Origin of the sequence: Rhodococcus erythropolis NBRC 15567, from assembly GCF_001552595.1 — a bacterium.
In the GTDB taxonomy this organism is placed as follows: Bacteria; Actinomycetota; Actinomycetes; order Mycobacteriales; family Mycobacteriaceae; genus Rhodococcus_F; species Rhodococcus_F erythropolis.
The window spans coordinates 115,344-172,120 of sequence record NZ_BCRM01000011.1 but is presented as its reverse complement, the minus strand read 5'-3'; the positions used below and the strand labels follow the sequence as shown (position 1 = coordinate 172,120).

55 protein-coding genes, 2 tRNA genes and 1 pseudogene (1 of these 58 only partly in view) are annotated in these 56,777 nt (G+C 62.2%); 27 read left to right on the top strand and 31 right to left on the bottom strand.

Going from position 1 to position 56,777, the window contains the following annotated elements:
* The first annotated feature begins 97 nt into the window (after positions 1-97).
* From RE4_RS17075 to RE4_RS17065, 3 genes are all read left to right on the top strand, one after another.
* Positions 98-173 (top strand) — tRNA-Arg (locus RE4_RS17075).
* A 237-nt stretch (positions 174-410) separates the two neighbouring features.
* Positions 411-1,274, top strand: coding sequence for a DUF4747 family protein (locus RE4_RS17070; protein WP_060939017.1), 864 nt, complete (start codon positions 411-413; stop codon positions 1,272-1,274).
* 151 nt (positions 1,275-1,425) lie between these two features.
* Positions 1,426-1,836 carry a hypothetical protein gene (locus RE4_RS17065; RefSeq protein ID WP_127160001.1) on the top strand — a complete coding sequence of 137 codons (411 nt, stop codon included), beginning with the start codon at positions 1,426-1,428 and terminating at the stop codon, positions 1,834-1,836.
* 601 nt (positions 1,837-2,437) lie between these two features.
* Here the strand turns inward: RE4_RS17065 and RE4_RS31615 are convergent.
* Positions 2,438-2,650: pseudogene (locus RE4_RS31615) on the bottom strand (aromatic ring hydroxylase); the annotation flags it as partial.
* Between the two features lie 961 nt (positions 2,651-3,611).
* Between RE4_RS31615 and RE4_RS17055 the strand changes: the two are divergent.
* From RE4_RS17055 to RE4_RS17045, 3 genes are read left to right on the top strand one after another with little or no spacing between them, the layout of a single operon-like run.
* Positions 3,612-4,268, top strand: coding sequence for a hypothetical protein (locus RE4_RS17055; RefSeq protein ID WP_060939016.1), 657 nt, complete (start codon positions 3,612-3,614; stop codon positions 4,266-4,268).
* Positions 4,265-4,786, top strand: coding sequence for a hypothetical protein (locus RE4_RS17050; RefSeq protein ID WP_127160002.1), 522 nt, complete (start codon positions 4,265-4,267; stop codon positions 4,784-4,786). Before RE4_RS17055 ends, RE4_RS17050 begins: the two co-directional genes overlap by 4 nt.
* On the top strand, positions 4,779-5,081 hold the full coding sequence (locus RE4_RS17045) for a hypothetical protein (RefSeq protein ID WP_024488244.1): 303 nt from the start codon (positions 4,779-4,781) through the stop codon (positions 5,079-5,081). The genes RE4_RS17050 and RE4_RS17045 overlap by 8 nt, the downstream gene beginning before the upstream one ends.
* A gap of 648 nt (positions 5,082-5,729) precedes the next feature.
* Here RE4_RS17045 and RE4_RS17040 read toward each other — a convergent pair.
* Entirely contained in the window at positions 5,730-7,232 is a 1,503-nt protein-coding gene (locus RE4_RS17040) for an MFS transporter (protein ID WP_060939015.1), read from the bottom strand.
* 85 nt (positions 7,233-7,317) lie between these two features.
* On the opposite strand from RE4_RS17040, the gene RE4_RS17035 reads away from it, so the two are divergent.
* Both RE4_RS17035 and RE4_RS17030 read left to right on the top strand, forming a co-directional pair.
* Entirely contained in the window at positions 7,318-7,695 is a 378-nt protein-coding gene (locus RE4_RS17035; RefSeq protein ID WP_019749191.1) for a MarR family winged helix-turn-helix transcriptional regulator, read from the top strand.
* A 233-nt stretch (positions 7,696-7,928) separates the two neighbouring features.
* A complete protein-coding gene (locus tag RE4_RS17030) occupies positions 7,929-9,080 on the top strand; it encodes a N(5)-(carboxyethyl)ornithine synthase (RefSeq protein WP_060939014.1) in 1,152 nt (383 codons plus the stop codon).
* Positions 9,081-9,089: 9 nt separating this feature from the next.
* Here RE4_RS17030 and RE4_RS17025 read toward each other — a convergent pair whose 3' ends face one another.
* The 5 genes from RE4_RS17025 to RE4_RS17005 form a co-directional block, all read right to left on the bottom strand.
* Positions 9,090-9,461 (bottom strand): nuclear transport factor 2 family protein, encoded by a 372-nt coding sequence (locus RE4_RS17025; RefSeq protein WP_042952314.1) that lies wholly within the window; start codon positions 9,459-9,461, stop codon positions 9,090-9,092.
* Positions 9,458-10,612 (bottom strand): 3'(2'),5'-bisphosphate nucleotidase CysQ, encoded by a 1,155-nt coding sequence (locus RE4_RS17020; protein ID WP_060939013.1) that lies wholly within the window; start codon positions 10,610-10,612, stop codon positions 9,458-9,460. The genes RE4_RS17025 and RE4_RS17020 overlap by 4 nt, the downstream gene beginning before the upstream one ends.
* Positions 10,609-12,453 carry an adenylyl-sulfate kinase gene (gene cysC, locus RE4_RS17015; RefSeq protein ID WP_060939012.1) on the bottom strand — a complete coding sequence of 615 codons (1,845 nt, stop codon included), beginning with the start codon at positions 12,451-12,453 and terminating at the stop codon, positions 10,609-10,611. The genes RE4_RS17020 and cysC overlap by 4 nt, the downstream gene beginning before the upstream one ends.
* Positions 12,453-13,379, bottom strand: a complete 927-nt coding sequence (gene cysD / locus RE4_RS17010; protein ID WP_060939011.1) for a sulfate adenylyltransferase subunit CysD — start codon at positions 13,377-13,379, stop codon at positions 12,453-12,455. Before cysD ends, cysC begins: the two co-directional genes overlap by 1 nt.
* 143 nt (positions 13,380-13,522) lie before the next feature.
* Complete coding sequence (locus RE4_RS17005; protein WP_060939010.1) at positions 13,523-14,458, bottom strand: helix-turn-helix domain-containing protein; 936 nt, start codon at positions 14,456-14,458, stop codon at positions 13,523-13,525.
* A gap of 116 nt (positions 14,459-14,574) precedes the next feature.
* Between RE4_RS17005 and RE4_RS17000 the strand changes: the two genes are divergently transcribed.
* The 3 genes from RE4_RS17000 to RE4_RS16990 are packed head-to-tail and all read left to right on the top strand — an operon-like array spanning position 14,575 to position 17,673.
* Positions 14,575-15,741, top strand: coding sequence for a hypothetical protein (locus tag RE4_RS17000; protein ID WP_021344867.1), 1,167 nt, complete (start codon positions 14,575-14,577; stop codon positions 15,739-15,741).
* A 2-nt stretch (positions 15,742-15,743) separates the two neighbouring features.
* Entirely contained in the window at positions 15,744-16,526 is a 783-nt protein-coding gene (locus RE4_RS16995) for an SDR family oxidoreductase (protein ID WP_007726165.1), read from the top strand.
* A gap of 7 nt (positions 16,527-16,533) precedes the next feature.
* On the top strand, positions 16,534-17,673 hold the full coding sequence (locus RE4_RS16990; protein ID WP_020908307.1) for a sulfotransferase family protein: 1,140 nt from the start codon (positions 16,534-16,536) through the stop codon (positions 17,671-17,673).
* A gap of 73 nt (positions 17,674-17,746) precedes the next feature.
* On the opposite strand, the gene RE4_RS16985 is transcribed toward RE4_RS16990, so the two are convergent.
* Together RE4_RS16985 and RE4_RS16980 are read right to left on the bottom strand one after the other, a co-directional pair.
* Positions 17,747-18,592, bottom strand: a complete 846-nt coding sequence (locus RE4_RS16985) for an alpha/beta fold hydrolase (RefSeq protein WP_060939009.1) — start codon at positions 18,590-18,592, stop codon at positions 17,747-17,749.
* A complete protein-coding gene (locus tag RE4_RS16980; protein WP_020970060.1) occupies positions 18,589-20,379 on the bottom strand; it encodes an N-acyl-D-amino-acid deacylase family protein in 1,791 nt (596 codons plus the stop codon). The genes RE4_RS16985 and RE4_RS16980 overlap by 4 nt, the downstream gene beginning before the upstream one ends.
* Positions 20,380-20,476: 97 nt before the next feature.
* Here RE4_RS16980 and RE4_RS16975 point away from each other — a divergent pair, with 97 nt between their 5' ends.
* Together RE4_RS16975 and RE4_RS31610 are read left to right on the top strand one after the other, a co-directional pair.
* On the top strand, positions 20,477-21,124 hold the full coding sequence (locus RE4_RS16975; RefSeq protein WP_019749202.1) for a TetR/AcrR family transcriptional regulator: 648 nt from the start codon (positions 20,477-20,479) through the stop codon (positions 21,122-21,124).
* Positions 21,125-21,518: 394 nt separating this feature from the next.
* A complete protein-coding gene (locus tag RE4_RS31610) occupies positions 21,519-21,644 on the top strand; it encodes a hypothetical protein (protein ID WP_255246884.1) in 126 nt (41 codons plus the stop codon).
* A gap of 82 nt (positions 21,645-21,726) precedes the next feature.
* Here RE4_RS31610 and RE4_RS16970 read toward each other — a convergent pair whose 3' ends face one another.
* The gene (locus RE4_RS16970) at positions 21,727-23,022 is read right to left on the bottom strand and encodes a DNA cytosine methyltransferase (protein ID WP_060939008.1); all 1,296 of its coding nucleotides are present in this window, start codon (positions 23,020-23,022) and stop codon (positions 21,727-21,729) included.
* 159 nt (positions 23,023-23,181) lie between these two features.
* Positions 23,182-23,252 (bottom strand) — tRNA-Cys (locus RE4_RS16965).
* A gap of 222 nt (positions 23,253-23,474) precedes the next feature.
* On the opposite strand from RE4_RS16965, the gene RE4_RS16960 reads away from it, so the two are divergent.
* Positions 23,475-24,761, top strand: coding sequence for a multidrug effflux MFS transporter (locus RE4_RS16960; protein ID WP_021334280.1), 1,287 nt, complete (start codon positions 23,475-23,477; stop codon positions 24,759-24,761).
* Here the strand turns inward: RE4_RS16960 and mraY are convergent.
* Positions 24,758-25,834, bottom strand: a complete 1,077-nt coding sequence (mraY, locus tag RE4_RS16955; RefSeq protein WP_003941316.1) for a phospho-N-acetylmuramoyl-pentapeptide-transferase — start codon at positions 25,832-25,834, stop codon at positions 24,758-24,760. The two genes, RE4_RS16960 and mraY, sit on opposite strands and share 4 nt — an antisense overlap.
* 85 nt (positions 25,835-25,919) lie before the next feature.
* Here mraY and RE4_RS16950 point away from each other — a divergent pair, with 85 nt between their 5' ends.
* Complete coding sequence (locus RE4_RS16950) at positions 25,920-26,453, top strand: MarR family winged helix-turn-helix transcriptional regulator (RefSeq protein WP_020970065.1); 534 nt, start codon at positions 25,920-25,922, stop codon at positions 26,451-26,453.
* Between the two features lie 93 nt (positions 26,454-26,546).
* Here RE4_RS16950 and RE4_RS16945 read toward each other — a convergent pair whose 3' ends face one another.
* From RE4_RS16945 to RE4_RS16895, 11 genes are all read right to left on the bottom strand, one after another.
* A complete protein-coding gene (locus RE4_RS16945) occupies positions 26,547-27,323 on the bottom strand; it encodes an enoyl-CoA hydratase (protein ID WP_003941374.1) in 777 nt (258 codons plus the stop codon).
* A complete protein-coding gene (gene mmsB / locus RE4_RS16940) occupies positions 27,323-28,216 on the bottom strand; it encodes a 3-hydroxyisobutyrate dehydrogenase (RefSeq protein WP_003941308.1) in 894 nt (297 codons plus the stop codon). The genes RE4_RS16945 and mmsB overlap by 1 nt, the downstream gene beginning before the upstream one ends.
* A 23-nt stretch (positions 28,217-28,239) precedes the next feature.
* Positions 28,240-29,298, bottom strand: coding sequence for an enoyl-CoA hydratase/isomerase family protein (locus RE4_RS16935; RefSeq protein ID WP_019749206.1), 1,059 nt, complete (start codon positions 29,296-29,298; stop codon positions 28,240-28,242).
* A complete protein-coding gene (locus RE4_RS16930; protein WP_060939007.1) occupies positions 29,295-30,455 on the bottom strand; it encodes an isobutyryl-CoA dehydrogenase in 1,161 nt (386 codons plus the stop codon). The genes RE4_RS16935 and RE4_RS16930 overlap by 4 nt, the downstream gene beginning before the upstream one ends.
* Before the next feature lie 14 nt (positions 30,456-30,469).
* Complete coding sequence (locus RE4_RS16925) at positions 30,470-31,987, bottom strand: CoA-acylating methylmalonate-semialdehyde dehydrogenase (RefSeq protein WP_003941275.1); 1,518 nt, start codon at positions 31,985-31,987, stop codon at positions 30,470-30,472.
* A 128-nt stretch (positions 31,988-32,115) separates the two neighbouring features.
* Complete coding sequence (locus RE4_RS16920; RefSeq protein WP_020970067.1) at positions 32,116-32,838, bottom strand: copper homeostasis protein CutC; 723 nt, start codon at positions 32,836-32,838, stop codon at positions 32,116-32,118.
* 1 nt (position 32,839) lies between these two features.
* Complete coding sequence (gene nagB, locus RE4_RS16915) at positions 32,840-33,619, bottom strand: glucosamine-6-phosphate deaminase (RefSeq protein ID WP_021334281.1); 780 nt, start codon at positions 33,617-33,619, stop codon at positions 32,840-32,842.
* The gene (locus RE4_RS16910) at positions 33,607-34,848 is read right to left on the bottom strand and encodes an N-acetylglucosamine-6-phosphate deacetylase (protein ID WP_060939006.1); all 1,242 of its coding nucleotides are present in this window, start codon (positions 34,846-34,848) and stop codon (positions 33,607-33,609) included. Before RE4_RS16910 ends, nagB begins: the two co-directional genes overlap by 13 nt.
* Entirely contained in the window at positions 34,845-36,518 is a 1,674-nt protein-coding gene (gene ptsP, locus RE4_RS16905; RefSeq protein WP_060939005.1) for a phosphoenolpyruvate--protein phosphotransferase, read from the bottom strand. The genes RE4_RS16910 and ptsP overlap by 4 nt, the downstream gene beginning before the upstream one ends.
* A complete protein-coding gene (locus RE4_RS16900; RefSeq protein WP_019749212.1) occupies positions 36,518-36,787 on the bottom strand; it encodes an HPr family phosphocarrier protein in 270 nt (89 codons plus the stop codon). Before RE4_RS16900 ends, ptsP begins: the two co-directional genes overlap by 1 nt.
* Positions 36,788-36,789: 2 nt before the next feature.
* On the bottom strand, positions 36,790-38,133 hold the full coding sequence (locus RE4_RS16895) for a PTS transporter subunit EIIC (RefSeq protein WP_060939004.1): 1,344 nt from the start codon (positions 38,131-38,133) through the stop codon (positions 36,790-36,792).
* Positions 38,134-38,460: 327 nt separating this feature from the next.
* On the opposite strand from RE4_RS16895, the gene RE4_RS16890 reads away from it, so the two are divergent.
* Both RE4_RS16890 and RE4_RS16885 read left to right on the top strand, forming a co-directional pair.
* The gene (locus RE4_RS16890; RefSeq protein ID WP_003941324.1) at positions 38,461-38,691 is read left to right on the top strand and encodes a PTS sugar transporter subunit IIB; all 231 of its coding nucleotides are present in this window, start codon (positions 38,461-38,463) and stop codon (positions 38,689-38,691) included.
* On the top strand, positions 38,688-39,146 hold the full coding sequence (locus RE4_RS16885; RefSeq protein ID WP_019749215.1) for a PTS sugar transporter subunit IIA: 459 nt from the start codon (positions 38,688-38,690) through the stop codon (positions 39,144-39,146). The genes RE4_RS16890 and RE4_RS16885 overlap by 4 nt, the downstream gene beginning before the upstream one ends.
* Before the next feature lie 54 nt (positions 39,147-39,200).
* Here the strand turns inward: RE4_RS16885 and RE4_RS16880 are convergent, their stop codons facing one another.
* From RE4_RS16880 to RE4_RS16870, 3 genes are all read right to left on the bottom strand, one after another.
* Positions 39,201-39,950, bottom strand: a complete 750-nt coding sequence (locus tag RE4_RS16880; RefSeq protein WP_019749216.1) for a GntR family transcriptional regulator — start codon at positions 39,948-39,950, stop codon at positions 39,201-39,203.
* A gap of 149 nt (positions 39,951-40,099) precedes the next feature.
* A complete protein-coding gene (locus RE4_RS16875) occupies positions 40,100-40,873 on the bottom strand; it encodes an SWIM zinc finger family protein (RefSeq protein ID WP_029255725.1) in 774 nt (257 codons plus the stop codon).
* On the bottom strand, positions 40,870-43,686 hold the full coding sequence (locus tag RE4_RS16870) for a DEAD/DEAH box helicase (protein ID WP_060939003.1): 2,817 nt from the start codon (positions 43,684-43,686) through the stop codon (positions 40,870-40,872). The genes RE4_RS16875 and RE4_RS16870 overlap by 4 nt, the downstream gene beginning before the upstream one ends.
* A gap of 92 nt (positions 43,687-43,778) precedes the next feature.
* Between RE4_RS16870 and RE4_RS16865 the strand changes: the two genes are divergently transcribed.
* Together RE4_RS16865 and RE4_RS16860 are read left to right on the top strand one after the other, a co-directional pair.
* Positions 43,779-44,699 (top strand): NADP-dependent oxidoreductase, encoded by a 921-nt coding sequence (locus RE4_RS16865; RefSeq protein WP_060939002.1) that lies wholly within the window; start codon positions 43,779-43,781, stop codon positions 44,697-44,699.
* Positions 44,700-44,779: 80 nt separating this feature from the next.
* Complete coding sequence (locus tag RE4_RS16860; protein WP_060939001.1) at positions 44,780-45,481, top strand: HNH endonuclease family protein; 702 nt, start codon at positions 44,780-44,782, stop codon at positions 45,479-45,481.
* 1 nt (position 45,482) lies between these two features.
* Here the strand turns inward: RE4_RS16860 and RE4_RS16855 are convergent, their stop codons facing one another.
* The gene (locus tag RE4_RS16855) at positions 45,483-46,715 is read right to left on the bottom strand and encodes a metal-dependent hydrolase family protein (protein WP_060939000.1); all 1,233 of its coding nucleotides are present in this window, start codon (positions 46,713-46,715) and stop codon (positions 45,483-45,485) included.
* Between the two features lie 158 nt (positions 46,716-46,873).
* Here RE4_RS16855 and RE4_RS16850 point away from each other — a divergent pair, with 158 nt between their 5' ends.
* Positions 46,874-47,509: a TetR/AcrR family transcriptional regulator C-terminal domain-containing protein gene (locus tag RE4_RS16850; RefSeq protein WP_019749222.1), complete on the top strand. Its 636-nt coding sequence runs from the start codon at positions 46,874-46,876 to the stop codon at positions 47,507-47,509.
* Here RE4_RS16850 and RE4_RS16845 read toward each other — a convergent pair.
* Complete coding sequence (locus RE4_RS16845; RefSeq protein ID WP_060938999.1) at positions 47,496-49,070, bottom strand: molybdopterin-dependent oxidoreductase; 1,575 nt, start codon at positions 49,068-49,070, stop codon at positions 47,496-47,498. The genes RE4_RS16850 and RE4_RS16845 overlap by 14 nt on opposite strands.
* Before the next feature lie 127 nt (positions 49,071-49,197).
* Here RE4_RS16845 and RE4_RS16840 point away from each other — a divergent pair, with 127 nt between their 5' ends.
* Entirely contained in the window at positions 49,198-50,016 is an 819-nt protein-coding gene (locus tag RE4_RS16840) for a shikimate 5-dehydrogenase (RefSeq protein WP_060938998.1), read from the top strand.
* Between the two features lie 13 nt (positions 50,017-50,029).
* Positions 50,030-50,491, top strand: a complete 462-nt coding sequence (locus RE4_RS16835) for a DUF6328 family protein (RefSeq protein ID WP_003941357.1) — start codon at positions 50,030-50,032, stop codon at positions 50,489-50,491.
* Between the two features lies 1 nt (position 50,492).
* Here RE4_RS16835 and RE4_RS16830 read toward each other — a convergent pair whose 3' ends face one another.
* Entirely contained in the window at positions 50,493-51,329 is an 837-nt protein-coding gene (locus tag RE4_RS16830; RefSeq protein WP_060938997.1) for a sulfurtransferase, read from the bottom strand.
* Between the two features lie 22 nt (positions 51,330-51,351).
* On the bottom strand, positions 51,352-51,975 hold the full coding sequence (locus RE4_RS16825) for a LysE family translocator (RefSeq protein WP_003941342.1): 624 nt from the start codon (positions 51,973-51,975) through the stop codon (positions 51,352-51,354).
* Between the two features lie 102 nt (positions 51,976-52,077).
* On the opposite strand from RE4_RS16825, the gene RE4_RS16820 reads away from it, so the two are divergent.
* Genes RE4_RS16820 through RE4_RS16810 form a run of 3 tightly spaced genes read left to right on the top strand, consistent with a single transcriptional unit; the run spans position 52,078 to position 54,272 of the window.
* Positions 52,078-52,551, top strand: a complete 474-nt coding sequence (locus RE4_RS16820) for an Lrp/AsnC family transcriptional regulator (RefSeq protein ID WP_003941284.1) — start codon at positions 52,078-52,080, stop codon at positions 52,549-52,551.
* 36 nt (positions 52,552-52,587) lie between these two features.
* On the top strand, positions 52,588-53,826 hold the full coding sequence (locus tag RE4_RS16815) for a benzoate/H(+) symporter BenE family transporter (RefSeq protein WP_060938996.1): 1,239 nt from the start codon (positions 52,588-52,590) through the stop codon (positions 53,824-53,826).
* A complete protein-coding gene (locus RE4_RS16810) occupies positions 53,823-54,272 on the top strand; it encodes an acyl-CoA thioesterase (protein WP_019749226.1) in 450 nt (149 codons plus the stop codon). The genes RE4_RS16815 and RE4_RS16810 overlap by 4 nt, the downstream gene beginning before the upstream one ends.
* On the opposite strand, the gene RE4_RS16805 is transcribed toward RE4_RS16810, so the two are convergent.
* Positions 54,269-55,297, bottom strand: a complete 1,029-nt coding sequence (locus RE4_RS16805) for a phosphotransferase family protein (protein ID WP_060938995.1) — start codon at positions 55,295-55,297, stop codon at positions 54,269-54,271. The genes RE4_RS16810 and RE4_RS16805 overlap by 4 nt on opposite strands.
* A gap of 221 nt (positions 55,298-55,518) precedes the next feature.
* Here RE4_RS16805 and pdhA point away from each other — a divergent pair, with 221 nt between their 5' ends.
* A complete protein-coding gene (gene pdhA / locus RE4_RS16800) occupies positions 55,519-56,607 on the top strand; it encodes a pyruvate dehydrogenase (acetyl-transferring) E1 component subunit alpha (RefSeq protein WP_060938994.1) in 1,089 nt (362 codons plus the stop codon).
* Positions 56,604-56,777, top strand: partial view of an alpha-ketoacid dehydrogenase subunit beta gene (locus tag RE4_RS16795; RefSeq protein ID WP_060938993.1) — the 5' end (the start) only. Its footprint extends 804 nt past the window's final position; the window shows 174 of its 978 coding nt (coding positions 1-174); its start codon is at positions 56,604-56,606; its stop codon lies off the right edge, out of view. The genes pdhA and RE4_RS16795 overlap by 4 nt, the downstream gene beginning before the upstream one ends.

Below are 56,777 nucleotides of genomic sequence, written 5' to 3'. Positions count from 1 at the left end.
GCGACGACGCCATGCCGAGACGGGTGCCGGTTTGGTCTTGTCCCCCCGTGATGCGCTACGCTAACGCAGCCCAATCGGCACACCGAGTATTCGGTGCGCCCCCGTAGCTCAGGGGATAGAGCGTTCGCCTCCGGAGCGAAAGGTCGCAGGTTCGAATCCTGCCGGGGGCACCACGAAGACGCAGGTCAAGGCATTTTTTGAGGGTTTCGTTCCCTGATTGTCCCTAAGCCATCTGCATATTCGCCACCGCCCCGGTCCTCGAATGAGGCCGGGGCGGTGGTGTTTTGGCCATGGGCGGCCTACGCCGCTACGGCAATTCGATAGCAGTTATGAATTAGGACCTGTGGCCCGTTCGACGAAAAACCCACCATCTGGTCGGGATACTTAATGCGACGAGATAAGTTCTGCGCATGTCTACAAAGCCCCGCAAAGGACGCGTCTACCCGATCAGGCTCGTCCCGCCGATGAGCGAGTCACTGTTCAGCACCCCGAGAGACGAGATCGAGGAGACCATACGACGCGGGGCGCGGGTCGAGAGTTATAAGCGCGAATGGCGGGTTGGGCGAACCGAGGTTGTGGATGACGTACTCACGGGGCGAATCGGATTCTCGGGCCATAGTGGTATTGCTGAACTGTGGGATGACGACGAGAAGGATTTCCTCGACGAACCGATTGCGCGAGGCTTGACGACCACATTTGCAATCCACCTCGACAGACGTCTCGGTTACATTCAGGATCGCAAGCCCGACATCACGGTTGACGCCGTGATTCGAGCGCTGACTCTGATGCTCAACAACGGGCGCAAAGAGAAGGACACGATTTGGTCCATTGAAAGTCGTCAGGGCACGCGCAACCTTCAGGAATGGCTACGCACAGTGAAGCGGGTAACGCGCGTAAGCCTGGTTGTGAAGGAGCCAAATCCCAACTGGCAGGGTGTCCACGACCTCAAAGAAATGATGGAGGCCGCCGAGGCCGAGACCGTGCGGGTAGAGATGGAAAGCGACCGTGGGATCAACATGAACTCGCAATTCTTGACAGAGACGCAGATCCATATCGACCGCGGATACGGCGATGCGCGATACACGGGCGTGCGTGAGGATGAGAATGGCGAGCACCAAAGCACTTTCAACACAAGTGTCGGTGTCGAGGAGTTGAATGACGAACTAGTGGCACAGGAAAACGGTGAAGTCGACCAATCGACTCTCCGCAGTCATCTGGTGCGGACAGCGGCTAGCGAGGAGACTGTGAGTGGTGAACGCGACACCAGTACCTAGCGCACCGCCGCGCTGGCCCGTTCGAGTCTGGCGACGTGCGTCAACTTCGTCGGTGGGTTCGATCCTTTTGTCTTGGGACTTCTATATGGGCATACCCCTCGGGGTCGCCATAGGACTGGCACCAGCGCTAAGTGGCACCGTTTCTGACGCCATGGCAGGCGTCTACGGCGGCGTATCGGGTATCGCTGCCGGTCTGGCCTCACTCGTATTGACCGCAATGACTGTGCTCATTGGGGTTTTCGGTCAGGCATACCGGGACATGCTCAACCAGGTTCGGGGTGGCCTGATTGGGACGCTCAGGCCGTACATCATCGTCGTGATTGTCGCGGTGCTCGCCAGTTTGACGGCGCTTGCCTTGTGCGTCACTTGGCCACTGGTGGCAGAGCTTCCCTGGCAAGCAGTCTGGGCCATCGCCGCGATACCGTTCGCCCTACTCTGTTGGTCCCTATTGGGCTGCATTCAAGTAATATTCCAACTTGTCAACCACGTCAAACTAAACCGATTTGCCGAGGACCAGGCAGAGCGACGGAGACGCGCACTTGACCGTCGCCCGACGGGTTAATCGTCTTCCTCATGCCGCCCCGACTCTTGTGCGAGAGTCGGGGCGGTGGCCAGTTGAGGGGCCGCGGTCTTGAAGGCCACCTCGGCGATGCCCGTGGGCTTGGAGCAGTCCAGCGAAAACGCCGCCCGCAGCGTGCACGGAACTTATTGCGATTGAAGTCGTGACCAACCGATCCGACCACCATGCGAATCTCGTTGTCGTTGGCCATGGCCAACGCGGTCGGGTCCAAATAAAGAAACCCGCGCCCTCAGGAACCGCCGTTGAGACGGTCATATCCAGTGGCCACAGCCTTGTATCTGCCCGATCCACCGAAAGCGACGAACTGAGTCCGGTGTGCCGTCCTGGCGGCGTGAAAGTTCGACACCCTCCGAGTCGGCGGGATTCAGGATTATCGAAGTGGCCGGTGCCCGACGGTCTCGAACTTCGTGAGTGCACAACGTCATCGAATTCCACGAACCGCCTATGTTGGCAATGTACCGACAATCGTTGCGCATGGCACCATTCAATGCAAAGCTAGACACCAGACGAGGATTCCCCTAAGTCCCGGTCGTTCACGTTGTACCACAACGACTCTCAAGGGCAGCGGTCCCCCTAGGGTAACCTGCAGATCAGCCTCGGGGTCGTCCGAGACGGCGAGTTGGCGGTCGGTGCGCCAGATGTCCGATCACTAGCGGTGCACGATGATCGTAGAACCCGGGCTGCGGGGTGCGTCGAACCACACCAGACGCTCGGCTGGGAATTCAGATTCCCAATGAACGTCGACAATGACGTAGTTGCCTTCGTAACTTGTGCTCTGCAGGCGGATTCCGCTGAGCCGTGATCACCGGCGTGTCCCCAGCCCGCTTTCGCGGCCTCTTTACCGAGGGTTCAACACAATCGGTGGTTGAACGCCGCGGGTCACGTGGGCGGTCCCCCTTGAGGTCGATGAGGTACTGGCCGCCGTGATCGACGGAGCTGCAGATACCACCCCTCGACGCGTATTTGATGGAATGTTGCAGCGCGTGGCAGCGGAACTTCGCCGGTGCAGGCGAGTCGCCAGGGGGCCATAGAAACCGGATCAACCGCGACGGCATGCTCGATCTGGCCACCACCCGAAGCGAATTTGCGTACCTGATCAATCCGTGTCATCGAGCGCAACGCACGCTCGTCCCTCACCACTGACATGGCCCACAGCTCGGGACACCGACGGTGCATTAACCGGCAATCCGTTGCAGGACAGAATCGTCCAGGTCTCGGTCAACGGTTCGGCCAACTCCTTGAACTGTCTGCGCAGCACTCTTTTCGACCTACTGACTTTCGGACTGCCAACTGAGTCGGTGGCCAAACTCCCCGCACAGGCCGAAATTCTTGCTAAAGCAATTGCACCGGGAACCTCGCAGCTGATCACCATGAGAACTTCCGACTCCTCAATGCCCAATGGTGAAGCCGACCTCGCATCTGCCCTCGGGCTCATGTCGTTGAGATCTTCGTGATTCGACCCGACGGCTTGATGCCGTGCTCAATCGACCACGCCTCGTAACTCGCGGAAGTTGCCCAGCACCTCACCGCCGGCATCGCCCTGCGCAGTATCGATGGGACGCCGAGGCAGGAAAATTGGGCCAGGGCACTCGCGTTTCCGTGCGACGGCACTAGATGCCGTTACCCCCTTTATAGCGACTGCCAGAGCTCGCAGGAGCGTCGATTTGACATTGGCGCACGCGGGTATCATGGAGCCACCAAGAGAGTACTAAGCTACATTTGCGCGTGGAAGCGTGTGCGCAACCACTGTGACTTGTGTGACTGATGAAAGCAAAGAGGTAGATGTGGCACACCTTAGGATCGCGCCAGAGGAGCGTCCCGCCGTCGTGGCGTTGTCGAACCTAACCGATTCGGTCATCGAGGAGCTCGCCGACGGCTTGCAAAACGCGGATCCTAGCGTTCGGAGCGTGGGCAAAGTCTTTGCCGCAACCCTTGGAGACGACAACGAGTACCTAGCTAGTACCTTGACCGCGATGGCCTTTCTCGTGGCGACGACCACAGACGTTACTGCACGAGTGGTCAACGACGATCTTAAGGATGCCCTAGGCGACGAGGCAGGGGACGCGGACCTAACACCCCTTCTAGAATCAAAGACCCTCGCGGCACTCTCCAAAACCATCGATTTGCGCACAACGCACGAGCGTGTGCTCCAGAACTTCCGGATCGTCACTGACATCAGGCCGGTTTTTGATAAGGAAATCGGCCCGATAACCTCTGCCATCGTCACACACTCCGCTCGGGTCACTTTCGCTGTAAACGACCGGATCGAAGAGATGTTCGTGGCACTCAATCACAACGATCTCGTAGAAATTCAAGAGGCTGTTGAGAGAGCCTTAGCAAAAGAAGAACAATCACATGATTTTATTGAGTCCCGAGGCGGACACGTACTTGACTCGTTTAAGGAGACAGAATGAGGGCGTTGCACGACGATATTCTCTCAGCCGTCAGTGGCCCTGGACGTCGAGCACAGTACCGCCTCTATGCACCTTCGAAGGACACGGTCAGTGACAAAGGTGCTTTAAACTCCGCCCCAGCCCGCCGACCCGTGACGAACAGGGCTGCACAGGTGATGATCTACGGTGACGCGTCTCAGGCAATGATCGCGATGGGGCATGGGCAGGCACGTTTGGTCATCGAGTATTCCGTCAAAAAGAGCACCCATTCGATCGCAGCTCCCATGCTATCGAGTACTGCGTACGGACTTCAACGGATCAAACGAGAACTCGAAGGAGGTGACATCATCACATCAACTACGGTGCAGGACACGATTGTTCCGGTTCGCCAGAGCGTTTGGCGAAGCCTAATCCATGGACTCACGAATGCGTTTGTGATCCTGCCACCTACCAAAAAGGCCTTAACACCCGAAGATAAAATGGATGCCGTGTCGGAAAAACTGGCACGTGCGATCAAGGACGCCAAGGCGCGTGGCTAATACTGACCCCTTCGACGCGTATCAGTCTGCTGATCCAGACTTCCGTCAAGTAATCAAGCAAGAGCTAAAACGCCAGAATCAGCACCAATGGTTCTACGACGGAATGCAACTCCTCGGGATGGTTCTGGGTGCAGGACTCGCCGTTTTTGCCCTAGTCCTTTCATACAATCTGATCGAGGGCGGCAACGGTGGTCAGATTGCGGCCGGAGCATTCATCGGCGGCGGCGAGGTCGTCGCGCTAGCTGGCACCTTCGCTTATGCCCATCACAAGAGAGCCGTTAACAGCGGCCCGTAGGCCCGTGGCGCGTCTTTGCATATCAGAGTCCGTGCAGCGAAATACGGAAACGCCCAAAGGTAAATCTCAACGCGGAGCGAGCAGGAAGCCTGGTCAATCGTCGCCAACTGAGGGATGGAGTCCATAAGGGCACCAGGGCCCTGTTCGTATCACCAGAGGCCGTAGGGACGCCAATGAGGCAACCTCGAATTCGCCAGGCCTTGCCCCATAGGGTTTCGGAGCGGTCGATCTCGCGAGATTGTCTCCGCTCGTTCCACGTTACGCTCACCACAGGTGCTGAGACGGTACTTAGGTCGAGACCCCAGCTGAGCCTTCGAAGGGTATTGCCGCCACAAGAATCCGAACTTCACCGCTGGGAACAGGTTCGACATTTTCAAGAACCACACCATCGCGAGATCGGCTTTGAGGACCGTCGGCCGGGCACTACTTCGCCCTAGGGGTCTACGCGAAGTATCACGGGCGGTATTGACCGCGCTTCCACATTACGCGTGGTCGTCGCGGCCACCGCTCTGCTCAGCCTCCGCCGCCTCGTAAACGGTCAAGTCCGACGGACTGCCCTGTGCCGGAATCAGCAACTCACTCACTCCCACGGAACGAAATTCAGTCGTGCAGAAGTCCTCCTGCACGACTGAACTGTCTCTCGTCTGGTCAGTCGACAGGTACCAATTCTTCCTTATCCGCAGCGGTATGCCTTCCACGTACCAGCGGCGAGACGGTGATTGCCAAGCCCACCAGCGCGACTCCGGTAACCAGGATCAGTCCGGGATGGAACTGTTCGAATCCGGCGGTACCGGCGCCGGAGGCGGTGTGCGATCCGGCGGTCACGAGGGCGGTAGTGAGAGCGAGTACGAGCGCCGCGCCGACCTGAGCGGACGTGTTCACCAGCCCGGACGCCAAACCCTGCTCCGAGTCGTCGACACCCGAGGTGGCCTGGGCCATGATCGAGGTGTAGCCCAACGCGAATCCGAGTCCGAGCAGGATGACGCTCGGCAGAATCGCCACGACGTACGACGGTGAATCGCTGCCCGCGAAGAGGAACCAGAGGTACCCGACGCTGAGCGAGGTCAGTGCCGCGATGATGAGCTTGGCACTGCCGTACAGGTCGACCAGCCGTCCGACGAACGGCGATCCGAAGGCGACGATGATGCCCGCGGGGAGCAGTGCCATCGCCATCTTCAGGGGCGACCATCCGAGGGCCGACTGCAGGAAGATCGTCATCATGAACTGGAAGCTCAGGTAGGAACCGAAGAGCGCGATGATGGCCAGATTCGCACGAACGATGGTGCCGACGCGCAGAAGCCCAAGTCGCACAAGCGGATGCGCCACCTTCTTCTCCACGAAGAAGAACGTCGCCAGAAGCACGGCAGCGACGGCGAACGAACCCAGCGTCATCGGGTGTGCCCACCCACGGGTCGGAGCCGAAACCATCGTGTACACCGTGAGAAGCATTCCCGTCACCAGGGTGACGGCGCCGACGAGGTCGTGTCCCCCGGCATCTGCGGGACGGTCCCGCGGAATGAGGAAGTACCCACCGATCAGCGCGATGACGGCAAACGGAACCGGCATCAGGAACGTGAATCGCCAACCGGCACTGGTCAACAGCCCACCCAGGATCAGGCCCGACGAGTAACCACTGGCGCCGAACACGGAGAACACGGACAGCGCACGGTTACGGGCCGGGCCCTCTTTGAACGTCGTGGTGAGAATGGACATTGCAGTCGGCGCAGTGAAGGCCGCCGCCAGTCCCTTCACGAATCGTGATGCGATCAGCAGTGTTCCGTTGTCGACAAGGCCACCGACCAGCGAAGCGATTGCGAACACGGTCAGCGCGATCAGGAAGACCTTCCTGCGCCCGAGAAGATCGGCGGTACGTCCACCGAGTAGCAACAAGCCGCCGAATCCGAGGACGTAGCCGTTGATGATCCACTGCAGCGAAGTAGTGGACAGGCCCAGTTCGTTGCCGATGGACGGTAGAGCGACGCCCACCATCGACACATCGAGACCGTCGAGGAACAACACGAGGCAGAGCACCGCGAGGATGCCCCACAGCTTGAGGGACCAGCCCTCTCCTGTGGCCGGATCCGTGGATTCCGTAGAACCCGGGGATTCCGGCGAATCGAATGGTTTGAGTGTCGAGTCTGTGCAAGTCACGTCAGCGAGAATAGATGCACATGCACTTAATGCACAAGCATTTAATGCAATTGCACGTAATCGAGTCTTCAACTAGAATGCGGTCGTGACGTCGGAATCGGAATTGCGCAACACCTGGCGCTCGTTGTCGACCAGCTACAACGACATCGCGTGCGAACTCGATCGCCAGATGCAGTCGGCGCACGGCCTGAGTATGAGCGACTTCGAGGCCCTCGACCGACTCATGGACACCTCGTGTGAGCGTCCACGGATGCAGGATCTGGCTTCGGAGATGTACCTGAGTCCCAGTGCGCTCTCCCGCAGCGTCGCCCGCCTCGAGAAGGCCGGACTGGTTCAGCGAGCACTGTGCGAGGCTGACCGGCGCGGAGTCTTCATCGACGTCACCGACAAAGGTCGTCAAGTACACACGGATGCCAGCAAAATTCAACTGGCCGTGCTGGATTCACGCCTGCGCGAGCAGTAGCCCTACGTCGGAGCAGCACCGCACCTCGCCCGGCCGCCGGGCGAGGACCGTTCAGGACTAGACTGAGCACATACCGGCGCGCCTTTCTGTTGCCGTCGGCGATCGACAGCAGCGCAGCCGGCACGCCTTCACGCGATCCTGGCCGAGGCAATCTGCCAGCGTTCCTGCGGCTTCTGCTCGTCCCTCAGGCGCCTGCCTGACATCTCTACCTGCTCCTATCGAGAGATACACAATTGAACAACGCACGCACCCTTGGAGTCATCGGACAGTCGAGCAAACCGGCAGAACGCCGGTTGCCGATCCATCCTGCGCATTTCGATCGCATCGATGCCGAACTACGTTCTCGGATCTACCTCGAAGAGGGTTACGGCCACCCCTTCGGCTACTCCGACGACTACCTCTCGCGTCTGGTGGCCGGAATCCGCACGCGCAAGCAGATTTTGGCGGAAACCGATGTGGTTCTGCTACCGAAGCCGTTGGTGCGTGACCTCGCCGAACTACGGTCGGGTCAGGTTCTCTGGGGCTGGCCGCACTGTGTCCAGGACACCGAGCTGACACAGATCGCGATCGACAAGAAACTGACTCTCATCGCCTTCGAAGCGATGAACTTCTGGCACAGCGACGGATCGTTCAATCTGCATGTGTTCCACAAGAACAACGAGTTGGCCGGCTATTGCTCGGTACTGCACGCCCTGCAGTTGATCGGTTCCACCGGAGACTACGGCCGCCGTCTCACTGCTGCCGTGATCGGTTTCGGTGCCACTGCACGCGGCGCTGTCACTGCACTCAAGGCGCACGGTATCCACGAAGTGGACGTACTGACTCAGCGCGGCGTCACCGCCGTCAGCTCCCCCATCCACTCGGCGCGAATGGTCTCGTTCGACAACAACAACGGCGATGTCCGCGGCAGCCACGTCATGCTCGACAACCACAGCGTGCCGGTACCGGGCTTCCTGGCCGAGCACGACATCGTCGTCAACTGCGTACTGCAGAACACGGATGCCCCGCTGACGTTCCTGACCGAGGAAGATCTCATGGACTTCCAACCGGGAAGCCTCATCGTCGACGTCTCGTGCGACGAAGGCATGGGGTTCAGCTGGGCTCGTCCAACCTCGTTCGCGGATCCGACCTTCATCGTCGGCGACAACATCACTTACTACGGCGTCGATCACAGCCCGTCGTACCTGTGGAACTCCGCGTCGTGGGAGATCAGCGAATCACTTCTTCCCTACCTGCCCACTGTGATGGCAGGAGAGACGGCCTGGAAGGCAGACGAGACCGTCGACCGCGCCATCGAAATCCGTGACGGCGTCATCGTGAATCCCGCCATTACGCGTTTCCAGCACCGCTCGGAGGACTACCCGCACGCTGTTATCGCGGAGTAGCCGCCCCGATCAGGCCTGGCCGGCTGCCGCGTTGATCGGTGCCATGTCGAAATAGTCGCGCCAGGCTTTGATCTTTCCGTCCTCGACTTCGAATACCCCCATGACCGGGAGCGCTACCTCGGCGCCGTTGATGGTGAAGACGTCGACGCGCTCGTTCATGACGGTGTTGCCGTCCGCGACCTGACGCTTGATCTGAAAGTCGATGTTGCCGAAGGCACCGACAAACTGCTCGATGAACGCCCGGACGGCCTCGCGACCGACCACGGGCTCCATCGGAATGTTGTGATAAACGACGTCATCGGTGAAGTAGTCGACGATCTTTGCAACATCGGCGGCCGCCCACAGCGCGCAGAAATCGGTGATCAGCTTGTCCGATGTCATTGTGTTCCAGCCTCTTTCGAATCGTTTTCGTAGGGTTCGATGATTGCCAGGATGCTTTCGATCTCGCCTGCCGGTATCCCGAAGTACTCGGTGACGAAAACTGTGACGGCCGGTGCCTGGCCAGGTGTTCCGAGGTCGAGCAGATACCGCGCGACGACGCTCTCGCCCCACTCACGCAGCGCGAGTTCACGTATCGCCACGATTCCGCGATATTGCTGCCCCTGTTCGAGCTCGTTGCTGATGAACGCGCCGGTGTCACCGGTTCGCTGACCGTTCTCGACCCGCCAGGCGTCAGCTGCGAATCGGACCTTCGTTGCGTCGTGAGTGAGCAATGCGTTCACGTATTCACGCGCCATGGCGACGCGCCCACTGACCGCAGACTCCGTGGAGTGCTTGGCAATTGCACCCAGGATCGACTCAGCCAACTCCGGTCGGCAGATCACGAGATCCGGAAGGTAGGGGTGAGATTCGTTGTAGAGCAGCGGCGAACCGTCGATGCGGCTGCAATGCAGCCCGGCCGCCTGTCCGACGCCGACGGGTGCGGCCGAATCCCATTCCCACTGCCCACCGGCATGCAGGTAGGCGTCGACCTCGCCTCGCACGACCGCCATCGCCTTGGCGCCGGCCGATCCCATGTGCACCACGTCGGCGCCGAGTTCGGCTGCCACCGCCTCGGTGAATGCGGGCGGTCGCGATCCGCTGACTACTACGCGGAGCGGCGAATTCGCGGGAACCGAATCGGCCTCGTCGCCACTGGAGTACACCGCTCCGAGCGCCGGCTGAGCAACCGCGGCTGCGGTAATTCCGCTACCGCGCTCCCAAAGCGCCACGTGCACTGCCCAATCCGCGTGATCCGGCAAGCCGTATTCCTTGGAGCCGTCCAGCGGATCGATGATCCAAACCCGGGATGCGTCCAGACGATTGCGATCATCGGCAGACTCCTCCGAGAGCACGGAATCCTCCGGCCGCTCGGCGGCCAACCGGTCGAGGATGTAGGAATCGGCGGCCTTGTCGCCCCGGCGACCAAGCTCACGACCGTCGTCGACACCCAGGCCCTCGGCTCGGATCCCCAGGAGGATCGCACCAGCGGCCTGCGCCAATTCCGCCGCGAGTGCCTCGTCGGCGATTCTGCTGTGTGTGGATTCGCTCACCGGTCCAACACTTCCATAATTCGCAGCGCAAGTTCGGTAGGCGTTCCGTCTTCGGGTCTGATCACCAGCTCGGCACTGACTGGAGCCTCGTACGGATCGTCGACTCCGGTGAAACCCTTGATTTCCCCGGCCCTGGCCTTGGCGTACATACCCTTGGGGTCTCGGGCTTCACATTGCTCGATCGGGGTGTCGACGTAAACCTCGACGAACTTCAGCCCGGCGGCCTCGTGCGCCGCCCGCACTCGATCACGATCTTCGCGGTACGGGCTGATCAGGCAGGCCACTGCCACTGCACCTGAATCAGCGAACAACTGCGCCACCGAGCCGACTCGGCGGACGTTCTCGGCTCGGTCCTCGGCACTGAATCCCAGATCCGCGTTCAATCCGTGCCGGAGGTTGTCGCCGTCGAGGCGGTACGCCGGGATACCCGCGGCCACCAAGCGGCGTTCGAGTTCCACCGCGATCGTCGACTTACCCGAGGCCGAGAGACCGGTGAGCCAGACGGTGGCGCCGGCAGTCGCACGTTCCTCACGAGAAACCTCCGCACTGTGCCAGACGACGCGCGATTCCTTGAGTGTCGGACCGTTGATCATTCCGGCCGCGACGGTATTACCCGTGGTCTCGTCCACGAGAATGAAGCTGCCCGTCACCCGATTGCGGCGGTAGGGATCGAACATCAACGGCTGCTGCGTCTTGATCGAGATGCGACCGATCTCGTTGAGGGACAGAGATTCTGCCTTCTCGTCGCGGTGCAGAGAATTCACGTCCAGGCGATAGTCGAGCTTGACGATCTGCGCTTTCGTGGAGCGCGTGGTGTGCAGCAACGAGTAGCGGTTGTTCTCCGACAGGGTGGTCTGTTCAGTCAACCAACAGACCATCGCATCGATTTCCTGCCCGACCTGCGGCCGGTTGTTGAGCCGACACAATTGGTCCCCGCGGCTGACGTCGAGATCGTCGGCCAGCTCGATGCAGACGGCCGAGGGCGCAAACGCCTCGTCGATCACGTCACCGCCCGGCCCGTGGACTGCCTTCACCGTCGAGGTGAATCCTGAAGGTAATGCCACGATTTCGTCGCCGGGTTTGAAGACGCCACTGGCCACCGTTCCGGCGTATCCACGGAAATCGTGGAGGTCGGCATCCGTTTGCTTCTGCGGACGGATCACGTACTGCACCGGGAAACGCGCGTCGATCAAGTTGCGATCCGAAGCGATGTGTACCTGCTCGAGATGGTGCAGCAGAGAAGGCCCGTCGTACCAGGACATGTTCTCGGTCCGGGCAACGATGTTGTCCCCCAACAGCGCCGACACCGGAATGAACGTCAGATCGTGGACGTCCAGTTTGATCGCGAATTGCCGGAATTCTTCCTTGATCTCCTCGAACCGTTCCTGAGACCAGCCCACGAGGTCCATTTTGTTCACACACAGCACGAGGTGGGGTATCCCCAGGAGAGTCGACAAGAAAGCGTGCCGTCGCGTCTGTTCGAGCACACCCTTGCGTGCATCCACCAGGATCAGGGCAAGGTCGGCCGTCGAAGCGCCGGTCACCATGTTGCGGGTGTACTGCTCGTGCCCGGGTGTGTCCGCGATGATGAACTTCCGGTGAGGGGTCGCGAAATACCTGTGGGCCACGTCGATCGTTATGCCCTGTTCACGCTCGGCGCGCAATCCGTCGGTCAGTAGCGCGAGGTTGGCGTACTCGTCGCCGCGTTCTCGACTGCTTCGCTCCACGGCCTCGAGTTGGTCCTCGAAGATCGACTTGGAGTCGTAGAGCAACCGGCCGATGAGTGTCGATTTTCCGTCGTCGACACTGCCCGCTGTAGCGACTCTCAGCAGTTGCGGCATCAGAAGTACCCCTCTTTCTTACGATCTTCCATGCCAGCTTCGGAAATCCGGTCATCAGCTCTGGTTGCGCCACGCTCCGTGATACGGCTCGCCGCAACTTCTTCCACGACAGCGGCCGGTGTTTCGGCCGACGATTCGACGCATCCGGTACAAGTTGCGTCGCCGACCGTACGGAAGCGCACCAACGCCTCGTAGGACTCCTCGCCGGCACGAAGTTCGAGGAAGCGGGTGCGTGCCAACAACATTCCGTCGCGCGGAACAACTTCGCGACGATGGGCGTAGTAGATGCCGGGAAGGTCGATCCGTTCCTTCTCGATGTACTGCCAGATATCGAGCTCTGTCCAGTTGGAGAGCGGGAAGATCCGAATGTGTTCACCCTTACGGTGTTTGCCGTTGTACAGGTTCCACAGTTCAGGTCGCTGCACCTTGGGATCCCACTGCCCGAACTCGTCCCGGAAGCTGAACACCCTCTCTTTGGCGCGCGCCTTCTCCTCGTCTCGGCGAGCACCACCGAACACGGCGTCGAACTTGTTGTCGCGAATTCCGCGCAGCAACGCGTGCGTCTGCAGGCGATTGCGACTGGAACCGACTCCGGTGTCCTCGATGACGCGTCCGGCGTCGATGTCGTCCTGCACACTGGAGACGACAAGACGCAGGTTGAAGCGATCGACCGTGCGGTCGCGGAACTCGATCACCTCGTCGAAATTGTGACCGGTGTCAACGTGCATCACGGCGAACGGCAATGGAGCAGGCCAGAATGCCTTGGCCGCTACGTGCAGCATCACGACGGAATCCTTACCTCCGGAGAACAGGAGGACCGGCTTTTCGAAAGTCGCTGCGACTTCGCGGAAAATATGGACCGCCTCCGCTTCGAGTGCCCGCAAATGCGACAACTCGTAGGTGGGCGGGGTCTGGAGTGTTGCCATGTCTTTCGCTCCTGAGCATCACGTACTCCGTGCGGAACACCATTTCCGCATCGGTACATTTATGTACCGGACTGGTTCTAAATTGAACGCAATCACAGAATAGAACTCGTTCTACCCAAAGGTCAATGACCGGCAATCAGACGTCACAAACCGCGAACCGGACTCCGGCCACCAACTTCCGCCGTCACCGCATCCGCCGCCGCAACCAACGCCGCGGCCCTTCGCTCGATCTCGGCGCCGGTGATCGCCCCGCCCACATAAAGTGTCAGCACAAGGGCCTGATGCCCTTCGGCGTCGTAGGTCGGGGCCGCGATGAGACTGACGGGATGCTCGTCGTCAGAGCTGATGTCGCGCCCGAGATACACCCTCTCGCCCAGGCTCGACACCATCTCCCCGAGCAGTTCACGCACCTCCGGCGGAAGATCGTGCGTCGCAACGCCCGCCATCAACGTGTGCAGTCGCTGCCCGACTGGATCCAGACTCTCGACCAGATACCCCGCAGCGCGACACTCGCGGACCACGTTCCACAGACGCTCGCGATCCAAGCGCACCGGCAGGCTCGGCTCTTTGCCCAGCCAACTGTCCATGTCGTGATCCGAACCCCAGAGGACGTACATCAGTCCGACCGGTGGTGCGAACGGGTACACCTGACCGACCTTGGCAGCGCGACGCGCTCCGATCGGTCCGGTCACTTCGAGAACGCTGATCTGATCACCGATCACACCGGACGCCGTGCACGTCGTTCCGAACTCCGTGCTCACTTTCTCCAGATGGGTGCGGGCAATGGGTCCGACGGCAAATCCTCGCTGAGCTGCACGTCCGGCCGCGATCAAGGCCGGACCGAGCCCATAGGTCTTCGACACCTCGTCCCGAGTCAGGTATCCACGATCAGCCAGCGCCGTGAGGATTCCCAAGCAGGTGGGCTTGCTGATCTCGAGCGCGCGGGCCAGTTCCGACAGCCCGAACCGCTGATCAGGGCGGCCGACGAGGTAGTCGAGCACCTGAACCACCCGTTCGGTGGGAGGCGATTGTCTCCCCCTCTGGCGTGCTGCTTCAGGCGTCTTCTCCGGTCCACCCATTGACCACTCCCTAGAACGCGTTCTATTGTCGAAATACCCAACATCTACCAAATAGGTACATATTTGTACCACGACGCTCTGGACCGGCGACATAGTCGGAACTGTGAGGAGCCAGCGTGCTGACGGACCCGTTTGCCGAGGCGATCGCCGAAGCCGAGAAATTGATCGAGACTGCGCCGCACATCAGATCCGAACAGGATCTACTGGAGGGATACCAATATCTGGCCGGCGGAATCATCGCGACGACGCATGCCGCCTGGGCCAGCGAAAAGACCCATCCGAGTTTCATCCAGGGCACCGGACCATTCACCAAGATGGGTCTCGACAACCCGGACACCCTCTACTTCGGCGCCCGTATCAACGACGACAAGGAATACAAGGTCACCGGAAAGCGCGGCACCACAGCCGATCTCAGCTTCCAGGTGTTGAGTGGGAACTACACCAACTCGAACGTTCCCGGCAGCGAAATCGCCTTCGACGACCGCGAGCTGGAGATAGACGACGACGGCAACTTCGTCGCTTGGTTCGGCCCCGGCCCCGCCGACGGACGAGCCAACTACTACACCCTGGCGCCCGGATCCTCGCAGCTGGTCGTTCGCGAGGTCTACAGCGACTGGAGTCAGCAGCGCGGCGTGATCCGCATCGAGCGCACCGATTCGATCGGGATAGCGCCGCCACCTCTCACCGCCGAAGAGACCGAGAAGCGTTACGCCCGGGCTGGGAAGGCACTGGTCACGCGGGTCAAGACGTGGCTCCAGTTCCCGGAGTGGTTCTACCTCAAGCTCACGGTCAACACCATGACCGAACCACGCCTGACACCGGGCGGGCTGGCAACGCAGTACTCGTCGGTGGGACATTACGAACTCACCGACGAGCAGGCGATGATCATCACCGTTCCCGCCTCCGACGCACCGTATCTCGGCTTCCAACTGGGGAGCCTCTGGTACATCTCACTGGACTACGTCAATCATCAGACCTCCCTCAACAACGGCCAGGCACAGGTCGATCCGGACGGGATGGTCCGAATGGTGGTCAGCGAGAAGAACCCCGGTGTCACCAACTGGATCGAAACCGTCGGACATCCGCGCGGCATTCTGCAGTTCCGTTGGCAGCGCGTGTCCCGCGAGCTGACGCCGCAGGACGGTCCCGCCGTCGAAATTGTCGCCGTCGCAGATATTGCGAAGCACCTGCCGCATTTCGACACCAACACCATCACCGCCGAGGACTGGGCAGCGCGCATTGCCCAGCGCCAGGCCGCCATCGACAACCGAATGCTGGGGTAATCATGACCGCCTTGCTCGAAGACCGTGTAGTAGTCATCTCCGGAGTCGGCCCGGCACTCGGCCGCGCTCTGGCCCTTCGATGTGCGTCGGCCGGCGCGAGTCTTGTTCTCGCAGCACGTACGCAATCGCGACTCGACGACGTTGCGAAAGAAATAGTCGATGCCGGTGGGCGCGCCGTCACCGTTGCCACCGACATCACCGACCAGGCTTCCGCCGAGAATCTGGTGGCCGAGTCCATTGCCGCCTACGGCAAAGTGGACACTCTGATCAACAATGCATTCTCGATTCCGTCGATGAAACCGTTGGCTCGCACCGATTACCAGCACATCCGCGACAGCATCGAACTGACCGTTCTCGGGGCGTTGCGCCTGACTCAGCTGTTCACGCCGGCACTTGCCGAGTCGGACGGCTCCGTGGTGAACATCAATTCGATGGTGTTGCGGCATTCGCAAGAGCGTTACGGCAGCTACAAGATGGCGAAGTCGGCCCTGCTCGCCATGTCGCAGTCCCTGGCCACCGAACTCGGCCCGCAGGGAATTCGTGTCAATTCGATTGCACCCGGCTATATCTGGGGCGACACCCTCAAGGGATACTTCGCGCACCAGGCGGAGAAGTTCGGCATGACTGTCGAGCAGATCTACGAGCACACTGCGTCGAACACCGACCTCAAGCGCCTGCCGACGACGGATGAAGTATCCGATGCGGCGATCTTCCTGGCGTCCCCGATGGCCAGCGCGATCACCGGCCAATGCATCGACGTCAACTGCGGCGAATTCCATCACTAGGAGCACCATGACTGAACGCACTCACGTCGGCACCGTCGAGGATCTCCATGCCTCGGCGACGCGGATGACCGGCCTGACGGACTTCGGCGTCGACGATTACACCGAGGCTCTGTCGGTCCTCCTCGAGTCTTACGACCGCGACGAGGATCTGACGCCCTTCGGCAGCAAGATCTCTCGGGTATTCCTTCGCGGCGCCCTGGTGGCCCGTCTCCTCAGCGAATCGGCGTGGAAGGAGCATCCGGAACACGCCGACGTCAAGATCGAGCGGCCGATCTTCGTCACCGGATTGCCACGCACGGGCACCACTGCCTTGCACCGCCTCCTCACGGTCGACCCGGCTCACCAGGGCCTCGAGATGTGGCTGACCGAGTTCCCTCAGCCTCGCCCGCCTCGCGATACGTGGGAATCGAACCCGGTCTTCGCCAAGATCGAGGAGACATTCGGTCAACACCACGTCGAGCATCCCGAATTCATGGGCGTGCACTACATGTCGGCCAGTGAAGTCGAAGAATGTTGGCAACTCTTGCGTCAGACGTTCAAGTCCGTGTCGTACGAGTGCCTGGCGAATCTACCCACGTACTCCGCATGGCTGAAGGACCAGGAGTGGTCGAACGCCTATGCACGACACAAGAAGAACCTGCAGCTGATCGGTCTGCCCGATCAGGATCGACGGTGGGTCCTCAAGAACCCGAGCCACCTGTTTGCGCTCGACGAATTGATGGAGGCGTACCCCGACGCTCTCGTCATCCAGACTCACCGCTCCCCTACGACGATCATTCCGTCGGTATGCAGCCTGGCCGCCCAGGCGACAGAGGGTTGGTCGAACACGTTCACCGACAAGGTGATCGGCGAAAGTCAGCTCGAATTGTGGGCCAGGGGGCTCGAGCAGTTCGACAGTGCACGCGCACACCACAATCCCGCGCAGTTCATCGACGTCGACTATCAGGACTTCGTCACCGATCCACTGGGAACCGTCGAGAACATCTACACGCACTTCGACATCCCGTTGACATCTACCGCCCAGCAGTCGATGGAGGCCATGCACGAGGAAAGCCGCTCGGGTGCTCGCAAACCGTCGCACAAGTACACGCTCGAGGAGTTCGGCCTGACGAAGGAACAGGTGGAGGAGCGATTCGGAACTCGCTGACCACCGCTGGTCGACGACCTCGCTGACGACTGAAGCCCCCGCCGGACGGCGGGGGCTTCAGTACGCAACTCGGTCAGCTGCTGAAATGCTCGCTGAGCAACCGGTCCAACTCCGTCGGCGCCTCGTCGGGAATCCAGTGGCTCACACCCCGGAGAACTTCGAACCGATACGGACCGTCGACAAACGCGGGAGTGAGGGCAGAACCCTTGGGCCCGATGGCGGCGTCGCCGTCACTCCAGACGTGCAGGGTCGGCACGGTGACCCGGGCAGCTGCCGGGTTCGGCTTGGTCATCCACATCGCGCGGTACCAGTTCAGACCGCCGCGCAGTCTGCCGGGAGCGAGCATGGCGTTCAGATCGCGCCGCGCATTCTCCGGCGTCTGCCCACTCGAGACCAGGAACTTCTCGCCCAGCGATGACGAGGCCAGAATCTTCTCAGGAACGAAGGGTAATTGGAACGCCCCCATGTACCACGATTTCAGTCCCTGAGTGCTGGTCACCATCGCGTTGATGAAGGCCAGCGGGTGCGGAACCGACACCGTGGTAACGGTATCGAGCAAATCCGGCCGTTCGGCAGCCACCTGCCACGCGACCGCGGCACCCCAGTCGTGGCCGACCAGGTGCACCTTCCCCACACCGAGTGTGTCGATCAGCGCGACAGTGTCGGCGGCGAGTTCGGACCCGCGGTAGGCCCAGCGCGCTTTCGGCCGGGCACCGGGTGAGTACCCTCGCTGGTCCGGCGCCACGGTGCGGAAGCCGCGGGCGTGCAGTAACGGCGCGAGGTGATCCCATGAGCGGGAATCCTGCGGAAATCCGTGCAGGAGGACCACGACCGGACCGTCTGCCGGTCCTTCGTCGCGTACGTCGAAAGTCAGCCCGGACCGGGAGTACGAGGTGAGGCGATCCGCCGGCGTAGTCATAGCGCCACGCTAGTCTTCGCGGCCCGTGTAATCGGAGCCTTTTCACCTGCGCGCAGGAACTGGCCTGTCTTTTCGATGCCGAATCCCGGGGCGAATTCACCTTCGCGGTAGACGAGTCGGCCGTTGATCACTGTCGCGACGGCCGCATCGTCGCTGCGGTTGACCATTCGACTGATCCCGCCGTACTCGGGAACGGTTGCCTCGAACAAGCCGTCGACCGACTCGTCGAGCCCGGCTGGATCGATGACAACGAAGTCCGCGCGGTCGCCCTGGCGTAGATGTCCGGCGTCGATGCCGTACCAGTCCGCCAGTTCACCGGTCAGGCGGTGGATTGCGCGCTCGATGGTGAGGAACGGCTTGCGGTCACTCTGAGCGTCCTTGACGCGCTTGAGGAGTCGCACCGGGTAGTTGTAGAACGCCATGTTGCGCAGATGTGCGCCGGCATCGCCGAAGCCCATCTGCACACCGGAACTCGCGGCGAGTTTCTTCGCGAACTTGGGCCGGTGATTGGCAATGGTGGTGCGCCAGCGAAGATCTCGCCCGTACTTCACCACCAGGTCGAGGTACGCGTCCACCGGGTGCACTCCGCGGATGTCACCGACCTGACCGAAGTTCTTGCCGATCAACGTCTCGTCCGGGCATCCCACGATGACCGCATCGTAGAAATTGCGATGCCAGATGCGGGGTGAGAACTTGTTGTCGTAGTCCTTACGGAATGCGCGACGGTACGACTCGTCCTGGAGCAGTTCGTTGCGCTCCACCTGGTCCTTGAGATGTAAAGCGGCGGCGCCGGCACCGAACTCCTCGAACACGACGAGGTCAATTCCATCCGCGTAGACGGTGAAGGGAACCGGAAGGTGCTGCCACTTGAAATCGGTCTTCGCGAAGCGATTGAGCAGTGGGGCCGCAGCGAGCATGAAGTACACGATCACCGGGTAGGCCTTCGAATCCGCACCGGAGAGCAGCGACGTCTTGAGCGGCTTCTTGCGTCCGATGGCGGAGCTTTCGGCGAAGAACGCCGCGACGTTCGGATGCAGGTTGATGGTCGGAGCGCTCTGCAAGATCTTTCCGCGATCACGAAGGATGCGGTTGAGGAATCGGAACTCTTTCCACCGTGCATACGTCGACGGCAAAGAGCGAGAACGGTATTCGTCGCCGTCGATCTTGTCGAGGGCATTGGTCATCGACGACAGGCCTAGCATCCCCGCATCGATGGCGTCCTCGAGCATCGAGCCCATCCGGCCGAGTTCCGAGCGGGTCGGCTTGACCTTCTTGTCGGTGCCGCGCCCCAATCCGAGTACGTGCGTGCGGATGTCGGAGTGGCCGATGAATGCCGCGACATTGGGTCCGAGGGGAAGGGCTTCGAGTGCGGCGGTGTAGGCCGCGGGACCGGTCCAGGTCTTGTTCGCTTCGAGGATGCGCAGCACCGCGTCGTGGGGAACTGCTTCGACCCGGCTGAACAGGTCAGCTATCTCACGCGGGGTCGAATACACCGTCGACAGCGAGCAATTGCCGAGCACGACCGTAGTGACGCCGTGGCGAACCGATTCCGGAAGGCCTGGACTGACCAAGGCTTCGGCGTCGTAGTGCGTGTGGACGTCGACAAAGCCCGGGAGAACCCACTTGCCGGCCGCGTCGATCACCTCGGTGTCCGGCCCGATCTCCAGGCGCGTCGTGGACACCTCCGCGACCACGCCGTCTCGAATTCCGAGATTTCGACGCAGACCAGGAGCCCCCGTCCCGTCGAACCACAACCCGTCGTTGACCACGATGTCGAAAGCAGACACTGTCGGACTCCTCGCCTCACGTATGTGTTACCTCACGTTATAGACAGCGTTGAGTAAAAGTCAATGAACCTTCCGAACCAATACATAAGATGTCGGAATGGCCGCAGTCCCCCGCTCCCCCGAAGACCGTCAGAGGCAAATCCTCGAGGTAGCAGTACACATGTTGCGGACCGAGCCTTTCGACCAACTGTCGATGGATCGCGTCGCAGCCGAGGCCGGTGTCTCGCCGCCACTGCTGTTTCACTACTTCAAGAACAAGAAGGGTTTCCAGAACGCCATCCTCGAGGCTGCCTCGGCCGATCTCGAAGATCGAATGCGACCGGATCCCGAACTACCGATCACGTCCCAGCTGCGTTCAGGTATCGAAACTTTCGTCGATGCCGTTATCGAGCACCCCACCATTTACCTCGCCGTGATGCGGATGGCCGGCAGTGGCGACGTCCGGATGCGCACGATCTATCGCGGGATGCGCCGAACGTTCACCACATGGATCGTCGCCGCGCTCACAAATCTGGGCATCGAATCGAATGCGACCGTCGAGGCGACCATCGCCGGGTGGCAGGCATTCATGGAGGAAATAGTCGTCAACTGGATCGACGAGCCGACCCTCGAACGAGGCGAGATGGTCGACCTCTGCGAACGAATTTTCTACCACTGCCTACCGGCGGCGGGCATCAGCGTGGAACAAATAGTGGCGGCCACCATGGCTGCGACGGCCAGTGAGTCCGGCGCAACAAAACTGTGATCTTCGCGCCGGGGTTTCACAGGTGGTCACGATTGGGTATCTTGCTTGCAGTGGCGCTGGACCACGACCCCAACACATGAAGGATCCAACATGGAGTCTGTCGAAAACGTATTGCCCGAGGGTGTCAAGCTCGAAGACGTCTTGAGTGTCCTCAAGGTCGCAGTTGCGGGCATCGGCCTCATCAGCGCACTTTCGGCATTCAGCTGATCGCAAAGCGTCATCGACAGGCCGGACTTCGGGGAGTCCGGCCTGTTTTTTGTTTCCGCTCCTGAACAATCCGTGAACTTTTCAGCAACTTCAGCGCAAAGTGGTCATTTCGACCAAAACAAGCGTCCAGTTTGCTAACTTGTGTCTGCGACACAAGGTCGTACAGAAACACCACGCAGACACAACCTTGTACATACAAACCTGTACATACGACACGGAGGACCGAAACATGGGTTCCATCAACACCCTCAGCGCCGTCATCGACATCATCAAGGTCGTCCAGCCGTTGATCGCCAAGCTCAACCTCAGCTGATTCGCTTGCACCACACCCCTGCCAGGGCGTAACTCGAAATGGGGCCGACATTGTCGGCCCCATTTTCCGTAGGTGCTCTATCTCAGCCGAGTGCCTTCTTGATCTCTCCTGCCAGTACCGACGCCAGCTGCGGCGGCACCGCATTGCCGATCATCGTGCGCACCGCTCCCCACTTACCCTCGAAGACGTAGTCGTCGGGAAAGGTCTGGAGGCGAGCAGCTTCTCGAACGGTCAACGATCGCGTGTGTTTCGGATGCACGTTGCGTGAAGCCGAGATCATCCCGAAAGTGGTTCCGACCGTGGACGCCGGCTCGTCCCACCGGAGGCGCTTGTACGTCGTGTTGTACCCGGACGACGGTCGCATGGCCGGATCTTCGTTGTCGTGCGCCGACATTCCTTCTGGTACATCACGCAGCCACCGCAAGACGTGCTCGGGATGCTCGACGGCCCAGTGCAGCGGGTCCGTCTCGCAAGCCTGCCCGGATTCCAGCGGGGCCAGGTCGACGGTGGCATCGCGAAAAGTCCTCAGCGGCGCAACACCATTCACGCCGTGAGTCTTCGGCGGAAAACGCAGCGGCCCGATACTACTGTCGCGGCGGGTCGCCACGATGAACACTCGTTCCCGGAACTGCGGGACGCCGTAATCCTGCGCATTGACCGTGTTGACCGACGCGTCGTAACCGCAGGCAGCCATCTCGCCGAGAATCCGGTCGACGACCATCCCACCGTCCGGGTCCTTCATGCTGAGCAGCAGTCGCACGTTTTCCATCACCAAGACCTTCGGCTTCACCAATTCGGCGAGCTGCAGCAGGTTCCGGAAGAGATGGTTGCGCGGATCGTCGCGGTCTCGCCGGCCGGCGAGGCTGAACCCCTGACACGGCGGTCCCCCAGCCAACACATCGATGTCCACTTGTGCCAGAAGATCTTTCACCCGGGCTTCGTCGATCGCCCGAAGGTCCTCGCCGAGGCACCTCGCGCCGGGGAAGTTCCGATCGAAGGTCGCACGCGCCTCCGGCACGACTTCGATGTATCCCTCCACCGAAAACCCCGCCATCCGAAAGCCTTCGGCCATACCGCCACAACCCGAGAACGCTGTCAATACGGTGGGGCCGCCGCTTCCTGCCCCCGCGACGGCACGCCTGGCCACCGAGGCGGGGTCGTTGACCGGTGTCACTCGACGCGCACGGGTACTGCCGCTCGATCGCTTCCGGGGTGCCGCGTACGTACCCTCACGCTTGGCCGCTTCCAGCGCGGAGAGGGCCGTGAGAACTGCTCGTTCCGCCGGTGGCTTCGGATACGCCTTGTCGAGTTCCCACGCGGAGACGACGGCTGACGAGACTCCCGCTTGACGGGCGAACTGGAACTGACTGATCCCCACGTCCAAGCGCCGTGATCGCAGGTCCTGTCCCGAAATCAATTCAGTGCCTCACTCATATGGTCCGCTCGCTCCGGCAGCCCAGACTATCGCAGCCGACCCCGTGAACCGGGACCTCACAAGGAAGACCGGCAGGCGGTATGCCTGCCGGTCTCCGACACGAGCGGATGACGGGACTCGAACCCGTGTGAACGGCTTTGCAGGCCGGTGCCTAGCCACTCAGCCACACCCGCGTCAGTGAGTAACTCTGCCCTGAGTCACGGCGTCGAACCACAGTTCCGCTCAGCATGATTCGAGTGCGATCCCACCCGCCGTTCCAGTCTCTGGGAAAACTGCGAGCCCTTCGGGAACAAATCGGTCAGTCTCGATGCTGACTCCCTCGGCGGGCGCAGATCATACGAATTTCGCCCGAACGACCGAGCAGTTCGCCAGACCCAGACAACCCAGAAGGTTTCATGAGTGCCGAGAACACCGCCGTTGCCCCGCCCGTGAAGGCAGCTCCGCCCTTGGAGGCAGCCCCGCTGGAAATGAGCAGTGTCGACCGTAAGCCCAGCGTCGGGAAGATTCTTGCCCTCGGTTCCATGACTGCGCTCGGGCCCTTCACCATCGACATGTACCTGCCCGCGCTGCCGGATATCGGCGCCGATCTCGGGGTCTCGTCGTCAACGGTTCAGCTGACGATCACCGGAACTCTCATCGGCCTCGCACTCGGACAGCTGTTGGTCGGGCCGCTCTCGGACACTCTCGGCCGCAAGAAGCCGCTGCTCGCCGGGATCGGTGTGCACATCCTGGCTTCGCTGCTGGCGGTCTTCGCACCGAGCATCGCGGTCCTCGGCATCCTGCGGGTTTTCCAGGGCATGGGCGCGGCGGCCGCGGCAGTGGTCACCATGGCGATCGTCCGCGACCTCTACAGCGGTAACACCGTTGCCGTCGTGATGAGCCGGCTGATGCTCGTGCTCGGCGTTGCGCCGATCCTGGCGCCCAGCATCGGTGGCGCCCTCCTCGTCGCCCTCGACTGGCGCGGGATCTTCGTCGTCCTGGCACTGATCGGCGTCGGCACGGCGATGATCGGTGCTTTCGGACTGTCCGAAACACTGCCGAAGGAAAAGCGTCGCCCGAGCGGATTGAAGTCGGTTCTCCGCACCTACGGTTCGCTGCTCGGCGACCGCACGTTCATGGTCCTGACGCTCGTCTCCAGCGTCGGTATGGCGTCGTTGTTCGCGTATGTCTCAGGCGCGTCGTTTGTCTATCAAGATCAGTACGGCCTCAATCAGCAGGAGTTCGCGCTGCTCTTCAGTGCGGGCGCGATTGCGTTGATCGGTGCTTCGCAGGTCAACGTCCGACTGCTCGATCGCTGGACTCCTCAGCAGATCACCAAGTGGGCCCTCGTGGCTGCAGTTGTCTCCGGGGCCGTCGTCATTGCCGTCGCGGTCCTGGAACTGGGCGGGCTCGCCGGATTCGTGATCGCACTGTGGGTCATGGCCGGTGCCATCGGGTTCGTTCTTCCCAACGCCCCGGCACTGGCGCTCGCTCGTCACGGCGAAGCGGCCGGTACTGCCGCGGCAATGCTCGGTGCATTCCAGTTCGGCGTCGGTGCGGCCATCGCGCCGGCCGTCGGCCTGCTGGGAAACACGAGCACAGCCCTGGCCGTCACGATGACGGCGTGTGTGTCGCTCGGTCTGGTCGCTCTTCTGGCTACGACCCGAAAGAGTGATACGACCCGAAAGAGTGAATCGGTCTAACCGGCAGCGGAGAACCACTCGCTGTAGAAGGTGGCAAGTCCCAGGACGCACGAGATCGCGACGAAGATCCAGAATCTTGCGATCACGACGGTTTCCGGCCAACCGAGTAACTCGAAGTGATGATGGATCGGGGCCATCTTGAATACGCGTCGGCCGGACGATCGGAAGACCAGAACCTGGATGATCACCGACAGGATCTCAGCCACGAACAGGGCGCCGATGATGACCATTAGCAACTCGGTGTGCGTCGTGACGGACAGGCCGACCACCAGGCCGCCCAGCGCCAAGGAGCCGGTGTCACCCATGAAGATCTGAGCCGGGGCGGCATTCCACCAGAGGAAGCCGAGGCACGCCCCGCCTGCGGCGGCAGCGACGATCGCGAGATCCAGGGGGTCACGAACGTCGTAGCAACCGGCGGCAGGCTCAAGGACACATGAGTTCCGGTACTGCCAACCGGCGATGACGACGTAGGTCCCCAGGATCATGCCCATCGAGCCGGCCGCGAGACCATCGAGACCGTCGGTGAAATTGACGGCGTTGGACCAGGCGAACACCAGAATGCAGAAGAAGACCACAAAGCCGATGGCACCCATGGAGAACACCGAGATATCTCGCACATGGGACAGGTACTGGCTTCCGGGGGTGACTCCGTTGTTGTTGGAGAACTGCAGGAACAGAATGCCGAAGATGATGGCGCTCGCCAGCTGACCGACGGTCTTTGCCGTCTTGTTCAGCCCGAGATTGCGCTTCTTGCGGATCTTGATGAAGTCGTCGAGAAAGCCGACGATTCCCAGTGACGTGGCGAGCGCGAGAACCAGCCAACCGGATGCAGACAACCGCGGTAGCCGCGAGCCGAAACCGATGATGTGTGCCGCCAGGTAGCCCGCCCACATGCCGGCGATGATCGCGATGCCGCCCATCGACGGGGTGCCACGCTTGCCCTGATGACTCTGCGGACCCTCGATCCGAATCTCGTGCCCGAGCCCCTGCCGCGAAAGCACACGAATGAGAAACGGAGTCAGGAAGAGCGCGACGAACAACGAGACGCCACCCGCTACGAGGATTGAAATCACCCGTGGGACTCTACAGACGTAAGCGGCTGCGACACACAATCAGACAAGGCACCCGACCGCTTGCCAGCATGGGATGATCGAACTTATGTCTCCCCCCGCGCCGCTCCCCCTCGACCCCATCGAAGAGGCGCATCGTCAGTGGACGAAGCACGGTTGGAGCGATGTCGCCGACGGTATGGCTGCGGTCACGTCGGTGATGCGTGCGCAACAGATCATGATGGCGCGGGTCGAAGAGGTACTCAAGCCTCTCGGGCTGACCTTCGCCCGCTACGAACTGCTGACGCTTCTCACCTTCACCAGGTCGGGCGCCCTCCCGATGGCCAAGGCAAGTGCCCGACTCCAGGTTCACCCCACCAGCGTCACCAATGCCGTCGACCGTTTGGAGAAAGCGGAGCTGGTCAGACGGGTCCCGCATCCCAGCGATCGACGTGCGACGCTCATCGAGATCTCCGACGCGGGTCGCGCTCTGGCCCTCGAAGCCACTGAAATGCTCAACAGCAAAGTGTTCGCACACCCCGGACTCCAGCAGGACAAGCTCGAGCAATTGGTGACGATCCTCACTGAACTTCGCAAGACTGCGGGTGACTTCGACACCGGCGGCGCGCCCACCAAGTGGTGAACCGACGACCCGTACACACAAAGAAACTGCCCTCACACTCTCGACGAGTGTGAGGGCAGTTTCAGCTGTTCGAAAGTTCAGCGCTAACGAATTTCAGCGGTGCTTGAACTCGGCGGACCGCTTCTCCACGAACGCGGTCATGCCTTCCTTCTGATCCTCCGTCGCGAAGGTCGAGTGGAACACCCGACGCTCGAAGCGGACGCCCTCGGCGAGTGTGGTCTCGAAGGAACGGTTGACCGCTTCCTTGGCCATCATCGCGATGGGCAGCGACATCTCGGCGATGGTGGTTGCGGTCTTCAATGCGTCGTCGAGCAGATCGGCGGCCGGAACGATCCGGGCAACCAGGCCTGCGCGCTCGGCCTCTTCTGCGTCCATGTTGCGGCCGGTCAGGCACAGCTCCATGGCCTTGGCCTTACCCACGGCGCGCGTAAGGCGCTGTGAGCCACCGATACCCGGAATGACACCGAGCTTGATCTCGGGCTGGCCGAACTTCGCGGTATCCGAAGCGATGATGAAATCGCAGAGCATCGCCAGTTCGCAGCCACCACCGAGCGCGTACCCGGAGACGGCGGCGATCAGCGGCTTACGAGCGGCTGCGACGCGGTCCCACGGGGTGAAGAAATCTTCGACGTATGCGTCCATGTACGTCTTGGACTGCATTTCCTTGATGTCGGCGCCGGCGGCGAAGGCGCGCTCGGAACCGGTGATCAGGATGGCTCCGATGCCGTTGTCCGCTTCGAGGTCGGCAACCGCGGCGACGACCTCGTTCATCAGCTCGGAGTTCAGGGCGTTGAGAGCCTTCGGGCGGTTGAGCGTGATGACGCCGACGCGACCCTTACGCTCGAGGATGATGGTGTTGAAGTCGGTCACTACTGTCCTTCGGTCGAACGGTCACGGATGTCGTTGATGATGGCAGAGAAGTCCTGACCGCCACCGCCCGCGGCGTGGAAGCGACTGTAGAGTTCCGCGGCCTTGAGCCCGATCTCCGCATCGACGCCGTTGTTGCGCAGCGCATTTGCAGCCAGACCGAGGTCCTTGTCCATCAGCGCGACAGCAAAGCCGGGCTGGTAGTCGTTGTTGGCCGGGCTGGTGGGCACCGGTCCCGGTACCGGGCAGTTGGTGGTCAGTGCCCAGCACTGCCCCGAGGCGTTGGACGCCACGTCGAAGAGCGCCTGGTTGCTCAGGCCGAGCTTCTCGCCCAGCACGAATGCCTCGCTGATCGCGATCATCGAAATGCCGAGGATCATGTTGTTGCAGATCTTGGCAGCCTGGCCGACACCGGCGTCGCCGCAGTGAACGACCTTGCGGCCCATCACGTCCAGCAACGGTGACGCGGCCTGGAAGTCAGCCTCGGAACCGCCGACCATGAATGCCAGCGTGCCTGCGGTAGCCCCGACGACTCCACCGGAGACCGGTGCGTCGACGCTGCGGTGACCGGCCGCTTCGGCCTTGTCGTGTGCCTCGCGGGCGTCGGCGACGTCGATGGTGGAACAGTCGATGAACAGCGTGCCCGGTGTTGCCACCGGCAGCAGCTCTTCGTACAGACCCAGAACATGCTTACCGCTCGGCAGCATCGTGATCACGACGTCGGCACCGCGAACGGCGTCGACCGCCGAATCCGCTACCGATGCACCGTCTTTGACTGCCTGCTCCAGCGCCGCGGGTGCCAGATCGAAACCGACGACCTTGTGTCCGGCCTTGACGAGATTGGCCGCCATCGGGCCACCCATGTGACCGAGTCCGATAAATCCAATGGTGCTCATTAGTGATGCTCCTTCGGCGGTGATCAGTTGCCTTGCGGTTGAGGGGTGAGTCCGAGCTCGTTGTCGCCCAGCGGGGCGAAGTAGGCATCGACGGATTCAGCCGTGACATCTTCGAGGGTTGCCGGCAACCACTTCGGGTTTCGGTCCTTCTCGACTACCTGGGCGCGAATACCCTCGACCAGGTCGTGTGAGGCGAGCGCTGCCGTCGAGACCCGGAACTCCTCGTTGAGGACTTCTTCCAAGCTTGCTGCTTCCTTGGCATGTCGCAGGGATCGCAGGGTCACCGACAGTGCAATCGGGGACTTGCCGAGAATCTGCTCCGCTGCCTTCTCCGCCTCGGGGATTCCACTCGCTCGAAGACGCTCGACGATGGTGGAGACGTCGTCGGCAGAGTACGCGGCGTCGATCCAGCTCTGCTGGGCCAACAGTTCCGACACCGGAGCCGGCTCCGCGTACTGCGCCACGGCGTCGGCAACCGAAGACGACGCGAGTGCGGCGATGAACGTCTCGATGTTCTCCGACGGGATGAAGTGATCCGCGAAGCCTGCTGCGATGGCATCGCCGGCGCTCAGTCGCGCCGTGGTGAGCGCGATGTGCGTTCCGAGTTCACCGGGAGCACGCGAGAGCAGGTAAGTTCCGCCCACGTCAGGGATGAAACCGATTCCGGTCTCGGGCATTCCGATCATCGAGCGCTCGGTCACGATGCGAATGTCGCCGTGTGCGGACACTCCGACGCCGCCGCCCATGACGATCCCGTCCATGATTGCGACGTACGGCTTCGGGTAGTTCGCGATCTCGGAATTGAGGATGTACTCCTCACGCCAGAAATCGAGCGAACCGGTCTTGCCGTCCTTGGCGTCGTGGTAGATCGAGACGATGTCGCCGCCGGCGCACAGACCACGCTCGCCGGCGCCCGTGAGTACGACCGCCTTGACGTCGTCGTCGGACTTCCATTCCGCGAGTGCCTTGGCCATCGCCTTGACCATCGAGTGGTTGAGGGCGTTGATCGCCTTGGGCCGGTTGAGGGTGATGAGCCCCAGTCCGTCACGCTTTTCGATCAATACCTCGAGCTCGTCGCTCATGCTGCTCCTTGCTTTCCCTGACCTGATGCGACCACGCTTCGCGCGATGACCACCCTCATGATCTCGTTGCTGCCTTCGAGGATCTGATGAACCCGAAGATCGCGGACGATCTTCTCGATCCCGTACTCAGCAAGATAGCCGTACCCGCCGTGAAGCTGGAGAGCCTTGTTGGCTACGTCGAACCCGGTGTCGGTGGCAAAGCGCTTGGCCATCGCACACAACTCCACGACGTCGGACGCTCCGTCTTCGAGTGCGGCAGCGGCGCGCCACAGCAACGTCCTGGCCGCTTCGAGTTCGGTACGCATGTCGGCGAGCTGGAACTGCAGGGCCTGCGACTCGATCAGTGCCGAACCGAAAGCTTTGCGGTCCACCAGATATGCGACTGCCTTCTCCAGCGCTGCCTGGGCCCCACCGACCGAGCAGGCGGCGATGTTCAGCCGGCCGCCGTTGAGACCCTTCATAGCGATGCGGAAGCCGCTGCCCTCTTCACCGAGCATGTTGGCGGCAGGAACTCGCACGTCTTCGAAGATCACCTGACGGGTGGGCTGCGCGTTCCAGCCCATCTTGACCTCGTTGGCACCGAACGACAGTCCGGGCGAATCCTTGGGCACGATGAACGCCGAGATCCCCTTGGCACCGGCAGATCCGGTGCGTGCCATCACGACGTACACGTCGGAAGTGCCTGCGCCGGAGATGAACTGCTTGACGCCGTTGAGGATGTAGTCGTCGCCGTCACGAGCGGCCTTGGTGCTCAAGCCCGCAGCATCGGAGCCAGCGCCGGGTTCGGTGAGGCAGTAGCTGCCCAGTTGATCCATCGAGCAGAGTCCGGGGACCCACTTGTGGCGCTGTTCGTCGTTGCCGAACTGGTCGATCATCCACGTGACCATGTTGTGGATGGAGATGTACGCGGCGATCGACGGATCGCCCTTGGCCAGCTCTTCGAAGATCCGGGCAGCGTCGACGCGGCTCAGCTCACTGCCGCCCACGTCTTCACGAATGTAGATACCGCCCATTCCCAGGGACGCCGCCTTACGGAGGACGTCCACCGGGAAATGCTTGGTCTGATCCCACTCCACTGCGTTGGGCGCCAGATGCTCGGCCGCGAAGTCGCGGGCAGTGTCACGAATCGCCCGCTCGTCATCGGTCAGAGTAAACATGGAAGGTAGTCCGATCAGTTCATCGTGGGGATGACGAAGTGATTGGTCTCTTCCTTCTTGCCGGAAGGCCAACGCTGCGTCACCGTCTTGGTCTTGGTGTAGAAGCGGAAGGAGTCGGGACCGTGCTGGTTCAGGTCACCGAAGCCGGAGCGCTTCCAGCCACCGAAGGTGTGGTACGCGATCGGGACCGGGATCGGCACGTTGACGCCGACCATGCCGACGTTGACGCGAGCGGTGAAGTCACGCGCGGTGTCGCCGTCGCGGGTGAAGATGGAGACGCCGTTGCCGTACTCATGTTCGGTCGGAAGACGCAGTGCCTCTTCGTAATCGGCAGCGCGGACCACCTGAAGGACAGGTCCGAAGATCTCTTCCTTGTAGATGCGCATGTCCGAGGTGACGTTGTCGAACAGGGTTGCGCCGGCGAAGAATCCACCTTCGTGGCCTTCGAGGGTGAAGCCGCGGCCGTCGACGACTGCCGTTGCGCCTTCGTCGATGCCGATCTGCACGTAGTTGTTGACGCGGTCGAGGGCATCCTGGCAAACGAGCGGTCCGAAATCGACGCCTTCGTCGTCACTGCGACCGATCTTGAGCTTCGCGACGCGCTCCTTCAGCTTCGCGACAAGAGCGTCCGCGGTCTCCTCGCCGACGGGAACGGCAACCGAGATGGCCATGCAACGCTCACCGGCACTGCCGTAGCCTGCACCGATCAGGGCGTCGGCAACCTCGTCGAGGTCGGCGTCCGGCATGACGATGGCGTGGTTCTTGGCGCCACCGAAGCACTGTGCGCGCTTGCCGTGAGCTGCGGCCGTCTCGTAGATGTACTGAGCGATCGGCGTGGAGCCGACGAAGCCAACAGCCTTGATGCGATCGTCGGTGAGCAGGACGTCGACAACTTCCTTGTCACCGTTGACCACGTTGAACACACCCGCAGGCAGTCCGGCTTCGAGGAACAGCTCGGCCAGTCGCAGCGGGACAGAGGGGTCACGCTCGGAGGGCTTGAGGATGAAGGCGTTACCGGCGGCGAGGGCGGGGCCGGCCTTCCACAGCGGGATCATCGCGGGGAAGTTGAAGGGCGTGATACCTGCGACGACGCCGAGCGGCTGACGCATGGAGTACACGTCGATGCCGGTGCCGGCACTCTCGGTGAATTCACCCTTGAGCAGGTGCGGAGCGCCGACGGCGAACTCGATGACCTCGAGGCCACGCTGGATGTCACCCTTGGCGTCGGCGACGGTCTTGCCGTGCTCGGACGAGAGGAGGCGGGCCAGAGAATCCATCTCGGCCTGAGCGAGCTGCAGGAACTTCATCAGCACGCGGGCGCGCTTCTGCGGGTTGAATGCTGCCCACACCTGCTGCGCCTCTTCGGCATTGGCGATGATGGCTTCGGTCTCGGCCTTGCTCGCGAGGGGGACGCGGGCCTGCACCTTGCCGGTGTTGGGATCGAACACGTCCGCAAATCGATCAGATGTCCCGGGAACACGCTTGCCACCGACGAAGTGCGTCAACTCGTGAACCGTCGCATTTTCAACCATTGTGCTAACCCGTTCCTTGCTCGTATGGACCACCCAGGAGGCAGCAGTGAATATGTCTACCATCCTATAGTTGGATGTCCATGTATGTCTAGAGCCCAAGGGCCGTGCGCCTTTATTAACCGCGGGGGTTAATAAAGGCGCACAGCGCGGAGCGCGGCTGCCGCTTCCTGCGCGACTACTGCATCGGTGACGTCGTATCCGTCCGATCCCCCGCCCGGGCCACCGGACACCGCGACAACCTTGCGTGCCGAGAGATGCACCGCATCGACGCCGACGGCGGCGATTGCCGGGATGTCGTCGACGGTTATTCCGCCACCGGCCATGATCTGGATCCGGCCCGCGGCGTGTTCGACCATTCGACCGATCTCGTCGAGACCCTCGCTGCAGGTATCCGCACCCCCGGACGTCAGCACGCGGGTCACGCCCAGGTCGATCAGTTCGTCCAGCGCGGTCAGTCGGTCGGCCACCACGTCCATCGCACGATGTACCGTCACCTCGACCCTCGCACGGTCCACGCATCCGATGATGCGACGCAGCACGACGGTGTCGATCGTATTGTCTTCTGTCAGCGCGCCGACCACGATGCCGGAAGCTCCACCGGCCACGGCCGCACGTACGTCGTGCTCCATCACCCACACTTCGTCGGGTGAGAACACAAAACCTCCGGCGCGCGGACGGATCAGCGGGTGAACCGCGATCCCCACTTCCGACGCTGCCTCGATCACTCCAATGCTTGGCGTCAATCCCCCCGTCGGACCGAGCGCCGCACACAACTCGACTCGAGTCGCTCCTACCGAACGTGCGATCCTCGCCCCCCGCACGTCCTGCACCGCCAGCTCCAGAACCGTCATGTCAGAAGGACTGCCACGACGGCTTGTGCTCGAGCGCATACCGGTAGTAGTCGGCAAGTTTGAGCGAACTGGCCGCAGCTTCGTCGATCACGACGGTGACATGGCGATGCAATTGCATCACCGAAGCCGGGCAGAACGCAGACAACGGACCTTCGACGGCAGCGGCGATCGCATCGGCCTTACCTTCTCCGGTCGCGATCATCACCAGATGCCTTGCATCGCTGATGGTTCCGAGACCCTGGGTCAGCACGTGGTGTGGGACGTCGTCCACCCCGTCAAAAAAGCGTGCGTTGTCGATCCGGGTCTGCTCGGTCAGCGTCTTCACGCGAGTTCTCGAGGTTAACGACGATCCTGGTTCGTTGAAGCCGATGTGACCGTCGGTGCCGATGCCGAGCAACTGCACGTCCACTCCCCCGGCCGCCGCGATGCTCTGGTCGTATCGTGCGATCTCTTTCTCCGGGCACGGTGCTTCACCGTTGGGACTCGACACCATCGCCGGATCCAGATTGACGTGATCGACGAACTCCGACCGAATCACCGAGTAGTACGACTGCGGATGGCGTTTCGGCAATCCCAGGTACTCGTCGAGCAGAAACGCCCGAGCCAGCGAGAAGTCGAGTTCGGCATCGCGATGCCTCGCTGCCAGTTCACGATAGGTTCCGATCGGCGACGACCCCGTTGCAAGCCCAAGCGTCGTCGCCCCGGCTCTGACGTAGCCTTCGACGATGTCCGCGACGGTCGAGTCGACCTCCGCGGGTGTCGGCTGAATTACGATTTCCATGATTGTTCCTTTCCGGCGGCTTTTCCGCCGAGTAGTACACGCCCCAGGCGCAAGTGACGATCGGTGACAAGGATGTCGGCTCGGCAGCCCACGGCCAGCGATCCGATCAGGTCGCCAAGCCCCAGCAGACGCGCAGGGCTCCGAGTTGCCGCTGCGACAGCGTCTTCCAGCGCGACGCCGCCGTCGAATACAGTGCTGCGAAGCACGTCGAGCAATCTTGCAGTCCCTCCGGCGATGGCACCGGAACTGCCGTCGGTGGTCGCGAGTCTTGCTACTCCGTCGGCAACCGTGACGTCGAGCGCACCGAGTTGGTAGTCGCCGTCGTCCATTCCGGCCGCGGCCATCGAATCACTGACCAAGGCGATCTGGTCCGGTCCGACAGCGTCGAAGACCATCGACACGGTCTCGGGCGCAAGATGCACACCGTCTGCGATCAGTTCCACCACCATCTCGCCTCTCGCGGCAGCCGCCAGGCACGCCGCGACGGGACCCGGAGATCGATGGTGCAGGGGCGGCATCCCGTTGAAGAGGTGGGTTGCGCTGATCTGACCGGCCCAATCCCCGTGCACCGCAGCATCGATGCGCGTCGATGTCGTTGCCGCGTCCGCATCGGTGTGACCGAAACTCGGCACGATATTGCGATGACGCATGATCGCGAGCAACTCTTCGAAGTTCTCGGTCTCGGGCGCCAAGGTCATGGACCGCACGGTCCCCCGCGCAGCGTCACAGACGGCTTCGAGAAGGTCCGGATCGCCGGGCACGATCGCCGCCGGATCCTGGGCACCGCAGCGAACGCCGTTGATGAACGGCCCCTCGAGGTGGATACCCAGAAGTTCTCCGCGTTCGACCAGATCGGCGAGCATCGTTGCTTGTCGGACCAGATCTGCGCGCGGTGCAGAGACCAGGCTGGCCAGCATTCCGGTCGTGCCGTGCTCACCATGGTGCGCCGCAGCGCGGCTCGCACCATCGGCGTCGGTGTTCGGGAAACCAGCACCAGCTGCGCCGTGGCTGTGCACATCGATCAGGCCGGGCATGATCACCGTGTCGGTGCGTTCCGGAATGACGACGACCGGTGCGGACGCCACGTAGTCCGCAGCCGAGCCGACCCAGCTGATCTTCTCACCGTCCGCGACCACAACTCCGTCGTGAATCTTGCCAATCGGAGATCCGATCACCGTTCCCCGCAGTACGAGCGGATCGCCGACAGCAGCCGAGCCTGATGTACTCATGCTGACTCGCGAATCCGCGCGACAGCTGCTCTACCCTCGAGCGGGTTTCGCGCGCCCCGCGCCGCAGCGGCCATGTCCTTGCACACCGCCAGATCGAGAGAGGCCAGTTGCGCGCGAACTGCGCCCAATGCCGGGACCGACATCGACAGACTCGTCACGCCCAAACCGACCAGAACCGGAGCCAACAGCGGGTCCGACGCGGATTCTCCGCACACACCAACAGGTTTCCCGGCGTCGGCGCCCGCCTGACCGACCATCGCGATCAGATCGAGGACCGCCGGCTGCCACGGATCGAGCAGTTGCGCCAGGCCTCCGGCCATACGATCCACGGCGCAGGTGTACTGGCTCAGATCGTTGGTGCCGATACTGACAAAATCGAGGTGCTCGAGGATATCCTTCGCTCGCAACGCTGCAGCTGGAATCTCGATCATTGCTCCGACCTTGCCGATCCCCCGCGAACGCGCAAGCTCTGCAAAGTCTTTCGCCTCGTCGGCAGTGGCTACCATCGGCGCCATCACCCACAGATCGGCGCCCGTCGCGTTGCCTGCCGCCGCGAGGGCGTCGAGCTGACTGATGAGTGTGTCGGGATAGACCGTGCCGACACGGAGCCCGCGGATACCAAGGGCCGGATTCTCCTCGACCCCGAGATCGAGAAACGGCAACGGCTTGTCCGAACCAGAGTCGAGAGTGCGGACCACCACCTTCTGTCCGGCGAAGTGCCCGAGCACCGACGAATACGTCTGCGCTTGCTCCTCCACCGAAGGTGCGTCGTGGCGCCCGAGATACGAGAATTCGGTGCGGAACAGTCCGACGCCCTCACAATCCGCCGCCCCGGCCCGCGCGGCGTCCTCGAGGGTTCCGATGTTGGCCGACAACCTCACCGCGAACCCGTCACGCGTGCGTCCTGGACCATGTGCCGAAGCTGACTGCTCTGCCACGAACGATGCTTCGAGGACAGCGCGCTCGCGCATTTCTGCCGAGGGATCGATGGTGACCGTCCCGGTGGTGCCGTCGAGGATGAGGAGTTTTCCCTCAGCCAGCAGATCGGTTCCCGAGCAGTTGACCACGGCCGGGATTCCGAGCGACTTCGCCAAGATTGCGGTGTGGCTGGTCGGACCTCCTTCGGCAGTCAACAATCCGACCACGTCACTGTTGCCCAACGTCGCTGTATCCGCCGGAGCGAGGTCGCGCGCCACCAGGATGTACGGATGACCGGGAGCGGGGATTCCGGGCATCGGTTCGCCGCGAAGAACGGCCACGGCTCGCTGCCCGAGATCGCGCAAATCCGTTGCCCGCTCGGCCATGTACCCACCGAGCGCCGTGAGCTTTTCACAGAATGCGTCGAAGGCAACTGCGACGGCGTGTGCGGTCGGCAGCCCCGATTCCAGGTTCGCCTTGGCCGCCTTCACGATGCCCGCATCGCGCGCCATCGCAGCCGACGTCGTCAGGATCTCCGCCGATACGCCCTCGACTGTCTTTGCACGCGAGAGCAGTTCCTCCGCGACGGCGTCCAGTGCCTCACGGATCCTGATCAGCTCCGCCTCGGGACTGCCGGTGATCGGGTCCGACGCCGAAGTCGGCTCAGGCGTGGAGAATCGCAACCACGGCGCACAGACCGAACCCGCGCTCACTCCGATACCCGCGATGCGGTTGTCCACACTCGCCGTCATCAGGCTTCGTCCAGTTCGGAGGCGAGAAGCTCTGCGAGCGAACCGACCGCAGCATCGGCGCCGTCACCGTCAGCACGCAACGTCACCGAATCCCCAAATGCGGCTCCGAGAGTCATGACAGACAACATGCTGGAGGCGTCGACGGGTTCGCCGTCGCCCAGCGAGATGGTGACGTCGACCGGCAGGTCGGCCGCGGCGCGCGCGAAGAGCGCTGCGGGTCGTGCGTGGAGCCCGACTCGGGATCCGATTGTCGTGGTTGCGATCGCCATGATCAGCGTCCTCCCAGTTCCTTGTCGAGCTTGTTTTCCAGTTCGGCGACGAGCGGGGCGTCGGTGCGGCTGTCACCTTCGGCAGCCAGTGCCAGTTCGGCCTCGAGCAGCGCGGCGTCGGGCTCACCAGCGGCCACCGCGACCTCTTCTTCTCGTCCCGGCGTGCGCAGATTCCACTTCTTGATGACGAAGCTGAAAAGGAAGTAGTAGATCACGGCGTAGCCGAGTCCGATCGGGATCAACATCCATGCGTTGGTGGCCTTGCCGAAGTTCAACACGTAGTCGAAGAAGCCTGCGGAGAACGTGAATCCGTCGTGAATCCCCAGCGCATTGACCAAGGCCATCGACGTTCCGGTCAGGAGCGAGTGGATGACGTACAGCGGCCACGCGACGAACATGAAGGAGAATTCGAGCGGCTCGGTGATACCGGTGAGGAAAGCAGTCAGGCCGGTGGAGAGCATGATGCCGCCGACGAGCTTCTTCTGAGAAGGCTTGGCGTTGCGCCAGATTGCGAAGGCTGCAGCGGGGAGGGCGAACATCATGATCGGGAAGAAGCCGGTCATGAACGTGCCGGCAGATGGGTCGCCGGCGAAGAACCGGTTGAGGTCGCCGCGAACGATCTGTCCGCTCGCGTCCTGGTAGTCGCCGATCAGGAACCACACGGCGGAGTTCAAGATGTGATGCAAGCCGGTGGGGATCAGGAGGCGGTTCGCTGCGCCGTAAATGCCGCCGCCCACAACGGTATTGGAAGCAACTGCTTCACCGACCCAGTTCAATCCGGAGTTGAACAACGGGTACACGAATGCCATCAGGACACCGACGACGAGACCTGTGATCGCTGTCAGAATGGGAACGAGCCTGCGCCCGTTGAAGAATCCGAGATAATCGGGAAGCTTCGTTCGATAGAACCGCTGCCACAAGAGCGCCGACAGCAAGCCCATCACGATGCCGGCGAGCACACCGTAGTTGATCAGTGATTGATCCCCGTTCGGGTCGGTCTTCCCTTCGAGGACGATGGGCGACATCGCCTTGAACACTCCGTCGATCACCATGTAGCCGACGACGGCTGCCAAGGCAGTCGAGCCGTCGGCCTTCTTGGCCCAGCCGATCGCGATACCGACGGCGAAGATCAGCGGCAGCCACGTGAAGACTGCTTGTCCTGCCGCAGAGATCACTGCAGCAGCACTGTGCATCGAACTGAATCGCCCGAGCAGGTCGTCCTGGCCTAGGCGGAGCAAGATTCCCGCAGCCGGCAGAACGGCGATCGGAAGCATCAAGCTTCGGCCGAGGCGTTGAACCCCGGCGAACACTTTCGATTCCTTCTTCGGGGTGTCTTCGAGAGTCATCAAGGACCTTCTTCGTTCGCCGGGCCGCGTCGCGATCGGCCGCTGGTTCTGGAAATTCGGGTGTCGTGCACGTGCAGGTTTCGTGAAAATGCAGGTCACGGTTCATGCTCGGAAGTGAGGGCAAAACCGTTTTGTCGAAACTGTTGTGGAGCCGGACTTCCAACGGGTACTGTCCGGTCATAACCAGTTGTAGTTTTACCTGGTCGAGGCGAGTTGTCAACACCCAAATGTGACATACGTAACCGGGATAGCCTTGACCAGCAACTAGTCAGCCCACCTGTACGACCGTTCAACGATCACGACCAACCCGACAATCAGGAGCAGCAAATGTCGAAAGCGGAAGCAATCATCAAGGGCCTCGGCGGCGCAGAGAACATCGTCGAGATCGAGGCTTGCATCACCCGCCTGCGTACCGAGGTCAAGGACGGAGCGAAGGTGAACGAGTCCGCCCTCAAGGCTGCCGGCGCACACGGCGTACTCAAGGCCGGAACGGTTGTCCAGGTCATCGTCGGGCCCGAAGCCGACACCCTTGCCGAGGACATCGAGGACATCCTGTGACGGTCGTCCTCGCCCCGCTACCCGGCCGGGTCGTCGCACTCGCGGACGTCCCGGACCCGGTTTTCGCTCAGCAGATGGTCGGCTCGGGCGTCGCGATCGAACCCGCCCGCGGTCAAGGCCCGCTCACGGTCGTGGCGCCGATCAGCGGAAAGATCCTTAAACTTCACCCCCACGCGTTTGTGATCTTCGGCGAGAAGGCCACCGGCGTGCTGGTCCATATCGGCATCGACACGGTCAAGCTCGAAGGCGACGGATTCACGCTCATCGCCGCCGAGGGTGACACCGTCGATGCGGGTGATCCCATTGTCAGCTTCGATCCAGCGCACATCGACACGACCGGCTACTCGGCGATCTGCCCGGTTGTCGTGATGGATTCCAAACCGGACACCGTCGAATCCCCTTCCGTCGGTGGGGACGTCGCCACAGGCGACACCCTGTTCGACTGGTCGGCGTAACGCAAAGGGCGAGCACACCGGAAGGTGTGCTCGCCCTTTCGTTTCGAACGATGGCTATTGGTCTCCGCGCGTTTTGGGCCGCGCCTGGCCCTGCACTTCCATCTGCAACTGGTAGCGGTCGGATCGGTACCAACTGCGAGTGTGTTCGACCGGCGCGATCTCACTGAACGACACTCGATCGAAGTACAGAACCGGCGCGCCTTTACGAGTGCCGAGGAGAGTCGCGATCTCCGTACTGGCACCATCTGCACTGACAGTCTGCTCTGCCCGGTCGATCGGCTTGTCGTACTTGTCAGCGGTCGCCCGGTAGATCGAACCCGTCAAGTCCATGTCGAGTAGACCAGGCAACAGTTCCGGATTGAACCAGCCGTCGTCCACACTCACCGGCTCGCCGTCGGCGAGGCGCAAGCGCTTGACGTGATACCCCTCGGAACCCGGTCTCATATTCAGTGCGGCAGCAGTGCTTTCGGGGACCGGCCCCTGCTCACTGACCAGGACCACTGTGGTGGGGTGATGCCCCTGGGCCCTCATCTCCTCGGTGAACGACGCAAGGTGCAGCTTGGACTGGACAGCGCGGTGCGCGACAAAGGTGCCCTTGCCACGCACACGCACGAGGTGTCCGTCATTGACCAACTGGCCGATGGCCTCGCGAACAGTGATCCGACTGACGCCGTAGTCCTGCATCAGGTTTCGCTCGCTGGTCATCAAGTCGCCAGGCTGGAGTTCTTGGGTGCACTTGCGCAGGAGAATGGTGCGCAACTGCTCATGTTTGGGTATTGCGCTGTCGCGCAAATGAACGGGCATCACAGCGACTGTCCCTCCGAGAAATGAATAGTCGTCTATTCGCCGACGATAACGATCTGAAATCGCGGGCAGGTCCCGACCGGACCGGTCCAATTAACGATACTGGAATTCACGGTAGGAAACTAGCATCAGTCCGGAGTTGTCCGATTTCAACCGTCCAACCGTCGGTAGATGGACCGTATTTCGTCCAAGGCGACGTTCTGCTGAGCCATGTCCAATCCCAGTGCCGCCACCGCCTCACGCAGACGGCGGATATCCAGATCGTCTATCGCCGGTCGAAATTGCACCTTCGGTAGCGCGGGGAGGGCAGCAGCGATTCCGAACCAATTCTCGACGTCTACCGGAACAGTCGACTCGTCCTCCACTCCCCCGATCAACTGCTCCAGGTCGACCCCGCGAAGTCTCAGCAACCTCAGCGGATCGGTGTCGATCCGCTCGGCAGTCAAGAACGCCACGGCCGCAGCGTGTTTGCACGGCCAACCGTCATCGGGGCAGGTGCAGTCGAAACGGAAAGCCGACGGGCCGTCCGGTATCAGTTGGGCAGCAAGCATGTCCGGGACAGTGCCGGACACCAGCGCGGCAAGGCTTCCCGGCACTCGGCGGATCTTGGTGATGATGTCGTCGATATCCGATTGATCAAGAGTGTCGATCGACAGCGTGGAAACGAAAGGTTGAAGTTGGCTGCCCTGAACCTCGGCCGTCACCACTCCCGGTTCGATGTCGAGCGCCAAAACCTGACCCGAACGCGCATACGTTCGCCCGCGCGTGACACGAGGTTTGTCGCCGATCTCTTCGACGACGCGGACAAAAGCCTTGCCCCAGAACGTTCTCCCGAACGCTGGACGAGGCTTGACCGGCGCAGGTGCTCGCCGCCGGGGCCCGGTGTACTCGCTGAAATCGGGGCCTTTACCGCGCGGACTCATTCGCCCACCGCGTCGTCGCCGAGTCGCAACAACTCGTCCAATTGCTCGACGCTCATCTCCGTCACCCAGTTCTCACCGGTCCCGACTGCAAGTTCGGCGAGTTCACTTTTACTCGCGATCATCGTGTCGATTCGCTCTTCCAAAGTTCCGACACACACCATCTTGCGGACCTGCACGTTCTTTCTCTGACCGATGCGGAAGACACGGTCCGTCGCCTGGTTCTCTACCGCCGGGTTCCACCATCTGTCGAGGTGAACCACATGGTTGGCCGCTGTGAGATTCAGACCCGTGCCGCCGGCCTTGAGCGAGAGCACCATGATGGGCGGACCGTCTGCGCCTTGGAATGCCTCGACCATCGCGTCGCGTCCAGCCTTGGACACACCACCGTGGAGAAACGGAACCTCGGTGGTGAACCGGTCGGCCAGGTACGGCACCACTAATTCCCCGAACTCACGAAACTGTGTGAACAACAGAACCTTCTCGTCATCGGCCGTGACCGACTCGACGATATCTTCGACCAGGCCAAGTTTTCCCGAACGGTGTTGCCCGCGGCGCATCACCGGCGAACCGTCGCGCAGGAAATGCGCCGGATGATTGCACACCTGTTTGAGTTTGGTCAGCGCAGACAGGACGGCGCCTTTGCGCTTCATCCCTTCCGTTCCCTTGATCTGCGCCATCATCTCGTCCACCACGGCGCGGTACAACGCCGCCTGTTCCTCACTGAGATTCGCTCGAACAGTCATCTCCAACTTCTCCGGGAGATCCGCGATCACGGAGGGATCGGTCTTGACCCGTCGCAGCACAAAGGGTGACGTGACGGCTCGCAGTCTCGAGACGGCAAGTTGATCTTTTTCCCGCTCGATCGGTACGACAAACCGTTTGCGGAACATCTGCTCAGAGCCGAGTACCCCGCGATTGGCAAAATCGAGGATGGACCGCAACTCGTCCAGCCGGTTCTCCACCGGCGTTCCGGTCAGAGCAACGCGGTGGTCCGCAGGAATGCTGCGAGCAGCGCGGGCCTGAGATGTCTTGGCGTTCTTGATGTGTTGAGCTTCGTCAAGCACCACGCGCCGCCAGTCGAGATCCTTGAGCGCCGCGACGTCGCGGGTCATGAGCGCGTAGGTGGTGATCACCAGATCACTCTCACGAACTGCCTGTTCCAACTCCGCCCCGGTAGCGCGATCCGAACCGTGATGAACGTAGACGCGCAGGCTCGGCACAAATCGCGCCGCTTCACGCTGCCAGTTTCCCACGACCGACATCGGGCACACCAAAAGTGTTGCTGTCTCGGACTTCTCGTGCGCAAGTAACGCCAACAGTTGCAGCGTCTTACCCAGACCCATGTCGTCGGCCAGTACCGCGCCGAGCCCGAGGGCACTCATGTACGCCAACCAGTCGAGACCGCGTCGTTGATACGGACGCAAAGTCGCGTTGACCGTCGACGGTACCGCGACCTGCCGCGGAGCTACCGACTGGTCGAGCAGTGCCGAAGCCCATCCGGTTGCCTTCACTTCCTCGACCGGCAGGTCTTTGAGGTCGTCGGCGATCAAATCCTTGATCAGATCGACAATCGCTCGGTCCCCGCTCGAGTGCCGCTGACTGACAAAACGAGCCGCGCGGGCCAGGACGTCTTTGTCCGCCTGAACCCACTCGCCGCGCAACTGGACCAGATCGGACTTCGCATCGACCAGTCGGGTCATTTCCTCGGCGGTGAGCACCTTGTCTCCGAGCGCCAATTCCCAATCGTATTCGAGCAATTGGTCCATACCGACCGTACGATTCTCCGCAACGATCGGAGACGCCGCCGAGGTCACCCGCACACGCAGGGATGGAGACACCACGTTCCAGGCACGCGGAAGCAGCAGCGTGATCCCTCGCTCTCGCAGGACTGTCGCGCCGTGTCCGACCAGGTCCATCACGACAGGAGTGGGCAGCAACAGGTCGAGACTGTCCTCGTCGCGCGGCACGTCGCGAAAACGTGGGTAAGCCTTGATCGCCTCTTCGAGTTTGCGGCTACCGAGCTGGATACGTTTGGGATCTGCCCGGTGCAGTCGAACACGTTCGGGCGCTTCACCTTCGGGACGCAAACACACGTGCAGACGCCACAGCGCATCGTCGTCGGGATCGGAATTGTCGTCGAGTTCAGGCTCGATCAGCCGCAGAACCAGGTCCGGCTCTCCGGCGGTGAACGTCGACCCCCATTCGGCGAGTCCCTCGGCCGCTCGTACCGACACGTCGTCGAAAGCGTCCCCGGACAACACGGCCTGCCACAGCGGGGTCTGCACCACCGGATGCGAGTCACCGAGAACACGACGGACGATCGGGTCCGTGAGTTCGTTCGTGATGTCTTCGATCGTCGCCCTCGGCGAGCCGACTGACCGCTGCACCGGCGGCATGGCCACTACCAATTCGCCGATCCAGGCGCGCTGGCGTTCCCCCACCGACAACTGCCACCGCGGCCACCAACTACCCTCGGCTCGCGTCAGCGCCGGCACCACCCGGCCGGCGCGCACCCAACGGTCGATTCCTCGCACCACGTGCACGAGAAAGTGCAGGTCTCCCGCGATTCGCTGGTCGTCGGCCTTGAACCGCAGCAGGAGATCGACTGCGTCCGGCGGCGCCAACGCAACAGCTGCGTACTCACTATGCAAAGGCCCGCCAGGTACGGGCGGCATAGCGATATTCACACGATGACGGAACTTGCGATGCAGGACAGCACTGACCGGATCTCGCGGATCGTCGGTTCCGGCACCGTCGTGCCCGTCGACCCACAGTTTGAGCCCCGATCCCGGTGACCAGAGTCCATGCAGCATCCGACCATCCAATCAGGTGCCACCGACACCGCTCTTCGTCACCACCCTTCCGGACCGCCCTTCCGATCTGGCTGGGCAATAGGCTGGCAGTCATGACGACGGCATACGGCTTCACCGAGTACGGCGGACCCGACACACAGTCCTACTTCGACGTCACCCTGCCCCCACCGGGTGCCGGCCAACTGCTGGTGTCGGTCCGAGCGGCGGGCGTCAACCCAGCTGACTGGAAAGTTCGCGCGGGTACTCGAAAAGATACTGTCCCGGTCACGCTGCCTGCGGTTCTGGGCCGCGAAGTGTCCGGTGTTGTCATCGGAGTAGGTCCGCGGGTCACCGAGTTCGAGGTCGGCGACGAAGTGTTCGGCGCTACCGCTACCGGCTTCGGCGGCTACGCCGCGTCGACATTGCTCAACGTCTCCTCGGCAGCACACAAGCCGCCGACCGTGTCCTGGGCCGATGCCTCGGTGCTGACGGTTGCGGCGGGAACGGCTTACGACGCTCTCCACGGTCTGGATCTGAAACCCGGGGCAACACTCCTGCTCCTCGGCGCCGGCGGCGGCGTTGGTCGAAGCACGACCGCGCTTGCGGTGTCTCGCGGCATCGACGTCATCGGCGTCGCGAGTGAGTCCAAGCGAACCTCGATCGAGGGCGCGGGAGCACGGTGGGTTGCGTCGGGAGACGCCTTCGCAGGCGAAGTGTCCGCGTTGTACCCAGACGGAGTGGACGCGGTTTTCGACCTGGTCGGCGGGGACACTCTCACTCGCGGCGCTGAGCTCGCCCGATCGGACGCGCCGATCCTGAGCATCGCCGATCCTCTGGCGGCGAGCCGACTCGGCGGCGGTGGTGTCGAACGCCGAAGAACTACAGCAGTATTCACGGAGGTCGCGGCGCTCGTGGCCGACGGGACCCTCGACCCGTCCGTGTCCGGCCGTTACCCATTCTCCCGCGCTGGGGAAGCGCTCGCTGCAGTCGAAGACGGCCATTCAGCCGGCAAAGTGGTGATCGAGTTCGGCTGATTTCTGTCGGCCCCCGATGGTTCAATCACGGTCTACGACGGGCGGCGTTGAATCACCGTCTACGACGGACGGGGGCACAGGTGGTTGCACGGTTATCTGCGATCCTGTCGACGCTCGTGCTCGTATGTCTCGTCGCGTCCTGCGGATGGTTCGGGGACGAGCGTCTCGAGTCGGCCCCGGGCAGCCCGACACGATCGGAGCTCGAATCGCTGCTGTCCCGGACCGCGATTGTCGACAACCGACCACATCCGGGTGGATACGAGCGCGGCTGCGGTAACGGCGAGGCTTGCGTCTTCGGCCCCGCTTGGTCCGACGACCAGGACGCACCTGGTGGCCACGACGGGTGCGATACCCGCAACAACGTTCTGGCCCATGATCTCTCGGACGTGGTGTTCAAACCGGGAACACGTGACTGCGTCGTACTGTCGGGCGCGATGACCGACCCGTACTCCGGTGATCGCATCGAATTCGAACGCAGCCAGGCCAAGTCCGTCCAGATCGACCACGTCTTCCCACTCGCCGCAGCCTGGGACTTCGGCGCGAACTCCTGGACGCCCGCGCTTCGGATGAGGTTCGCGAACGACACGTCACTGAACCTGTTGGCCGTCAACGGCCCCGACAACCAGTCGAAAGGCGACAGCACGCCCAGCAAGTGGTTGCCGCCCAATCCTGCATACCGATGCTTTTACGCCGGCAAGTACTTGACCGTCGCGATTTCCTACGGCCTACCGGTCAGCCGGGCGGATCACTCGGCGTTGACAGAACTCGCCACTCGCTGTTGAGCTACCGGCCGTCCTTCACCACTCGACCGCTCTGAATGACGAGTGCGATGCGCTCACGATCGGCGAAGATGGACGGATCCGTCAACGGATTGCCGCGGAACGCAACGAGGTCGGCGAACTTGCCGACTTCGATGGTGCCGACCTCGTCGGCGATACCGAGAATGTCGGCGTTGATCCGGGTAGCGGAAACCAATGCGTCCATCGGGGTTTCGACCTTGGCGCGCAGGACTAGCTCCATTCCCCGGCCCGTTTGATCGGTACCGATGAGGTCCGATCCCAGTCCCACTCTGACGCCGGCATTTCGAGCAGCAAGAAGCCCGTCGATCTGACCCTGCATCATCTGGCCGATCCGCGCCGAAATCGATTCGGGTAGACCTGCTGACGCCGCACTGTCCGAGAGCGCCTGCACCACAGCCAACGTCGGCACCAACGCGACGTCGTGCTCGGCCATCAACTTGGCAGTCTCGTCGTCGATACCTGAGCCGTGCTCGACGCATTTCGCGCCGGCAGTGACAGCGTTTCGGATTCCCTCGTTGTTGTGGGCATGCACCGTGACATAGGTACCGCGCGCATTGGCTTCCTCGACGGCAACTTCGATCTCGTCGACCGTGAACTGGGTATCGGTGAGCTTGTCATGAGTCGATACCACTCCCCCGGTAACACACAGTTTGAGGAAGTCCGCACCCCTGCGGAACGTCTCGCGAACATTCTTTCGCATTTCGTGCGGACCGTCGGAAAGCAGAGACATACAACGCAATCCGGGGATGTCACGATCGGACCAGTCCGAAGTCGGCTCCCACTCGGCCGCCAGGTGTCCGTGTCCACCGGTCTGGCACTGGATCGGGCCGCACTGAATGATCCGCGGACCCGGAATCTTGCCCGAGGCGACAACTCCGGCGAGTCCACCGTCGATTCCGCCGCAGTCACGAACAGTGGTGAATCCCCCGTCGAGGGTCGATGCGCAGGTCGCGAACATGTCTGCAGCGAGCTCGGCTACCGAGATCTGACGCCGCAGGCTCGGTGCGAGATCGCTCGATCCACCGAGATGAACGTGTGCGTCGATGAGGCCGGGAGTGATTGTCAGCCCGGTGCAGTCCAGCACCTCCGCCCCCGCGGGCGGCGTGCCACCGAGTGCACTGATGCGGCCATCTTCCACGGCAACAGCGCAGTTCTCGATCGGGTCGGCGCCCGTGCCGTCGATGATCGTTGCACCGGTCAGCCATACGACAGACATATTGAATGTTCCTCCGACGTGTACCGATCGCCGGAAGATTCCGCCGACATACCGAATAGGGTTCGGTTAGTATGATGCATACCGGCTCCCGAAATCAAGGAGTTGTCATCAATCGATCAAGTCCGAGATTGCCGACGAATCCCTCACCAGGAGAATCGATGCCGCGTCCCACTCAGCCGATACTGTCCACGCGAAACATCACCGACGCGGCTCTGGATGCTGTCGACGCAACCGGCGACTTCACCATGCCCGGGATCGCCAAGCAACTGAACGTGACTCCGTCTTCGCTCTACACACATATTTCGGGTCGATCCGAGATCGTCGAACTCATGCGCATCCGCGTGATGTCGTCGATCTCTGTCCCCCACCCACCCGCAGGATGGAGCGAACGGATCAGCGCGTGGGGGTGGGCATATCGCCGAGCTGCCGTCGAACATTGGCGCCTCATCCCGCTACTCATGACACGCAGCGTCCGCACCGAGGTGACTTTTGATATCGATACTGCACTGGTTCAAGCATTTTCGGACGGGGGTTTCGATTCGACCGATACGCGTCACGCAATTTCCACGCTGGACAGTCTGGTTCTCGGATCCGTCGTGAAACTCTCGACGCCGGATGTCGCGTGGACTCAATCCTCCAACCCGAGCGAGGTCACGCGTGAGGCCGCGAACCCACTGCGAACCGACGACACCTTCGACTTCGGCCTGCGAACGCTGATCGCTGGATGGATGGCCCAGTGCGTCGTCCGCCTATATACCGAATCCCATTCGGATCTACCTGTCACTTCACGGTGAACGACCTCGTATGCCATCCAGTGGCTCCACCGGGAATCGGCGGAGTGCGCTCTTCCACCTGAACGTTCCCGTCCAAATCCGTCGCTCTGACCTGCACGGTGTGCAAACCTGAGCCTGCATCCCACATCCACGACCATTGACGCCAGGTGTCGATCGAGTACTCCTGCGCCAGTGTCGCCGGTTGCCATTCGCCGTTGTCGACGCGAACCTCGACCTTCTCGATCCCGCGATGCTGCGCCCAGGCCGTTCCCGCCACCAGCACCTGGCCCGGCTCGATCGGCGCCAAAGCTGCCGGCACCTCGATACGCGACGACGTCTTGATCGGTGCCTGCGCACCCCAACCGCGCTGGGTCCAATAGGCCTCGACCTTGTCGAAACGCGTGAGTTCCCACTCCGTCACCCACTTGGTGGCGGAGACGAAACCGTACAAGCCGGGAACTACCTGCCGAACGGGATAACCGTGCTCGAACGGCAACGGCTCACCGTTCATCGCCACGGCGAGAATCGCGTCACGGCCGTCGGTGACTATCTCGACCGGGGTGCCGACTGTGAAGCCGTCGATGCTGGTCGACAGGAGCATATCGGCGTCGGGATGGACACCGACTTCGTCGAGCAGGTCCTTCATGGGATAACCGATCCACTTCGCGTTCCCGGCCAGAACGCCGCCCACCTCGTTGGAAACACACGTCAGCGTGATGACTCGCTCGATGGGCGTTCTCGCCACCAGATCGTCGAACGACAACGTCATCTCGCGGTCCACCATTCCGTGAATCCGCAGTTCCCACGAATCCGTCGTCAATTGCGGAACGAGGAGTGCAGTGTCGATTCGATAGAAGTCGTCGTTGGGCGTGATGTACGTCGACGCACCCGCAATCGCGATGTCCGCACCCGCCGGAATCGGCGGCGCCGGGTCAGCGGCGGTGGGCACGACAAAATCTTCACGATTCGCTACTGCTCCGGCGATTCTCTGCCCCACGAACTTCCCGGCGGCACCCGCTGCCGCAGCCACTGCCAACGCCGCACCTGCCAGCAGAAGGAACTGACGACGAGGCAACCACGAGTCGGCGACGCCAGGCGAGAGCGGCACCTCCAACTGTGTGATCAGCAGCCGCAGTGTTGCAACGCCCGCCACCACACCGACCAGTGTCGGGAACACGTACATCGCATCGGCAGTCGGGCGCTGCATCGCCGCATACACACCAACCGCGCCCAGAAGAACAAGGATGACACTGCCGATCGGGCGGCGTCGCCGTTCCAACAGCCCGGCCACCGCACCGAGCAGAACGATCAATATCGACATTCCGATGAACAGCGCCGGCTTGTCGTTGGTGCCGAAGGTGTCGATCGCGAACTCGCGAGCCCACGCCGGGGTTCGGTCGACGGTCGTTGCCCCAACGGCGTAGAAGGGCGACGCGTCCGGGTTGATCGGCAGCGCAACCAGTTCACCGACGCCCAGGACGACAGCCGCGGCCAACACTCCGGAGATCGCGTGAGCAGCCCATCTACGACGCGGTGGACGAGATTCGGTGCTCGGGTGCTCGTCGATGTTCTGTGTGACCATGTCGTCTCGGCTCTGTCGGTGCGAGTGGTGCTTCGATCGGATACCCGACATTCGGCGCTGCGGGACATCCGGATGGGTGCACTCGTCTATCAAGAACTACGCCGAACTCGCGATTAGAGTGGGGACAATGACCGTCGACCTCAACAAGGACACGCTCCTGTGCATGTCGCTCTCCGGGCGACCGAGCAACATCGGCACGAGGTTTCACAATTACCTCTACGAGGAATTGGGCCTGAACTTCGTCTACAAAGCCTTCACCACCGAAGACGTGCCAGCAGCGATCGGCGGCATCCGAGCACTCGGGATTCGAGGCTGCGGGGTGTCGATGCCGTTCAAGGAACAGGTCATCGAGCACATCGACGTCATGCACGATTCGGCCAGCGCCATCGACTCCGTGAACACGATCGTCAACGAGTCCGGAGTGCTGCACGCCTACAACACCGACTATCAGGCGGTGGCCGATCTGCTGCGTGACAACGACGTCGACACGAGCCTGTCCGTCGCTGTCGCCGGCAGCGGTGGCATGGCAAAAGCAGTCGTCGCTGCGGTGCGCGACACCGGATTCACCGACGTCACCGTGATCGCCCGCAACCAGCAAGTGGGGTCGTCGCTCGCGAAGCAGTACGGCTTCGACTGGCAGGCCGAACTCGGTGAGCTTCGTCCCGGTGTGCTGATCAACGCCACTCCGATCGGTATGTCCGGCGGCGCAGAAGCAGATGCACTGTCGTTCCCCGAACAAGCAGTGCGCGACGCCGATGTCGTCTTCGACGTCGTCGCGATGCCTGCGAACACGCCACTGATCGCGTTGGCGACCGAACTCGGCAAGACGGCGATCACGGGAGCGTCGGTCATTGCCCTTCAGGCCGCCGAGCAGTTCGTGCTCTACACCGGCGTGCGTCCGAGCGCGGAGCAGATCCAGCGAGCGTCGGAATACTCACGGGCATAGGAACCACGTCGCCGTGAACGAGACCGGGGAGACTCCACCTCAACAACTCGCGCGGAACTTCAACGAGTTGTTGCAAGAACTGCGCGTCGCGCTCTCTGGTGTTCAGATCCTGTTTGCCTTCCTGCTGGCCGTGGCATTCACCGAACGCTACGAGGAAGCGTCGGCGTACATCCGCGGCATCCACTTGGTGACGGTGATCCTTGTTGCCATCTCGTTCGGGTTCCTGATGGCACCCGCAGTCTGGCATCGCATGCTCTTCCGCCGTGGGCACCGCGAGAACATATTGCCCGTCGCCAACCGATTCGCCCTGTGCGGCATAGCCTTTCTCGCCGCCTCCATGACCGGCACGGTCCTGTTGATCGCCGAGGTCGCCGTCGGCGGAGTTGCCGCAAAGGTTTTGGCAGCGTGCGCCGCGATCATGTTCACGGCACTGTGGTTTCTCGTGCCGTCATTCATCGATCGCACCAAGAGCTGACTCAGGCTCCGGTGTCGACGGCGCGAGTGCTGTCGTTCGACCACTGTGACCACGAGCCTGGGAACAGCGTCGCGTCGTAACCGGCGATCGCGAGTGCCGCAATCTCATGCGCTGCAGTTACTCCGGATCCGCAGTACACCGCGACACTGTCTCCGGCGCCCAGTCCGGCGAACCGCTCACGCAAGCGGGTCGCGTCCAGGAACCGACCGTCGCCGGTGATGTTCTCCGCGGTCGGCGCGCTCACCGCACCGGGGATGTGCCCTGCGACGGGATCCATCGGCTCGACCTCGCCGCGGTACCGCTCCCCCGCTCGGGCGTCGAGAAGCACACCGCCCGCACGCGTCCAGTCGCCGACGCCGTCGATGTCGACCGTCGGCATGTTGCCGCCGGTGAAAGTCACGCTGCCCGGAGTGACCGACTCACCGATACCGGCCGCCAACGGCAGTCCCGCGGACTCCCAGGCCTGTAGCCCGCCGTCGAGCAGTCGGACATCCGAGAGCCCGGCCCACCGCAGCAGCCACCAACCACGGGCAGCGGCCGTGTTGCCGGTGGCGTCGTAAAGCACCACCGAATCACCGTCGTCGATTCCCCAACGACGCGCAGCGTCCTGCAGGTCTTCGAGACTCGGCTGCGGATGCCTTCCCGTGCCCGGCGACGACGGCGAGGCAAGTTCCTCGTCGAGGTTCACGAATACCGCGCCGGGAATATGGCCGTCGCGAAAATGCTGCTCGCCGTTCGAATCACCCAGCGCCCATCGGACATCGAGCAATCGCGGCGCAGCGCCGGCCTCGATGAGAGCGGACAGTTCTTCGACGTCGATCAGCACGGGAAGTGTCATGAACCCATCCTGACACGACCACTCATGCAACCCCGAAGAAGGCGCCGAGACCCACCAACAACACTCCCGTCACCACGTCGATTCGCTTGCCGACGCCAGGACGACGCAGCTTCTTGCCGGCTCCGGCCGCCAACACCACCACGATCGCCCACCACAGTGCCGCGGCGACCACCGTCGCGCCCGCCAACATCAACGTGCGCAGCCCTGCGCCTTCACCCGGCTCGATGAATTGCGGGAGTAGCCCGAGAAAGAACAACAGCGCCTTCGGGTTCAGCAGGTTCGAGAGGAAGCCGTAGCGAAATGCCGTGGTGACCGCGATCGGTTCTTTCGCTGCCGGAATTCCCTCGTCCGAGGCTCGGGCTTTGAAAGCACTTCGAATCGCGGAGATGCCGAGCCAGGTCAGATATGCCGCCCCGGCGTATGTGAGCGCAGAGAGCAACTGTGGCCGTGTCGCCACAAGTGCGGAGAGACCCAGTGACGCGGCAGCGGTGTGAACGAAGAGCCCGGAAATCACACCGGCGGCCACCACCGCGCCGGTCCGACGATCTGCCAGAGAATGACGCAGGATCAGGACAAAATCCGGTCCCGGCGTGAACAGGACGATGGATAGCAGGGAGCCGAAAGCGAGCCATTGACCGACACTCATCCGAAATACCTCACACCCGAGCTGATTCGAGACACATGTTCATGCCAGGAGTGTGCAACTGGATCCGGGAAGTTCAAAACGACTCCGGATATAGTTCGGCAGATGACGAAGAATGAGCCTCTGGATCCGGTGGACTGGAAGATTTTGGCCGAATTGCAGAACGACGCGTCGATCACCAACAAGGTGTTGGCCGATCGAGTCGGCTTGGCGACGTCCTCGTGCCACGAGCGCGTACGACGCCTACGTGCCAACGGAACGATCAGCGGTATCCACGCGGTTGTCGATCCGGCAGCCGTTGGCCGGTCGATGCAGGCGATCATCGCCGTTCAATTGCGACCACACCGCCGCGACCTCGTCGACCGGTTCACCGCCGACGCGCTAGCGCTGCCGGAAACGCTTGCGCTCTTCAACGTCTCGGGGCCCGAGGATTTCTTCCTCCACGTCGCGGTCCGTGACAGTGCGCATCTACAGCGAGTATTGATCGACCACCTCGCCGCACATCCCGAAGTCTGGCATGCCCAAACGCACCTCATCTACGGCAAAGCGGTCACCTCACCCATCCGACCGGACAGGTAAATCGGGTCTGGGGCGGGTCGGGCAGAATCACTGACCATGTCGGACTCCACAGATACCACCGAACCGGAAGCCGTTCGCAGCAACTCGCAACCGATGAGCGCAGGCATCGTCACGGCCCTCGTCGGCTTCACCAGTTCGTTCGCGGTGGTGCTCACCGGCCTCGCCGCTGTCGGCGCGGACGCGACCGAGGCGGCGTCCGGACTGCTGATTCTGTGTGTGACCCAAGCGTTGGGAATGCTCTGGCTCTCACGCCGGTATCGGATGCCGATCACCCTGGCCTGGTCGACGCCCGGTGCCGCTCTGCTCGCCGGCGCCGGAGCGGTCGAGGGTGGGTGGCCGGCCGCGGTCGGAGCATTCATCGTCGTCGGAATCGCGATCGTGCTGACCGGACTGTGGCCGACGCTCGGAAGGATCATCTCGGCAATCCCGACGCCCCTCGCGCAAGCGATGCTCGCCGGGGTTCTGATGCCGTTGTGCCTGGCGCCGATCATCGCCGTCCGGGACGCACCGGCAGCGGTCGCGCCCGTCATCCTGGTTTGGCTTGCCGCGCAGCGCTTCTCCAAGCGATGGGCAGTTCCGCTCGCGTTTCTCACAGCAGCGGTCGTGATCGGGATCAGCCTCGTCACGTCGGATCGAGTGCTCGACGCCGGCGCCATGATTCCCCGCATCGATCTCACTGCGCCGTCGTGGACCTGGCAAGCAATGATCGGCATTGCGATTCCCCTCTACATCGTCACGATGGCTTCGCAGAACATTCCCGGTGTGGCCGTGATGAATTCGTTCGGCTACACCGTTCCCTGGCGGCCGTCGATGATCGTGACGGGTATCGGCACCATCGTCGGCGCACCGGCCGGTGGCCATGCGATCAACCTCGCGGCGATCAGCGCAGCCCTGGCCGCCGCCCCCACCGCACATCCGGATCCCAAACGTCGATGGATCGCTGCCTTCACCGCAGGCTGGGCGTATCTCGTTCTCGCTGCCGGCGCGGCCGCGGTGGCCGCTCTGGTAGCCGCCGCACCGGCCGGAGTCGTGGAAACTGTTGCCGGACTGGCGCTCCTGGCAACGCTTGCCGGCGCCCTCACGTCGGCGCTGAGCGAGGCGAGTGAACGTGAAGGCGCCGTGGTCACGTTTCTGATCGCCGCATCCGGGGTCAGTATCCTGGGAGTCGGTTCGGCATTCTGGGCACTGTTGGTGGGGCTGATCGTGCGTGCAGTCCTACAGGGCACCACCCTGCCCTCACTCTCGCGAAAGTCCTCACTACAGTCGAAGCCGTGAGCACAGCGCAGACGCCCCCGTCGATCAGCGAGTTTCCCGTTCTCTGGCCCGTCCCGACGCGGTGGGACGACAACGATCACTACGGCCACGTCAACAACGTGACCTACTACTCGTACTTCGACACCGCGGTCAACGCCTGGCTGATGTCTTCCACTGGAACCGACATCCGCAATCTGCCTGCCATCGGCGTCGTCGCCGAGACGTCGTGCCGGTACCTGAGCGAACTGTCGTTCCCCGAGCAGTTGCAGGTGGGTATCTCCGTCGAGAAGCTGGGCACCAAGAGCATCGTCTACGCCCTGGCGATATTCCACGAGGTCGAAAACGGCCATTGGGAACCTGCCGCGACTGGTCGCTTCGTGCACGTCTACGTCGATGCCGACACCCGTAAGCCGGTGGAGATCCCGGCTGCGATCAGATCAGCAGCCGGGACCTTGACCGAAAACTAGCTCAGGCCGAGCTGATCTGCCGTCAAGACGGCGCGTGCGACGATTCCGTCGATCAGCGCGACCGTCGGGCCGCCGTGCTCGGCTTTGTTCCGCGGATCGTCGAGAATGCGTCGCAGCACGCCCTCGGCGATGATCGAGAGCTTCCACAGAGCGAGTACGTGCCAATATCCGACCGCTGACACGTCGCGGCCAGTCGCCTCGACGTAGGCAGCGACCAGCTCGTCGCGGTTCGGGAAGCCTTCCAGCGTGGACGCCATGAACGGACCGGCAACTTTGTCACCGGCTTCCGGCCAGTACGCGAGTAGCGCACCGAGATCCGCGAGCGGCTCCCCCAACGTGCACAGCTCCCAGTCGACGACGGCAACGATGCGCCCCTCGACCGGGTCGGTGATGACGTTGTTGAGGTGGAAGTCGCCGTGAACCAAGGTCACTTCGTTCTGTTCCGGAATGTTTCGGTGCAGAATCTCGGCCAACCGGTCAACGTCCGGAACATCGCGGGTCCTCGACTTCTCCCACTGCGCCGACCACCGTTTGAGCTGACGCTCGGCAAAGGGCTTGCGGCTGGCCAGATCGTCGAGGCCGGTCTCTTCCAGGTCAACCCCGTGAATGCTTGCAAGGGTTTTCGGCATCGCCAATCCGACCGCGCGACGCTCGTCCTCGGTCAACTTCTGAGCCACTGGAACGCCATCGATCACAACGCCGTCGATGTAGCTCATGAGGACCAGCGGAGCGTCCGTGATCTCCGGGTCTTCCGTGATGCCGAGGATCTTCGGAACCGGCACTTTGGTTCCCTGGAGCGAGGACAGGATGCGGTGCTCGCGAACGACGTCGTGCGCGGACGCCAACAACGTGCCGAGTGGAGGTCTGCGCAGTACCCACCGTCCTCCGCCCGCATCCGTCACGGAGTAGGTCAGGTTCGATTGCCCGTTACCGATCCTCTCGAAAGTCAGTGGTGTCGTGGCGCCGACCCCCAGTTCGGCGATCCACGCGGAAACAGCTTCTTCGTTCAAACCGACTGCAGTCACCGCACCGATGCTAGCGGTTGAATTCCGATCGGTTGGCCGTACCGACACGTTTGTTACTCGCCAGTTCGCAGTTCCGGTCCTGATACGGCAGTGAAAATACTTGCGGATTTCCCAATCAGGGGGATCCTGATGGTAGAGCGACAACTGCATACAACACATCGGGATTGTGCGGCGTACTCACGAGGCGCGCCGGGCATGAGAAGAAACCGAGGTGAGCGAAGATGATCGACAACCTCGATTATCCGGTCCAACTCATCCAACCGAACGGCGCACGAGTGTGCCGTCCCGAATTCGACCGTCTAATAACAGACATCGGGCCTGACGAACTGCTGTCGTTGTATCGCGATCTCGTCGTGAGTCGCCGAATCGACACCGAAGCTGTTGCCCTGCAGCGTCAAGGCGAAATAGGTTTGTGGGCTCCGATGCTGGGCCAAGAAGCCGCCCAGGTCGGTTCCGCGAGAGCGCTCGCCCCAGACGACTTCGCGTTCACCAGCTACCGCGAACATGCCGTCGCGTACTGCCGGGGAGTTCCCCCCGAATTGCTGACCACCATGTGGCGAGGAATCTCCCATTCCGGTTGGGATCCAGAACAATTCAACGTCACCAATCCGGCGATCGTCGTCGGCTCCCAAGGGCTGCACGCCACCGGGTACGCACTCGGCGCACACCTGGACGGCGCCGAGATCGCAACGATCGCGTACTTCGGCGACGGCGCCACAAGTCAGGGCGACATCGCCGAGGCGATGGGATTTGCCGCCAGTTTCCGTGTCGGCGTTGTCTTCTTCTGCCAGAACAACCAGTGGGCCATCAGTGAACCGGTATCCCTCCAGTCACGCACGCCCATCTCACATCGGGCGATCGGTTACGGCATCCCCGCGATCCGCGTCGACGGCAACGACGTCCTCGCCGTTCTCGCAGTCACGCGCTCGGCGCTCAATCGCGCACGCGAAGGCAGCGGACCGACGTTCATCGAGGCGATCACCTGCCGAATGGGCCCGCACACGACGTCCGACGATCCGAGCAGGTACCGCGCCGATACGGACATGTCGGAGTGGAGAAGCCGCGATCCGCTCGAGCGAATGCGCCTGTTCCTCGGCCGTCGCGATCTTCTCGGAGAAAACGAACTCAGCACCATCGCGGCGGCGGCCGACGGCGTCGCAGCTGGACTGCGACGCGCAACCATCGCGCTTGCCGATCCACCCCCGTCCGCGCTCTTCGATCACGTCTACGCCGAGCCACACCCACTGATCGACGTTGAACGCGAAGAGCATCGCGCGTATCTCCGCAGCATGGAAGGGGCTTCGTCATGACCGTCATGAATCTGGTGACCGCGCTCAACACCGGCCTGCGACGCGCACTCGAAGGCGATCGTCGCGTTGTCATCATGGGAGAGGACGTGGGCCGTCTCGGCGGTGTATTCCGGGTTACCGACGCCCTGCAGAAGGACTTCGGCGATACTCGGGTGATTGACATGCCCCTC

Coding starts and splice junctions, on each gene's coding strand:
- RE4_RS17070 (WP_060939017.1), top strand. CDS start 411: ATGTCTACAAAGCCCCGCAAAGGACGCGTCTACCCGATCAGGCTCGTC.
- RE4_RS17065 (WP_127160001.1), top strand. CDS start 1,426: ATGGCAGGCGTCTACGGCGGCGTATCGGGTATCGCTGCCGGTCTGGCC.
- RE4_RS17050 (WP_127160002.1), top strand. CDS start 4,265: ATGAGGGCGTTGCACGACGATATTCTCTCAGCCGTCAGTGGCCCTGGA.
- RE4_RS17025 (WP_042952314.1), bottom strand. CDS start 9,461: ATGACATCGGACAAGCTGATCACCGATTTCTGCGCGCTGTGGGCGGCC.
- cysC (WP_060939012.1), bottom strand. CDS start 12,453: ATGCCGCAACTGCTGAGAGTCGCTACAGCGGGCAGTGTCGACGACGGA.
- cysD (WP_060939011.1), bottom strand. CDS start 13,379: ATGGCAACACTCCAGACCCCGCCCACCTACGAGTTGTCGCATTTGCGG.
- RE4_RS17005 (WP_060939010.1), bottom strand. CDS start 14,458: ATGGGTGGACCGGAGAAGACGCCTGAAGCAGCACGCCAGAGGGGGAGA.
- RE4_RS16995 (WP_007726165.1), top strand. CDS start 15,744: ATGACCGCCTTGCTCGAAGACCGTGTAGTAGTCATCTCCGGAGTCGGC.
- RE4_RS16990 (WP_020908307.1), top strand. CDS start 16,534: ATGACTGAACGCACTCACGTCGGCACCGTCGAGGATCTCCATGCCTCG.
- RE4_RS16985 (WP_060939009.1), bottom strand. CDS start 18,592: ATGACTACGCCGGCGGATCGCCTCACCTCGTACTCCCGGTCCGGGCTG.
- RE4_RS16975 (WP_019749202.1), top strand. CDS start 20,477: ATGGCCGCAGTCCCCCGCTCCCCCGAAGACCGTCAGAGGCAAATCCTC.
- RE4_RS16960 (WP_021334280.1), top strand. CDS start 23,475: ATGAGTGCCGAGAACACCGCCGTTGCCCCGCCCGTGAAGGCAGCTCCG.
- RE4_RS16950 (WP_020970065.1), top strand. CDS start 25,920: ATGTCTCCCCCCGCGCCGCTCCCCCTCGACCCCATCGAAGAGGCGCAT.
- mmsB (WP_003941308.1), bottom strand. CDS start 28,216: ATGAGCACCATTGGATTTATCGGACTCGGTCACATGGGTGGCCCGATG.
- RE4_RS16935 (WP_019749206.1), bottom strand. CDS start 29,298: ATGAGCGACGAGCTCGAGGTATTGATCGAAAAGCGTGACGGACTGGGG.
- RE4_RS16930 (WP_060939007.1), bottom strand. CDS start 30,455: ATGTTTACTCTGACCGATGACGAGCGGGCGATTCGTGACACTGCCCGC.
- RE4_RS16925 (WP_003941275.1), bottom strand. CDS start 31,987: ATGGTTGAAAATGCGACGGTTCACGAGTTGACGCACTTCGTCGGTGGC.
- RE4_RS16920 (WP_020970067.1), bottom strand. CDS start 32,838: ATGACGGTTCTGGAGCTGGCGGTGCAGGACGTGCGGGGGGCGAGGATC.
- nagB (WP_021334281.1), bottom strand. CDS start 33,619: ATGGAAATCGTAATTCAGCCGACACCCGCGGAGGTCGACTCGACCGTC.
- RE4_RS16910 (WP_060939006.1), bottom strand. CDS start 34,848: ATGAGTACATCAGGCTCGGCTGCTGTCGGCGATCCGCTCGTACTGCGG.
- ptsP (WP_060939005.1), bottom strand. CDS start 36,518: ATGACGGCGAGTGTGGACAACCGCATCGCGGGTATCGGAGTGAGCGCG.
- RE4_RS16900 (WP_019749212.1), bottom strand. CDS start 36,787: ATGGCGATCGCAACCACGACAATCGGATCCCGAGTCGGGCTCCACGCA.
- RE4_RS16895 (WP_060939004.1), bottom strand. CDS start 38,133: ATGACTCTCGAAGACACCCCGAAGAAGGAATCGAAAGTGTTCGCCGGG.
- RE4_RS16890 (WP_003941324.1), top strand. CDS start 38,461: ATGTCGAAAGCGGAAGCAATCATCAAGGGCCTCGGCGGCGCAGAGAAC.
- RE4_RS16880 (WP_019749216.1), bottom strand. CDS start 39,950: ATGCCCGTTCATTTGCGCGACAGCGCAATACCCAAACATGAGCAGTTG.
- RE4_RS16875 (WP_029255725.1), bottom strand. CDS start 40,873: ATGAGTCCGCGCGGTAAAGGCCCCGATTTCAGCGAGTACACCGGGCCC.
- RE4_RS16870 (WP_060939003.1), bottom strand. CDS start 43,686: ATGCTGCATGGACTCTGGTCACCGGGATCGGGGCTCAAACTGTGGGTC.
- RE4_RS16865 (WP_060939002.1), top strand. CDS start 43,779: ATGACGACGGCATACGGCTTCACCGAGTACGGCGGACCCGACACACAG.
- RE4_RS16855 (WP_060939000.1), bottom strand. CDS start 46,715: ATGTCTGTCGTATGGCTGACCGGTGCAACGATCATCGACGGCACGGGC.
- RE4_RS16850 (WP_019749222.1), top strand. CDS start 46,874: ATGCCGCGTCCCACTCAGCCGATACTGTCCACGCGAAACATCACCGAC.
- RE4_RS16845 (WP_060938999.1), bottom strand. CDS start 49,070: ATGGTCACACAGAACATCGACGAGCACCCGAGCACCGAATCTCGTCCA.
- RE4_RS16840 (WP_060938998.1), top strand. CDS start 49,198: ATGACCGTCGACCTCAACAAGGACACGCTCCTGTGCATGTCGCTCTCC.
- RE4_RS16830 (WP_060938997.1), bottom strand. CDS start 51,329: ATGACACTTCCCGTGCTGATCGACGTCGAAGAACTGTCCGCTCTCATC.
- RE4_RS16825 (WP_003941342.1), bottom strand. CDS start 51,975: ATGAGTGTCGGTCAATGGCTCGCTTTCGGCTCCCTGCTATCCATCGTC.
- RE4_RS16820 (WP_003941284.1), top strand. CDS start 52,078: ATGACGAAGAATGAGCCTCTGGATCCGGTGGACTGGAAGATTTTGGCC.
- RE4_RS16815 (WP_060938996.1), top strand. CDS start 52,588: ATGTCGGACTCCACAGATACCACCGAACCGGAAGCCGTTCGCAGCAAC.
- pdhA (WP_060938994.1), top strand. CDS start 55,519: ATGATCGACAACCTCGATTATCCGGTCCAACTCATCCAACCGAACGGC.